General features: G+C 69.0%; 53 protein-coding genes, 4 pseudogenes and 1 riboswitch (1 of these 58 running past the window's edge). Of the genes and pseudogenes, 43 read left to right on the top strand and 14 right to left on the bottom strand.

Going from position 1 to position 57671, the window contains the following annotated elements; translation table 11 throughout:
* On the bottom strand, positions 1-736 hold the 5' portion of the coding sequence (locus tag ADL01_RS20170) for a hypothetical protein (RefSeq protein ID WP_107090946.1). It extends 353 nt beyond the left edge of the window; only the first 736 of its 1089 coding nucleotides appear in the window; it begins with the start codon at positions 734-736; its stop codon lies off the left edge, out of view.
* Complete coding sequence (locus tag ADL01_RS20165; protein WP_053743405.1) at positions 727-1398, bottom strand: hypothetical protein; 672 nt, start codon at positions 1396-1398, stop codon at positions 727-729. The genes ADL01_RS20170 and ADL01_RS20165 overlap by 10 nt, the downstream gene beginning before the upstream one ends.
* Positions 1399-2570: 1172 nt before the next feature.
* On the opposite strand from ADL01_RS20165, the gene ADL01_RS20155 reads away from it, so the two are divergent.
* The 9 genes from ADL01_RS20155 (at position 2571) to ADL01_RS20115 (ending at position 9341) form a co-directional block, all read left to right on the top strand.
* Positions 2571-3296: a hypothetical protein gene (locus ADL01_RS20155; protein WP_053743403.1), complete on the top strand. Its 726-nt coding sequence runs from the start codon at positions 2571-2573 to the stop codon at positions 3294-3296.
* Positions 3297-3313: 17 nt separating this feature from the next.
* Positions 3314-4237: a hypothetical protein gene (locus tag ADL01_RS20150; RefSeq protein WP_053743402.1), complete on the top strand. Its 924-nt coding sequence runs from the start codon at positions 3314-3316 to the stop codon at positions 4235-4237.
* The gene (locus ADL01_RS20145) at positions 4234-5544 is read left to right on the top strand and encodes a CpaF family protein (protein ID WP_053743401.1); all 1311 of its coding nucleotides are present in this window, start codon (positions 4234-4236) and stop codon (positions 5542-5544) included. The genes ADL01_RS20150 and ADL01_RS20145 overlap by 4 nt, the downstream gene beginning before the upstream one ends.
* A 98-nt stretch (positions 5545-5642) precedes the next feature.
* Positions 5643-6620: a type II secretion system F family protein gene (locus ADL01_RS20140; protein ID WP_078960640.1), complete on the top strand. Its 978-nt coding sequence runs from the start codon at positions 5643-5645 to the stop codon at positions 6618-6620.
* Entirely contained in the window at positions 6617-7540 is a 924-nt protein-coding gene (locus tag ADL01_RS20135; RefSeq protein WP_053743400.1) for a type II secretion system F family protein, read from the top strand. Before ADL01_RS20140 ends, ADL01_RS20135 begins: the two co-directional genes overlap by 4 nt.
* Before the next feature lie 56 nt (positions 7541-7596).
* Positions 7597-7848 carry a hypothetical protein gene (locus ADL01_RS20130; protein WP_053743399.1) on the top strand — a complete coding sequence of 84 codons (252 nt, stop codon included), beginning with the start codon at positions 7597-7599 and terminating at the stop codon, positions 7846-7848.
* An 85-nt stretch (positions 7849-7933) separates the two neighbouring features.
* Positions 7934-8434, top strand: a complete 501-nt coding sequence (locus ADL01_RS20125) for a TadE family protein (RefSeq protein ID WP_420719731.1) — start codon at positions 7934-7936, stop codon at positions 8432-8434.
* Positions 8434-8853: a TadE/TadG family type IV pilus assembly protein gene (locus ADL01_RS20120; protein WP_053743398.1), complete on the top strand. Its 420-nt coding sequence runs from the start codon at positions 8434-8436 to the stop codon at positions 8851-8853. The genes ADL01_RS20125 and ADL01_RS20120 overlap by 1 nt, the downstream gene beginning before the upstream one ends.
* A 59-nt stretch (positions 8854-8912) precedes the next feature.
* Positions 8913-9341 carry a pilus assembly protein TadG-related protein gene (locus ADL01_RS20115; protein ID WP_107090947.1) on the top strand — a complete coding sequence of 143 codons (429 nt, stop codon included), beginning with the start codon at positions 8913-8915 and terminating at the stop codon, positions 9339-9341.
* Between the two features lie 21 nt (positions 9342-9362).
* Here the strand turns inward: ADL01_RS20115 and ADL01_RS20110 are convergent, their stop codons facing one another.
* On the bottom strand, positions 9363-9716 hold the full coding sequence (locus tag ADL01_RS20110) for a hypothetical protein (RefSeq protein WP_053743396.1): 354 nt from the start codon (positions 9714-9716) through the stop codon (positions 9363-9365).
* Positions 9717-9822: 106 nt separating this feature from the next.
* Here ADL01_RS20110 and ADL01_RS20105 point away from each other — a divergent pair, with 106 nt between their 5' ends.
* From ADL01_RS20105 to ADL01_RS20070, 9 genes are all read left to right on the top strand, one after another.
* Complete coding sequence (locus ADL01_RS20105; protein ID WP_053743425.1) at positions 9823-10470, top strand: hypothetical protein; 648 nt, start codon at positions 9823-9825, stop codon at positions 10468-10470.
* An 88-nt stretch (positions 10471-10558) separates the two neighbouring features.
* Complete coding sequence (locus ADL01_RS20100) at positions 10559-15175, top strand: DUF6531 domain-containing protein (RefSeq protein WP_053743395.1); 4617 nt, start codon at positions 10559-10561, stop codon at positions 15173-15175.
* 24 nt (positions 15176-15199) lie between these two features.
* Positions 15200-15664 carry a hypothetical protein gene (locus ADL01_RS20095; protein ID WP_053743394.1) on the top strand — a complete coding sequence of 155 codons (465 nt, stop codon included), beginning with the start codon at positions 15200-15202 and terminating at the stop codon, positions 15662-15664.
* 16 nt (positions 15665-15680) lie between these two features.
* Positions 15681-16145 carry a hypothetical protein gene (locus ADL01_RS20090; protein ID WP_053743424.1) on the top strand — a complete coding sequence of 155 codons (465 nt, stop codon included), beginning with the start codon at positions 15681-15683 and terminating at the stop codon, positions 16143-16145.
* Between the two features lie 42 nt (positions 16146-16187).
* On the top strand, positions 16188-16367 hold the full coding sequence (locus tag ADL01_RS20085; RefSeq protein WP_053743393.1) for a hypothetical protein: 180 nt from the start codon (positions 16188-16190) through the stop codon (positions 16365-16367).
* Between the two features lie 60 nt (positions 16368-16427).
* Entirely contained in the window at positions 16428-16553 is a 126-nt protein-coding gene (locus ADL01_RS47270) for a hypothetical protein (RefSeq protein WP_267889930.1), read from the top strand.
* A gap of 15 nt (positions 16554-16568) precedes the next feature.
* The gene (locus ADL01_RS20080) at positions 16569-16793 is read left to right on the top strand and encodes a HEAT repeat domain-containing protein (RefSeq protein ID WP_053743392.1); all 225 of its coding nucleotides are present in this window, start codon (positions 16569-16571) and stop codon (positions 16791-16793) included.
* A 14-nt stretch (positions 16794-16807) separates the two neighbouring features.
* On the top strand, positions 16808-17020 hold the full coding sequence (locus ADL01_RS20075; protein ID WP_053743391.1) for a hypothetical protein: 213 nt from the start codon (positions 16808-16810) through the stop codon (positions 17018-17020).
* Between the two features lie 247 nt (positions 17021-17267).
* Complete coding sequence (locus tag ADL01_RS20070; RefSeq protein WP_053743390.1) at positions 17268-17816, top strand: hypothetical protein; 549 nt, start codon at positions 17268-17270, stop codon at positions 17814-17816.
* Between the two features lie 21 nt (positions 17817-17837).
* Here the strand turns inward: ADL01_RS20070 and ADL01_RS20065 are convergent, their stop codons facing one another.
* Positions 17838-18041, bottom strand: a complete 204-nt coding sequence (locus ADL01_RS20065) for a DUF397 domain-containing protein (protein WP_053743389.1) — start codon at positions 18039-18041, stop codon at positions 17838-17840.
* A gap of 10 nt (positions 18042-18051) precedes the next feature.
* Positions 18052-18537 (bottom strand): annotated as a pseudogene (locus ADL01_RS20060) (DUF5753 domain-containing protein); the annotation flags it as partial.
* Between the two features lies 1 nt (position 18538).
* On the opposite strand from ADL01_RS20060, the pseudogene ADL01_RS20055 reads away from it, so the two are divergent.
* Positions 18539-19138, top strand: a pseudogene (locus tag ADL01_RS20055) (hypothetical protein); the annotation flags it as partial.
* A gap of 34 nt (positions 19139-19172) precedes the next feature.
* On the opposite strand, the gene ADL01_RS20050 reads toward ADL01_RS20055, so the two are convergent.
* Entirely contained in the window at positions 19173-20222 is a 1050-nt protein-coding gene (locus ADL01_RS20050; protein ID WP_053743388.1) for a hypothetical protein, read from the bottom strand.
* The gene (locus ADL01_RS20045; RefSeq protein WP_053743387.1) at positions 20219-20890 is read right to left on the bottom strand and encodes a hypothetical protein; all 672 of its coding nucleotides are present in this window, start codon (positions 20888-20890) and stop codon (positions 20219-20221) included. The genes ADL01_RS20050 and ADL01_RS20045 overlap by 4 nt, the downstream gene beginning before the upstream one ends.
* 242 nt (positions 20891-21132) lie before the next feature.
* On the opposite strand from ADL01_RS20045, the gene ADL01_RS20040 reads away from it, so the two are divergent.
* The 5 genes from ADL01_RS20040 (at position 21133) to ADL01_RS20020 (ending at position 27568) form a co-directional block, all read left to right on the top strand.
* A complete protein-coding gene (locus ADL01_RS20040; RefSeq protein WP_234354726.1) occupies positions 21133-24240 on the top strand; it encodes a BTAD domain-containing putative transcriptional regulator in 3108 nt (1035 codons plus the stop codon).
* Positions 24237-25040, top strand: a complete 804-nt coding sequence (locus ADL01_RS20035) for a prepilin peptidase (RefSeq protein ID WP_053743386.1) — start codon at positions 24237-24239, stop codon at positions 25038-25040. The genes ADL01_RS20040 and ADL01_RS20035 overlap by 4 nt, the downstream gene beginning before the upstream one ends.
* 68 nt (positions 25041-25108) lie before the next feature.
* Positions 25109-26323 carry a cyclic dehypoxanthinyl futalosine synthase gene (gene mqnC, locus ADL01_RS20030; RefSeq protein ID WP_053743385.1) on the top strand — a complete coding sequence of 405 codons (1215 nt, stop codon included), beginning with the start codon at positions 25109-25111 and terminating at the stop codon, positions 26321-26323.
* A 23-nt stretch (positions 26324-26346) separates the two neighbouring features.
* On the top strand, positions 26347-26796 hold the full coding sequence (locus ADL01_RS20025) for an imidazolonepropionase-like domain-containing protein (RefSeq protein WP_053743384.1): 450 nt from the start codon (positions 26347-26349) through the stop codon (positions 26794-26796).
* A 76-nt stretch (positions 26797-26872) separates the two neighbouring features.
* A complete protein-coding gene (locus ADL01_RS20020) occupies positions 26873-27568 on the top strand; it encodes a demethylmenaquinone methyltransferase (RefSeq protein ID WP_053743383.1) in 696 nt (231 codons plus the stop codon).
* Positions 27569-27593: 25 nt separating this feature from the next.
* On the opposite strand, the gene ADL01_RS20015 is transcribed toward ADL01_RS20020, so the two are convergent.
* Together ADL01_RS20015 and ADL01_RS20010 are read right to left on the bottom strand one after the other, a co-directional pair.
* Entirely contained in the window at positions 27594-27941 is a 348-nt protein-coding gene (locus tag ADL01_RS20015) for a PASTA domain-containing protein (RefSeq protein WP_053743422.1), read from the bottom strand.
* Positions 27942-28041: 100 nt separating this feature from the next.
* Positions 28042-28548 (bottom strand): GNAT family N-acetyltransferase, encoded by a 507-nt coding sequence (locus ADL01_RS20010; RefSeq protein ID WP_053743382.1) that lies wholly within the window; start codon positions 28546-28548, stop codon positions 28042-28044.
* 99 nt (positions 28549-28647) lie between these two features.
* On the opposite strand from ADL01_RS20010, the gene ADL01_RS20005 reads away from it, so the two are divergent.
* A complete protein-coding gene (locus tag ADL01_RS20005; protein ID WP_053743381.1) occupies positions 28648-29931 on the top strand; it encodes a geranylgeranyl reductase family protein in 1284 nt (427 codons plus the stop codon).
* Between the two features lie 15 nt (positions 29932-29946).
* On the opposite strand, the pseudogene ADL01_RS42280 reads toward ADL01_RS20005, so the two are convergent.
* A pseudogene (locus tag ADL01_RS42280) lies at positions 29947-30176 on the bottom strand (peptide deformylase); the annotation flags it as partial.
* A gap of 175 nt (positions 30177-30351) precedes the next feature.
* Entirely contained in the window at positions 30352-31218 is an 867-nt protein-coding gene (locus ADL01_RS20000) for a C40 family peptidase (protein WP_053743380.1), read from the bottom strand.
* Positions 31219-31942: 724 nt separating this feature from the next.
* On the opposite strand from ADL01_RS20000, the gene ADL01_RS19995 reads away from it, so the two are divergent.
* The 14 genes from ADL01_RS19995 to nuoN are packed head-to-tail and all read left to right on the top strand — an operon-like array spanning position 31943 to position 47978.
* Entirely contained in the window at positions 31943-32302 is a 360-nt protein-coding gene (locus tag ADL01_RS19995) for an NADH-quinone oxidoreductase subunit A (protein ID WP_005476348.1), read from the top strand.
* Positions 32303-32316: 14 nt separating this feature from the next.
* Positions 32317-32871 (top strand): NuoB/complex I 20 kDa subunit family protein, encoded by a 555-nt coding sequence (locus ADL01_RS19990; protein WP_053743379.1) that lies wholly within the window; start codon positions 32317-32319, stop codon positions 32869-32871.
* Positions 32868-33629: an NADH-quinone oxidoreductase subunit C gene (locus ADL01_RS19985; RefSeq protein ID WP_053743378.1), complete on the top strand. Its 762-nt coding sequence runs from the start codon at positions 32868-32870 to the stop codon at positions 33627-33629. The genes ADL01_RS19990 and ADL01_RS19985 overlap by 4 nt, the downstream gene beginning before the upstream one ends.
* On the top strand, positions 33626-34948 hold the full coding sequence (locus ADL01_RS19980) for an NADH-quinone oxidoreductase subunit D (RefSeq protein ID WP_053743377.1): 1323 nt from the start codon (positions 33626-33628) through the stop codon (positions 34946-34948). Before ADL01_RS19985 ends, ADL01_RS19980 begins: the two co-directional genes overlap by 4 nt.
* Before the next feature lie 29 nt (positions 34949-34977).
* On the top strand, positions 34978-35796 hold the full coding sequence (nuoE, locus tag ADL01_RS19975) for an NADH-quinone oxidoreductase subunit NuoE (protein WP_053743421.1): 819 nt from the start codon (positions 34978-34980) through the stop codon (positions 35794-35796).
* Positions 35796-37178, top strand: coding sequence for an NADH-quinone oxidoreductase subunit NuoF (nuoF, locus tag ADL01_RS19970; protein WP_053743376.1), 1383 nt, complete (start codon positions 35796-35798; stop codon positions 37176-37178). The genes nuoE and nuoF overlap by 1 nt, the downstream gene beginning before the upstream one ends.
* Positions 37175-39679 (top strand): NADH-quinone oxidoreductase subunit G, encoded by a 2505-nt coding sequence (locus ADL01_RS19965; RefSeq protein WP_053743375.1) that lies wholly within the window; start codon positions 37175-37177, stop codon positions 39677-39679. The genes nuoF and ADL01_RS19965 overlap by 4 nt, the downstream gene beginning before the upstream one ends.
* Positions 39676-41040, top strand: coding sequence for an NADH-quinone oxidoreductase subunit NuoH (gene nuoH / locus ADL01_RS19960; RefSeq protein WP_053743374.1), 1365 nt, complete (start codon positions 39676-39678; stop codon positions 41038-41040). Before ADL01_RS19965 ends, nuoH begins: the two co-directional genes overlap by 4 nt.
* Positions 41033-41644 carry an NADH-quinone oxidoreductase subunit NuoI gene (gene nuoI, locus ADL01_RS19955; protein ID WP_053743373.1) on the top strand — a complete coding sequence of 204 codons (612 nt, stop codon included), beginning with the start codon at positions 41033-41035 and terminating at the stop codon, positions 41642-41644. Before nuoH ends, nuoI begins: the two co-directional genes overlap by 8 nt.
* Positions 41641-42492 carry an NADH-quinone oxidoreductase subunit J gene (locus tag ADL01_RS19950; RefSeq protein ID WP_053743372.1) on the top strand — a complete coding sequence of 284 codons (852 nt, stop codon included), beginning with the start codon at positions 41641-41643 and terminating at the stop codon, positions 42490-42492. Before nuoI ends, ADL01_RS19950 begins: the two co-directional genes overlap by 4 nt.
* On the top strand, positions 42489-42788 hold the full coding sequence (nuoK, locus tag ADL01_RS19945; RefSeq protein ID WP_006382214.1) for an NADH-quinone oxidoreductase subunit NuoK: 300 nt from the start codon (positions 42489-42491) through the stop codon (positions 42786-42788). The genes ADL01_RS19950 and nuoK overlap by 4 nt, the downstream gene beginning before the upstream one ends.
* A gap of 14 nt (positions 42789-42802) precedes the next feature.
* Positions 42803-44755, top strand: a complete 1953-nt coding sequence (gene nuoL, locus ADL01_RS19940) for an NADH-quinone oxidoreductase subunit L (protein ID WP_053743371.1) — start codon at positions 42803-42805, stop codon at positions 44753-44755.
* A gap of 5 nt (positions 44756-44760) precedes the next feature.
* On the top strand, positions 44761-46332 hold the full coding sequence (locus tag ADL01_RS19935; RefSeq protein ID WP_053743370.1) for an NADH-quinone oxidoreductase subunit M: 1572 nt from the start codon (positions 44761-44763) through the stop codon (positions 46330-46332).
* A complete protein-coding gene (nuoN, locus tag ADL01_RS19930; RefSeq protein ID WP_053743369.1) occupies positions 46329-47978 on the top strand; it encodes an NADH-quinone oxidoreductase subunit NuoN in 1650 nt (549 codons plus the stop codon). Before ADL01_RS19935 ends, nuoN begins: the two co-directional genes overlap by 4 nt.
* A gap of 63 nt (positions 47979-48041) precedes the next feature.
* On the opposite strand, the gene ADL01_RS45425 is transcribed toward nuoN, so the two are convergent.
* Entirely contained in the window at positions 48042-48689 is a 648-nt protein-coding gene (locus ADL01_RS45425; protein ID WP_053743368.1) for a hypothetical protein, read from the bottom strand.
* A 306-nt stretch (positions 48690-48995) separates the two neighbouring features.
* On the opposite strand from ADL01_RS45425, the gene recQ reads away from it, so the two are divergent.
* Positions 48996-51035: a DNA helicase RecQ gene (gene recQ, locus ADL01_RS19920; RefSeq protein ID WP_234354730.1), complete on the top strand. Its 2040-nt coding sequence runs from the start codon at positions 48996-48998 to the stop codon at positions 51033-51035.
* Positions 51036-51212: 177 nt separating this feature from the next.
* On the opposite strand, the gene fahA is transcribed toward recQ, so the two are convergent.
* Positions 51213-52427 (bottom strand): fumarylacetoacetase, encoded by a 1215-nt coding sequence (fahA, locus tag ADL01_RS19915; protein ID WP_053743367.1) that lies wholly within the window; start codon positions 52425-52427, stop codon positions 51213-51215.
* Positions 52428-52686: 259 nt separating this feature from the next.
* Between fahA and ADL01_RS19910 the strand changes: the two genes are divergently transcribed.
* The 3 genes and pseudogenes from ADL01_RS19910 to ADL01_RS19900 all read left to right on the top strand — a co-directional run.
* Complete coding sequence (locus tag ADL01_RS19910; protein WP_053743366.1) at positions 52687-53961, top strand: D-aspartate ligase; 1275 nt, start codon at positions 52687-52689, stop codon at positions 53959-53961.
* A 101-nt stretch (positions 53962-54062) separates the two neighbouring features.
* The gene (locus tag ADL01_RS19905) at positions 54063-55421 is read left to right on the top strand and encodes an NAD(P)-binding domain-containing protein (protein ID WP_053743419.1); all 1359 of its coding nucleotides are present in this window, start codon (positions 54063-54065) and stop codon (positions 55419-55421) included.
* A gap of 269 nt (positions 55422-55690) precedes the next feature.
* Positions 55691-56491: pseudogene (locus tag ADL01_RS19900) on the top strand (HAD family hydrolase); the annotation flags it as partial.
* 255 nt (positions 56492-56746) lie between these two features.
* Here ADL01_RS19900 and ADL01_RS19895 read toward each other — a convergent pair.
* Complete coding sequence (locus ADL01_RS19895) at positions 56747-57238, bottom strand: transglycosylase SLT domain-containing protein (protein ID WP_053743365.1); 492 nt, start codon at positions 57236-57238, stop codon at positions 56747-56749.
* A gap of 2 nt (positions 57239-57240) precedes the next feature.
* Positions 57241-57408, bottom strand: a riboswitch (cyclic di-AMP (ydaO/yuaA leader).
* Between the last annotated feature and the right edge of the window lie 263 nt (positions 57409-57671).

The following is a 57671-nucleotide window of genomic DNA, read 5'->3' as shown; positions in this document are numbered from 1 at the left end:
CCGCCGTCGCCTGGACCTCGTCGAAGCCGGCCTTGTTGAGCCACGCCCACGTCGGCAGGTTCACCTTGGTGTTGGCCGCCGGGGCGAGGGTGACCTTGGTGTCGGGGAGTTGCATGTGCTGGTAGGCGAGGGCGGCGAGGATCTCCGGGCTGATGGCCTGTTCGTACTGGGGCGGCGGAGCTTCGCCGTTGTCGACCCAGAAGGGGAGGTCGGTACACGACATCCGCTTGAGAGCGTCCGGCTCGTTAGGGTTCTCGACGCCGGCCCAGAACATCCCCTTGCCGTCCTTGTCGACGTTGTAGTCCTTGTAGCCGGGGGTGTCGGTCCAGCCGTAGTCGTCCTCGTAGTGGCGCTGCACGTCGCCGAGCGCCGAGCCCGCGGTGCCTCCCATGCCGGGCGTGTTCAAGGAGTCCTCGATGCTCTTGGACATCTTCGCCTTGAAGTCCTTGGCGCCGAGGTACGGGGCGTACCAGCAGGCTGGGGGCGTCCAGTTGACGTCGGCCGAGGTTACGTTGCCGGTGCCGCCGCCTTTGGCGACGGAGCCGGAGTACTGGATCTGGGCGGCGGCGTAGATGCCTGTGCTGTCGCGGCCGCCCTGCTGGTTGGTGTCATCGCCTTTGCCGAAGTTCACCGGTTTCGCTGCGGAGCTGGGTGCCGCGAGGATGAGAGCACTGACTGCGAGGAACAAGACAGTGCCGGTGCTGAAGGCCGTACGTCGTGACGTATTCACTGGCACTCCGACGCCTCTGTCTCGACGGAAACCTTGGACGCCTGCCAGAGACCATCACCCGTGGGGAACTTGACCATCACGATCTTGAAGTGGTCGTAGTCCGCGAGGCTGGGTGTGCTTGTAAGGATCTTCCCGGTCTTGACCTCTTTGCCGGGAAACTTGCTTGAATCCGTACAGAACGCGACCTCCACAGAGTTGCCGTTCGCGGCAGACCGTGTGGTGGCGTCGTAGTGGCGCAGTGTGCCGGAGGCGGTCCAGCCGCCCTTGAGCCATTCGTTGATCTGTACCTGGGCGTAGTGCAGCCCCCCGCCGGTGGAGTAGGCGGTCACGGCCGCGTCCTTGGTCGTGCGCTTGTCAACGCCGTGATAGATGGCGCGGATGTAGTTCGCGGCGTCGTCCATAGCTGCCGCTTCGTTCTTGTTCGTCGGCTTGGTCCAGTCGAAGACCAGGTTGATGTCCTTGGGTAGGGACACATCCACGCCGTCCGGGTTGTCCTCCGCCGCTGCCGCCGAAGGCTCTGCCGACTTCGTCGGTGTCGCCGTGCTCTGTTCGGCGCCGGCGATCTTGTCGTTGGCGCTGGACTTGTCGTCTCCGCTGCCGCAGGCCGTCAGCAGCAGGACTGCGGTCGCGGTGAGCGCGGCGGCAACGGGCAAAGAACGGCGCTTCAAGGTGGGCTCCCCGTGAGATGTCGATGCAGCTGAGACCTCTGACGGTATCTGGGGAGCTTGTGGCCTTGCCAGGCTGGACTGGCTTCACAGCGGGGGCGTTTGTGAATCTATGGGGGGTGAAATCGATGCGTCCTGTGTCCTGATCGTGTCCACCGGAGACCCGCTCGGCCCGGGATGGTGGGGCAGCGTCCGGACCGGCAGCTCGGGCGCGCACGCTGAGAACGCCGAACCGGATACAGATCTGACTGCCTGTCCACTCACGCTTCCCGTGTCGGGGCTGTGCTGGTGTCGACCTTCATGCGCTCTCCGGTGGCCGGCACGTTGTCCTTCTCGTCCTCAGGTTCGGACGGGACTCCCACGACGGCGGCTACGTCGAGGCAGGAGTACGTGAAAATACTCCATCCCGCCGAAACCGGGCGCGGGTCAATGTCGTTCGTGAAGATGAGCTTGGACAATCCCAGTACCGGTGGCGGAAGTAACAGCCCCGGGCGCAGCACCGGCCTACCCGCGGATCGTCCGCCAGAAGGTTCCCGAGCCGGCCGACTCCTCCGGCGGATTCGTGGAGTTCGACAACCGTTTGGGCAAGGTCTGGCGGGTGGAGGGGACGGCAGCTGGATCCTGTCGGCAGGGCAGTGGTGAGGGCAGGGGTGGCGCGAGATGAGCCTGGGTGAGGTCCTGGAGCTCTTCGAGGGGACGCTGTGGGAGGGCGCGCGCCCGTAGTGGCTGTCCCTCGTACGACGGAATCGGATCGCCCCCCCTCGCGTGAGCGAATCGTGCAGGCCTCATGGGAGAGTCGTGATGACGGTGGGGGTGGTGACCCAGGTTGTCTGGCCTGGGGATGTCGGGTCGGCAACAGATTCGCGCCTGCACAGCGGGGGCCGTAACCGCATCGCCGTGCCCAACGGGGAACCGTGCGGCCGTAGTTGCACGTGAAGAACGTTGTGCACGCCCGGTTCCCCGTGCTGTTCACCATCCAGAACGCGCCTTGAGGGGCTTATGTACGGCTGATACGGTGCCATCGCTTGACACTCACTCCAGGGCTGGCTGATCGGCCGGGCCGGGCGGTACGTCCGGCAAGGGTGGATCGCGTGCATCACGCGTATCGCGGGTGAAGTGTCCTATTTGGCGCTTGAATTGGCAGAATTTTTCTTGGGTGTACGGGGAGCTGTTGCGTGAAGATCCAAGAGCGTACGGGTGCGGGCGGCGGCCGTTCCTCGATGCCCGCTCCGTCGATGTCCGGTGAGCGGCTCCCGACGCCGCCTCGCGAACGCAAACCGGCTCTTGCCGCTCTCGCGGTGCTGCTGATTCTGGTCGGCGCGCTGGGCGCGACGATGCTCGTGCTGCGGGCGGGGGACCGGATCGAGGTCGTCAAGGTGACCAAGGCGATTCCGGCCGGAGGCTCCGTCAGCAAGGCCAACACGACGTCAGTCCTGGTCGCGGCCGACAAAGGCATCGACTACATCCGGTGGGAGCAGCTGGCCGGCCTGATGAAGCTGAAGGCCGTCAGCGCGATCCCCGCGGGAGTCGTCCCCGTCGGGCAGATGTTCACCGGCGAGACCGGCCTCGGCGCCGGGCAGGCCACCGTTGGGCTCTCCCTCAAGGAGGGGCAGTACCCGAACAACCTCAATCAGGGGGACCTGGTCGCCGCCTACCGTGTCGGCAACACCACGGGAACCGGCTCCAGTACTGGTTCCAGTGGCTCCAGCTCCTCCGGCGCCGGCACCAGCCTGATCGTGGACAAGGCGAAGGTCACCTTCGTTCAGAACACGAAGGACAGTGAGGTAATAAGCAGCACCAACCTCCCCGTCACCCTCACCGTCGACAGCTCCAAGGCCGCCGACCTCGCTCAGGCAGCCGCCGTCGGCCAAGTGGCCCTCGTGCGCATCCCCAGCAGCTGAAGGCGGCCCCAGAAACCATGGCGCTCATCGTTCTTGCCGCCGACAAGGGCTCACCCGGCGTGACCACCGCGGCCGTCGCGCTCGCGGCGGTCTGGCCCCGGCGGGCCCTGCTCGCCGAGACCGACCCGGCCGGTGGTGACCTCGTGTACCGCAGCGCTGCCGCGCACGGCGGGATGCTCAACCCCAACACCGGCATGCTGTCGATTGCCGCGACCGCCCGACGTGGGCTCGTTCCCGATCAACTCTGGGACCACGTACAGCCGTTGAGCGGCGGGCTCGAAGTGCTCGTCGGGCTCGGCATCGCCGAGCAGGCCGCCGGGCTCGCCGGGCTCTGGCCCACCCTCGGCAGCGCCTTCGCGCAGCTCGCCGACTCCCCGAACGCGCCCGCCGACGTCATCGCCGACTGCGGACGCATCAGCGGGGACACCCCTGTCGTCGAGCTGTTTCCGCACGCCGCGCTCGTGTTGCTCATCTCCCGGACCGAACCGGAAGCCATCGCGCGCGTGCGCGACCGCGCCGCCGCCCTCTCCACCAAGCTGCACGGCGGCCCGCGCGGCGCCGGCAGTCTCGGCACACCCCTCATCGGGGTCGTCCTGATCGCCGATCCGAACAACTCGGGCAAGCTGGTCAACCAGGTCAACGACATGCTCGTACACGCGCAGACGGGTGCCCGTGTCGTCGGCACGCTCGCCGAAGACCCGGCCGGGGCCGAGCAGTTGGCCGGACGTAAGCGTGGGCGGCTCGACAAGTCGATGCTCATCAGGTCGGCGCGCAAGGTGACTTCGGACCTGTATCAGCAGTACGGCGCCGCCTGGTCCGTACCCAGCCAGGTGCAGAGCCAGCAGAGCCACGTCCAGGGTCAGGGCGCCCATCAGCCGCCGATGCAGGGCCAGTCCGGTCACGCCGGTGGGCATCCCGGTCATGCCGGAGCCGGCCGATGACCGCTGTCGACCACTCGTTGGTCAAGCGGTTCCGGCAGGACGCCGGTGACCGGATCGCCGAGCAGCGTCGGCTCGACCAAGCCTCCAACGTCACGCCGATGTCCGGCGAGGACGAGCGGCAGTACGCGCGGGCCGTCATAGCCCAGATCCTCGAGGACTACGCCCGCACCGAGATCAACGCCGGGCGTACGCCGCTGGATGCCGAGACCGAGGAGCAGTACGCGGCTGCCGTGCACGCCGCGCTGTTCGGTGTCGGTCGGCTGCAGCCGCTGCTCGACAACGTCGACGTCGAGAACATCGACATCAACGGGTACGACCAGGTCTTCGTCGGGTATTCCGACGGTCGCGAGGTGGCGGGGGATCCCGTTGCCGAGTCCGACGAGGAGCTCATCGAGCTCATTCAGGTGCTCGGCGCCTACTCGGGGCTCTCCTCCCGTCCCTTCGACTCCGCCAACCCGCAGCTCGACCTGCGGCTGCCGGACGGGTCGCGACTGTCGGCCGTCATGGATGTGACGCGGCGCCCGGCGCTCTCCATCCGTCGTGCGCGCATGGGCAAGGTCTTCATCTCCGACCTCGTCGGGAACGGCACCGTCACTCCGGAAGTCGCCCACTTCATGGCCTGTGCCGTGCGCGCCCGGAAGAACATCATGATCGCGGGCGCCACCAATGCCGGTAAGACGACGCTGCTTCGGGCCCTCGCCAACGAGATCCCGCCGCACGAGCGGCTCATCACCGTCGAACGTGCGCTGGAGCTCGGCCTCGACCAGTTTCCCGAACTCCACCCCAACGTCGTGGCGTTCGAGGAGAGGCTGCCCAACTCCGAGGGCCAGGGCATGATTTCGATGGCCGAGCTGGTGCGACGGTCGCTGCGTATGAACCCCTCCCGAGTCATCGTCGGTGAGGTGCTCGGCGACGAGATCGTGACGATGCTCAACGCGATGTCGCAGGGCAACGACGGCTCGCTCTCCACGATCCACGCCAACAGCTCGCACGAGGTCTTCAACCGTATTTCCACGTACGCGCTCCAGGCGTCGGAGCGGCTGCCCATCGAGGCCAGCCAGATGCTCGTCGCGGGCGCCGTGAACTTCGTCGTCTTCATCACGCGGCGCAACAACTTCCATACGGGCGGCCGGCTCCAGCGCATGGTGACCTCGGTCCGCGAGGTCAACGGCGTGGACGGCCGCGTGCTGTCCAGCGAGGTCTTCGCGGAGACCCCGGACGGCCGCGTCGTGCCGCACGCGCCCATCTCCTGCCTCGACGATCTGGTCGCGCACGGGTACCGGTTGCCCGGCGGGAACTGGGGGTGACCATGATCATGACGACATACAGCATCAGCAGCAGTAGTAGTGGCGGCGCGTCGGCGTACGGGGACATGTACTCGGCGGCGGCGGGCTCGCTCGGCTCCATGGGCGGACTGTTCTCCATGGAGGTCCTGTACTCGCTTGTGGCCGGCGTCGCCGTCGGCGGCGGGCTCGCGCTCCTCGCCATCGCGATCCGCGGGCTGCCGGCCAAGCCGGAGCACGAGAAGCAGAAGGCCAGCGAGCGCGCAGGCGAACTCATCCGGTTCGCGGGGCAGCGCGGTTCGCTCGCCGCCCTCGTCGGACTCGCCGTACTGGTGCTGACCCGGTGGGCGGTGGCCGGTATCGCGGCCGGCGTCCTCGTCTTCTTCTGGGACCGTCTCTTCGGCGGCGCGGCGGAGGAACGGGCCGGCATGCGGCGCGTGGAGGCCCTCGCCTCCTGGACCGAGTCGCTGCGCGACACGATCGCCGGCGCTGTCGGTCTGGAGCAGGCGATCCCGGCGTCGGCGCGCGCGGCGGCCCCCGTCCTGCGTCCGCACCTGGACGCGATGGTCGACCGGCTCCGCTCCCGTACCCCTCTGCCCGACGCGCTCCAGCAGCTCGCGGACGAGATCAACGACGCGTCCGCCGACATCATCGTCGCGGCGCTCATCCTCAACGCGCGGCTGCGCGGCCCGGGTCTGCGGCAAGTCCTTGGCGCGCTCGCGAAGTCGGCACGCGAGGAGGTCGACATGCGGCAGCGCGTCATGGCGCAGCGGTCGTCAACTCGCCGGTCCGTACAGATCGTTGTGGTGGTGTCGGTGGGCTTCGTCCTCGGACTCGCCATCTTCAACCGCGAGTTCGTGGAGCCGTACGGCACGGCGATCGGACAGGTCGTACTCGCCGCTGTCTGCGGCCTGTTCGCGCTCGGCTTCTGGTGGCTGCGCAAGCTGTCGACCATCGAGACCCCCGAACGCTTCCTGGTACGGGACGACTCGTCGGTGCAGTTCGTACGACCGCCCCGAGCTCCCGTCCAAGGAGCCCAAGGAGCCCAAGGCACGCCGGGACAGCCGCCGTTCGGTGCTGAAGAGGGGGTCCGTCGATGAACGACCTGACCATGCCGGTAGTGGTCGGCGCCACTCTGGGCCTCGGTATCTACGTCCTCGTACGGGCGTTGATGCCGTCGAAGCGGAGTGCGGTCTCGCAGGTCGCGCGCATCGACGCGATGCGGGCGCGAGGAGCGGCCTACGAGTCGGCCCATCGCACCCAGGACGCGGGCCGTATCGGCTCGCTCCGGGCCCAAGTGGGCGTCCGTGTCTCGGACTTCTACTTCCAGCAGGGCTGGGAGCAGCGTTCGTTGCGGTCCGACCTGGCTGTCCTGGACCGGAGTTGGGAGAACTTCCTCGCGACGAAGGTGCTGCTGGGGACGGCCGGTCTGTTCTTCGGCCCGTTCCTCTTCGTCATCGTCCTGACGCTGGGCCTGGGCCGGAGCCCCGCCATCCCGGTCTGGATGGCGCTGCTCTTCGCACTCGTCTTCTTCTTCCTCCCCGACCTCGAGGTACGGCGGGACGCGGCCGACAAACGGCGCGACCTGCGGCGGGTGATCGGGGCGTATCTCGACCTGGTGTCGATGAGCCTGGCCGGCGGCCGGGGTCTGCCCGAGGCGCTGATGGCGGCGGCGGAGGTGTCGGACGGCTGGGCCACCCAGCGCATCCGCAACGCCCTCGCCGACGCCCGTATCACCGGTACCAGCCAGTGGCAGGCGCTCGGTGCGCTGGGCGAGGAACTGGGCGTCGAGGAACTCAAGGACCTCTCCGCCTCCCTCGCCCTGGTCGCGGACGACGGCGCGAAGGTGCGCGAGTCGCTCGCCTCCCGCGCGGAGACCATGCGGCACCGCGAGCTTGCCGAGATCGAGGGCAGCGCGGGCGAGAAGTCGCAGTCGATGCTCGTGGCGCAGCTGCTGCTGTGCGCCGGGTTCCTGGTGTTCCTGATCTATCCGGCGGCGATGCGCGTGTTCCAGGTCTGAGTCGTTTCCAGCAGCACCGCCCCTACCCAGAATTCGTTTCGAGAGGACAACTCACCATGAACGGACGGAACTTCAGCACCGGGAACCCGGCAATGGACTTCCTGGTCACCTTCCTGCGGGGCCGCGTGCAGCGCGCCCGCTCCGGCGAACTCGACCGCGGTGCGTCCGCGGTCGAGTGGGTCATCATCTCCGCGGTCGTCGTGGCGATCGTCGGCGTGGTCGCCGCGATCATCAACACCGCGCTGAGCGACGGCGCCAACAAGGTCGGCGACTGCATCAAGGGCGCCAAGGCAAGCGGCACCTGCTGATCGCACGTACGAAAACGGGGTGTACGGGGTCGAGTTGACGGGGTTGTTGCTCGTGGGTGGCGCAGGCAGATGGGTACGCCGCAGGGTGGAGGCCGCACGGACGTCGGCGTCCGCCCGCGGTGACGCCGGCACGCCGGGCTTCGGCGCGTCCGACTCCCGTACGCCAGGCCTCGGCACGTCCAACTCCCGTACGTCCGACTCCGGCATGACCGCGATCGAGTTCGTGCTGCTGACGCCCGTACTCTTCTTCATGATCTTCGCGACTGTGCAGTTCGCGCTGTACTTCTTCGCGGACCACGTCGCCCAGGCGGCGGCCCAGGCCGGCGCCCGCAAGGCCCGCGCCATGGCGCACGACCAGCCGGGCGCGTGGCGTGGCGAGGCACAGGACGTGGTGGACAGTTACGTCCAGCAGTTGGGCCCGTCCCTGGTCCTGGCGCCGAACGTGACGATGCTCCAGCCGGAGCAGAACACGGTGGGCGTGGAGATCACGGCACGGGTGCCCACGGTGTTCCCCGGGTTCGATCTGACGGTGCACGCGCAGTCGGTGGGGCCGGTGGAGCGGTTCGTTCGGGAGGGGGAGAACTGATGGGCTGCTTCTCTTCCCTGAGCGACCGGGGCGACCGGGGTCTGTCCACCATCGAGGTGGTGATCCTGGCCCCGGTGATGATCATGTTCATCCTGGTACTGGTGGCTTTCGGGCAACTGGTCGACGGGCGCGGGGCGCTCGACGGGGCGGCGCGGGACGCGGCCCGGTCCGGGTCGATCCAGAAGGATCACGCGACGGCGATGGCGGAGGCCAGGAAGGCGGCGGAGGCCGACCTCACGGACATCTGCTCCGGTCCGGTCACGGTCACCCAGACCAGCGCCGGTTTCGAGCCCGACACCATCTTCTCGGTCGAGGTGAGCTGCGAGGTGCGGGGCCTGGCGATGCTCGGCCTGGACATCCCGACGACTCTGACGTCAACTTTCAGCTCACCGCTGGACCCGTTCCGGAGGACAGTGTGACGCCGAGACCGAGGGTTCCCTCTGCCGTACGCGAGCGGTCGCAGCGTCGGTGGGCCTGTCTGGCGGCCCGCCTGGACGACCGAGGCTCGGGCGCCGGCGCCGTGATCATCTTCGCCCTCCTCTTCCTCTCCCTCTCCGCCTTCGTGATCGACGGCGGCCTGTCCATCTCGAAGCGGGAACGGGCGGCGGACATCGCGGAACAGGCGGCGCGTTACGCCGCCCAGGACATCGACCTCGACGCCCTCTACGGCAACGCTGCGGCCGGCGCCCCGATCAACTTCCAGAACTGCGACGCGCGCGTGCGGGCCTTCGCCCAGGAGATGGACATGTCCGCCGCGGACACGGGTGCGTCCCACTGCGTGGCGGCGAACGCCAACGAGGTACGCGTCGAGGTGCAGTTGACGTACTCGCCGGTGTTCACGGGGCTGTTCTACGGCGGGGACGTGACGGTACGGGGCGAGGCGGTGGCGGAGAACGAGGTGGGGTGAGGGGGAGGGACGTGGCTCAGCTCACTGGGCGCCGCCGCTGTTGCCCTTGCCGCCGCCGCCCCGGGTGTCCTTGGTCGTCATCTTCTCGTTGACCTGCTTGGCGAGCTCGTCGTCCAGCTTCTTGAACTCCCGTACGACGGCGTCCGACATGTCGGCGAGGGCGTCGAGCTGCTGGGTGATGTCCTCGCGGCCGTCCTCCCAGTTGGACTCGAAGTCCTCCAGCGCGTCGTTCACGCTGCCGTCGCCGATGTCGTCCTTGTAGGACTCGAAGAGCTTCTTGGTGTGGTTCAGCCGGGTCTTGATGGAGCGCAGCCGGCTGCCGTAGTCCTCCAGCTCGCTCAGCGGGAGCGTGAGGTCGGACTTGCCCTTGCCCATGTGTGAGTCCCCCCGGAGTGCCTCGTACGCTGATCGACGTCTGACCGGCACCGTACAACGGAACGATGCCGGTACAGGAGATCGAGTGAACGGAATGGGTAAGGACATGGCCCGCTACAGCGAAGCGCAGACGGTCGAACGAGGCGGGTTCCGGATCAAGGTGCCCGAGTCGTGGTGGGAGTTCGACGTGCGCCCCGAGTCACGCGACGACTCCATCCGGCGCATGGTCGACGAACGGGTGCGGCAGCGACCGGAGTTGGCCCAGTACCGCGACACGTACACGACGTTCCTCCAGAAGGCGGCGGCGGACGCGTGGAAGTCGGGCGCGCTGTACTGCGGTTGCATGGCGGAGAGCTTCGGCGGCGACACCCCGATCACCGGCTCGGTGACGGTGTCGCTGGTCGGCGGCCGTACAGCGGACGGCGAGCCCCTCTCGACCGACCCGGCGGCCATCGCGGCCCAGCTGGCGGTCAAGGAGGCGAAGCGGGAGGGGGACAGCTGGCGCAAGGTCACCACCGTCGACATCCCTGGCATCGGCCCGGCGGCGCGTACGTACGGCGTCGAGGACATCGCCGTACCGGGCGACGAACTCGGCCGGACCATCCGCGCTGTGCTGATGCAGACGTTCATCCCGGTGCCGGGCCAGGAGGGCAAGGTGGCGCTGGTGGCGGGCAGCAGCCAGGTGCTGGACCTCGCGGAGTCGTTCTTCGACATCTTCGACGCGATCACTTCGACGTTTCGGTTCGCCGAGTAGCCGCTTCGCATCGAACGACCGTTCCTTGTAGGTTCACGTGTGCACACGGTTGTTGATGACGCGTATGTGACGTGACGGGGGTTGCGGGATGGTGCGGTACCGGCCGGCGGACTGGCATGTGCTGGACCTGGACAAGGACCCGACGCCGGGCGATCCGGACCGGGTGCGTCAACTGGCCCGTACGTTGCATGACTTCGCGGATGATGTCGCGGATGCGTTGCGTCTGATCAAGGGGATGGCGCAGGAGAACGAGACGCTGGAGTGGGCGGGGAAGACCGCCGAGGTGTTCCAGGACGAGTTCTCGGACGTACCGAAGAATCTGAAGAAGCTGAAGAAGTCGTGGGACCTGTGCGGTGACGCGCTGGTGGACTACTGGCCCAAGCTGGAGCGGGCGCAGGCCCTCGCCGACAAGGCCCTCGCCAAGGGCCGGGAGGCACAGGCCGACCTGTCCTCGGCCAAGTCCCGGCTGTCCTCGGCCGATTCGTGGGTGACGCGGGCGGCCAAGGAGTCGGACAAGTACAAGGACGATCCGACCGGCAGCAAGGCCGCAGATCCGCCGGACGAGGCGAAGGTCCGGGCCGCCACCCGCGATGCCCAGCACGCCAAGACGGCCCAGAGCACAGCCCAGTCGGACGTCTCCAGTGCCCAGTCGGCGCTGGACGCGGCGAAGAAGATGGCCGAGGACGCGCGGAAGATGCGCGAGGACGCGGCGGGTGAAGCGAAGCGGAAGATCGACGAGGCGTCGGACGCCGGTATCCAGAACCGGAGTTGGTGGGAGGATGTCGGGGACTGGTTCGTCGACAACTGGGACAACATCGTCGCCGTCTGCAAGATCGTCGTCGCGGTGGTCGGGGTCGTGGCGATGATCATCGGGGGGCCGATTCTCGGTGCGATCGTGCTGATCGCGGCCCTGGTCGTCCTCGCGGACACGCTCTACAAGTATTCCAAGGGACAGGCGTCCCTGTGGGATGTGGGCTTCGCCGCGCTGGACTGCATACCGGGGATGAAGGGGCTGACCACCCTCGGCGGTCTCGCCAAGGGCATGAAGGTGTTCGGCAAGTTGGGCCTCAAGGGCATGGCCATGGGGGTCAAGGGGCTGGGCAAGACGGCCGCGCAGCACATGGACGACCTCTTCAAGGGACTGCGCTCGGGAGCCGGCGACGAACTCAAGGCCGGCAAGCCGATGAAGGGCCGCTGCAAGGGCGGCGACCCCGTCGACATGGTCACCGGCGAGATGCTGATGTCGCACACGGATGTCCGTCTGCCGGGCCTGCTGCCGTTGGTGATCGAGCGGCACCACGTTTCGAGCTTCCGTTCTGGGCGCTGGTTCGGTCCGGCATGGATGTCCACCTTCGACGAGCGCCTCGAACTCGACGGCGACGGCGCCGTCCGCGCGAGTGCGGACGGCATGCTCCAGGTCTATCCCGTCCCCGCCCCCGGCAGCCCGGTGATGCCGAGCCAGGGTCCGCGAAACCCGCTGACGTGGGACGGAACCCCTGGCAGCAGTGTCACGATCAGCGATCCCCTTACTGGGCTGACCCGGCACTACGGTCCCGCACTCCAGCCGGACTCTCCCGACGCCGACAGCGGAACGGCCGTCGTCCTCCCGCTGTCCGCGGTCACCGACCAGAGCGGCGACCGCATCGACTTCCAGCGGACTGCCGAGGGCACGCCCTTCGCGGTCCGCCACTCCGGCGGCTACCACCTCACCGTGGACACCGAGGACGGACGTATCACGGCCCTCCGCCTGTCGGAGTCAGCCGACCGGCCTGGCGCGCTCCTGCGTACGTACTCCTATGACGACCCCCGCAGGCATCTCACCGCCATAGCCAACTCCGCCGGACGCCCCTACCGGCTGGAGTACGACGAACTCGGCCGCATCACGTCCTGGACCGACCGGAACGACCGCTGGTACCGCTACGGGTACGACGGCGACACCGATCGCGTGGCGTACGGCATCGGCCAGGACGGGGCGATGTCCGCGCAGTTCGCGTACGACGACGTACTGCGGACGACGACGATGACCGACAGTCTTGGCCACCGCACCCAATACCACCACGACGAGCGACTCCATCTCACCCGAGTCGTCGACCCGTTGGGGTTCGTCGTACACACCGAGCACGACGCCCGCGGGCACCTGCTGTCCCGCACCGACGAGCTGGGCCGCACGACCCGCTTCACCCTCGACGTGCACGGCCAGCCGCTGCGCATGGACCGGCCGGACGGCACCAGCGTCCACGTGGAGTACGCGGACCAGGTCCTGCCGGTCGCCATCACGGAGGCCGACGGGGCACGCTGGGAGGGCGCGTACGACGGCCGGGGCAACCTGCTCACCAGCACCGACCCGCTGGGCGCGACGAGCTCGTACACCTACGACGAGCGCGGGCACCGTGTCGCCGAGACCGACGCGCTCGGCAACACCATCCGGTTCGACAACGACGGGGCCGGTCTCCCGGTCCGTGTCGTCGATCCGCGTGGCAGCGTCGTCACCGTGCGCAGGGACGCGTTCGGCCGCGTGGTGGAGATCCACGACGCGGTCGGCGGGACCGTCCGACAGGGCTGGACCCCCGAGGGCCTGCTGCTGTGGCGAGAGCGCGCCGACGGCGGGCGGGAGTCCTGGTCGTACGACGCGGAGGGCAACCTCACCGAGCACCGTGACGCGGGCGGGTTCACCACCACGTTCGAGTACGGGGCATTCGACCTGCCCAGCGCCAGGACCGATCCGGACGGTACCCGCTACCGCTTCCGGCACGACTCCGAGCTGCGGCTCACGGGGGTGCTCAACCCGCGTGGCGACGAGTGGAGTTACCGCTACGACGCGGCGGGCACCCTGATCGGCGAGACCGACTTCGAGGGCCGTACTCTCACCTATCTCTGCGACCCGACAGGACGCCAGGTCGAACGGACGAACGGCACCGGCCAGACGGTGCGGGTGACGCGTGACGCCGCAGGCCGGGTGGTGACCTCGCGAACCAACGACGGCACGGTCACCTCGCTGCGCTACGACCCGGCCGGACGCCTCATCGAGGCCGCGAGCCCCGTCGGCAGTGTCGCCTACACCTACGACGTCGTCGGCCGGATCGTCGCCGAGACCGTCGACGGCCGGACCGTCACCAGCGCATACGACCCGCTGGGCAGGCGGGTGCGGCGGACCACGCCCTCCGGCGCCACCTCGCACTGGTCGTACGACGCTGCGAGTCTGCCCGCCTCGCTGGTCACCGCGGGCGGCGAGCTGACCTTCGCGTATGACGCGGCCGGCCGGGAAACCGCTCGCGGGCTGGGCGCTGCGGCCACGCTGACGCAGTCCTGGGACGCGGGGCACCGCCTCGTCGGGCAGGTCGTCCGGGCGCGCACCGGCGGCGACAGCGCGGCCGTGCGACAGTCCCGCTCCTACGCGTACCGTGCGGACGGCTTCCTGACCGGGGTCACGGACCGGCTGGCCGGCACCCGCACGTTCGACCTCGACTCCACGGGACGCGTCACCCGGGTGTCGGCCCGGACCTGGACCGAGACCTACGCCTACGACGACCTCGGCAACCTCACGGCCGCCGACCACCCGGCCGCCGGCGGGCAGGACGCGCAGGGTTCGGCACGGCACTCCGGGACGAAGGTCACCGCGGCGGGCCGCAGCACGTACGAGCACGACGCCCAAGGGCGCGTGGTCCGCGTGATCCGGCGGACGCTGTCCGGTCTTCGCCGGATCTGGACGTACGCCTGGGACGCCGAGGACCGGCTCACCGAGGCCGAGACGCCGGACAGCGGCGCGTGGCGCTACCGCTATGACGTGCTCGGCCGCCGCACCGCCAAGTCGCGCCTGAACGCGGACAGTTCGGTCGCCGAGGAGATCCTCTTCACCTGGGACGGCGCCAACCTCGCGGAGCAGCAGTCATTCCGGGACGGCGAGACGGAGACCGACACCTGGGACTGGGAGCCTGGCACCCACCGCGCGGCGGCGCAGACGCGGAGCCGATGGCGCACCGCCGACCCGGAAGAGGTCAGCAGGCGGTTCTACGCGATCGTCACCGACCTGGTCGGCACCCCCAGCGAACTCGTCGGGGAGGACGGCGAGATCGCCTGGCGGTCCGCCACCAGCCTGTGGGGAAGGCCCCTGGCCGGCGACGGCGGCGGCCTGTGCCCGCTGGCCTTCCCGGGCCAGTACCGCGACCCGGAAACCGGCCTGCACTACAACCTGTCCCGCTACTACGACCCGGACACCGCGAGTTTCCTGTCCCCGGACCCGCTGGGTCTGGTCCCCGCGCCGAATCACCGCGCGTATGTCGACAACCCCTTGCGCTGGAGCGACCCGCTCGGCCTTGAAGGTGACGAGCCGACCCGGGTGTACGACGACTCGACCTACGACAAGCATGGTTCGGGCAGCGGTTCATCGGCCAAGGGCGAGGTCAGCCGTGCGCCCGCCAACGGCCAGGCCGCCTTGGACCGGTCAATCCCCTTGGGCGACCCGAATAATCCGAACAAATTCCGGCGCCTCGGTGTGGACCACGTCAACAACGAGATCGTGGTCCTGGACCGACACGAGTACGTCACCGACAAGAGCGGCAACATCGTCAAGGAGATCTACCACGGTCACGTCCGTTCCTCGTACCCGGGGGATGGCATCACGGAAGGCGACCTGAACAAGCTGAAGAAGCAGGGCATGATCAATAACATCAAGAAACAGAAGGTGCTCCCGCCACCATGCGACTGATGACAGATGGAAGGAAAGTCGGCTATGGCCTCCAAGTGGGACTGGGAAACCGGCGAGGGCGTGTCGCATATCGACGACCCGGCCGAGGTTGACGCCGCCTTCGAGCGGGGTGAGTGGCCTCTGGGTTCGGCGGTGATCGGGTTGGCCTTCAATTGTTCGCTGGAGGAGGCGTCGCCTCGAATTGTCCGGGCGATGCAGTTGCCGGACCTCGCTCAGCGCGGGTTCGCGTTCACTGCGGCCGGCGCGGCGGCGCGGCTCAACGGCAAGCTGACGCCGGAGCTGTACGAGGCACTGCGGGCGGAGGGGCACAAAGGCCTCGCCGAGTACGCCATCGACGACACGCTGGCCTTCGTACCGTTCCGCAGGCTGCCGCCGTGGCTCAAGTGGCGAAAGCTGTGGACTGGAGTACGCAACAAGCTGGAGAGCTGGTGGCTGCGGTCCGGAGAAACGGTCGAAGAGGCCTGGCAGGCCCTGCGCCGTCGGAGCTGACATGGGGAGAGGCGACATGGTGTCCGGGTGGAACTGGGACGGCGACGAGAGCCTGTTGCGTTTCGACGACCCCGCTGAGTGGGACGCGGCGTACGAACGGGGTGAGGGCCCACTGGGCTCCGCCGCGATCGGGCTGGCCTTCAACTGCTCCCTGGCCGAGGCTTCGCCGCGCATCATCAGGGCGATGCGGTTGCCGGACCGCGGTCAGCGGGGGTTCGCGTTTACCGCGGCGGGCACCGCGGCCCGGCTCAACGGCGAACTGACCCCGGAGCTGTACGCGGCGCTGCGCGCCGAGGGCTGCGGCGCCTTCGCCGAGCACGCCATCAGGGACACGCTCACGTTTGTGCCCTTCCGGCATTTGCCGCCGTGGTTCAAATGGCAGATGGTGCGGACAACCGTGGGGGACAAGCTGGAGTACTGGTGGCAGCGCGCCTCGGATGCTGCCGAGGAGGTCTGGAACTCCCTCCGTCGACGGCGCTGATGGAGGGAGAGTCGTCCATGACATCCGAATGGGACTGGGGGAGTGGGCGAAGGTCTGCTGAATCTCGACGACCTGGACGAGGCGGATGCCGAACGCATGTCAGGTGACGAGCTGATGGAGCGTGCGGACGGCATCGTCGCGGGCCGTGGATACGTGGGCCGGGAGAAGGCCACTGAAGTGGCGGTGGCTGTGCCCGAATCGCGTACCCGCATTCTCGACTGACTACGGAACCTGTCCGCTGAGGGAGACTGGCGGAGGTTCGAACGGCTCGCGGGAGTGGCGGTGCACCTGCATCCGGACGGGCTTGCCTCGATTCTGGCGTCGGCGCTGGCTTCAGGCGTGCCGGGCGTGAACGCGGAGGACCTGGTCGACATGCTCGGTGAACTGCGGGCCCCCGAAGCGGTGTAGGCGATCAGCTCTCTCGTGCAGGTGCGGAAAGACTCCGACGGGCCCCTGTACGCGCTGTGTGTCAAAGCAATCCAGTCGCTCGGAGAGATCGGCACCCCTGAGGCGAACCGGTTCCTGAAGGGCATCGCCACGAGTGAGCCGAGCGTATGGCCCGCCCCGCTGAGGTGGCATGCGGCAGAGGAACTGGGCATCGAGGACGAGCTCGGGTTCGACGAGGACGAGATGCTCGGCGGGCTGTAGGCCGCCCGTATCGCTTGTACGCCGCGTTGCGCGCGGAGAGTCCGGGCGGCTTCGCCGAGGACGCGATCCTGGGCACCCTGACGTTCGTGCCGTTCCGCGATCTGCCGCCGTGGTTCAAGTGGCGGAAGATCGCGTCAAGGGCGCGGGACAAACTGGAGACTTGGCGGCTGACTGCCACGCACGCGGCCGAAGACGCCTGGCGGGCGCTGCGCGGACGCCGCTCCTGAGAGTGGGTGAGGACGGGGGAGCCTTCCGGATGTATGACCATGCGCTGGAAGAACTGCTCGCTGTCGCTCCGTGCGAACCGGCCTGTTGATTGCCTCGGTAGGCAGCCGGACAGAACCTTCCGGTGGCCAGGTCTACGCTGTGACCTGCGGCTACCGCATGCCCTGCGGCCTTCGTGAACCGGTGATCAACGGTGGTGCGCCCTCTGATGCCGATAGAGGCGGGAGGCCCGTCGTCGAAGGAGATACGGTGCTGGGATTGCTGGGCTTCCATGACGAGTTCGACGACCGCCCCGGCCGGCCGAACGGATCCATCCACGACGCCGTCCAGCCCGTCGGGGAGCCGGACGAGGCGGAGTTGGTGGCCTATCTGGGTGCCGGCCACGTCCTCATCGACGTCATGGAATCGGGCCACGACGTCATCACCGGTGACGCACACCGCCACTCCCTGGGCTGCTCGTCGCTGGTCACCGACGGGACCTGGCTCTGGCGCCTGGACTTCCCGCGCTACGTGGAGACGCACCACGTCCTGTTGCCGCAGGCGTTCGTCGAGCACGTGCGAACCCTGCACCATCGGATGCCGCCCCTCGTCACCGCGCAGTTCGCCCCCCACTGCAACGAGACCCTGCCCCTCATCGGCTGGGCCTCGGCCGTACCGTGGCAATCGACCGAGACCGTGCACGAACCCGAACCGCGCGCGGTGATGGGCAAAGCGGACTTCGACGCGGCGATCCTGGCCCAGGAACGAAACCGACCGGACGGCAACTGGACCAAGCCCCGCAAGCCGAGGAGAGGTTGAGGCAACACCGCAGCCGTGGGCTCAGATGGCCGGGTGCGGGGTGTCGGCCTTGAGTACCTCGACGAACACGCTGAAGGCGCGGGCCGGAAAGGTGAGGGCGCCGCGGCCGGGTTCCTTGGAATCGCGTACGGCGACTCGGGTGCGCAGGTCGGCTATCTCCACGCAGGCGTTGCCCTCGGCGCCGCCGGAGAAGGTGGACTTCCGCCAGATCAGGGCCTGGGTCATCGGGTGCGCCTCACAGTTCCTTCGACAGGCGGTGGATGAAATCCCTGGACGCCGTGGGGTCCAGCGTCGCCTCCTCCACCTTACGGAAAAGTGTTCGAAGCGTCCTCGGTTGAGGTTCCGCGTCGATGAACACCGTGTCAGTGGCACCTTCGCTTAGCCCGGTGTCGAGTTGGGGTACCGGACCGTCCATGTACATCATCGAGGCTCCGGCGCCGCCGAAGCCGTCCTGGTCGGTGGGAATGACGCGCACGGTCACATGTTCCTGCTCGATCCGGTCCAGGATCTGCCGGAGTTGAGCCCGGGAGACCTGCCGGTCGGCCACACGGGTGCGCAGGGCGAACTCGTGGATGATCGCCTCGTACGGGGTGGGGCTGTCGCCCTCGATGGCAGCGCGGCGCCCCATGCGGAATTCCACTCGGGGCGTCAGCTCGCTCTCGGGCAGCTCCGGGCGCATGTATTCGAAGAGGGCTCGGGCGTAGTCCGGGGTCTGGAGGACGGTGCTGATCGTCCTGACCCAGAGCAGGTCCACGGCCCGCTGGGCGGCGGGGCCGATCCGTCTGGGCCTACCCGGCTGGCACTCGCTCACCGTGAGGCCGCTCGTGCTGAGCCCGGAGAACGTGCCGCTGATCGCCGACGAGACCGAGGCCAAACGGGATGTATTCCTCGCCGCGTTCTCCGCGATGACGCATGGTAAGGGCCCGGGTGCCGCTGCCATACTGAAACCGCTGGCGGCGGCCCTGGAGACCACCGACACCGAAGGCGCGGGAATGCTCGCGCAGTTCGTCGAGTCATGCCTGGGCGATGCCCAGGCCAAGCAGATCTGGAAGGAACTGATGATGCCGGTCAACTACTTCTTCCGGCACGAGGTCGCCGAGAAAGTCAGGGAAGAGGGCCGAGAGGAGGGTCGCGAAGAGGGTATCGAGAGGGGACGCGCATCGATGGTCCTCCGGATCCTCGACTGGCGCAGCATCACGGTTCCGGATTCCGTACGTGACCGAGTGGAGAGCTGCTCAGACCTGAGCCAGCTGGAAATCTGGGCCCAGCGAGCAGTCAGTGCGACGAGCGCGGAGGACCTGTTCGCCGGCGGCACGGACTGACTGATCCGATCCGGCCGCCGGGACGTGATCCGCGTCAGCGGTTGACCGACTGGATCTCCTGGACGTCGATGACCTGCGTCGACTCGAACGTGCCGTTCGGGAGGTTGCCCCCGGTGCCGTCGCTGCCCGGCCAGCTGATCTCCCAGGTTACGGAGGCCTTCAGCTGGTACGGGCTGCCACCGGTGGCGCGGAGGTACGTGATCCCGCACGGCGGCGCCTCGGATGCCCTGCCCGCCGCGTACGGCGTGCCGATCGAGCCGTCCTCGTTGATCGTGCAGTCGCCCGAGGCTGGGTAGGTGGTGGCGTCGGGTGTCCCCGGGTCCAGGTGGAGGGCGACCGGCTTGGCCGTCGTCTCCGCCCACAGGCCCGTGTTGGGGAGCGCGGCGCGGACCTTGACCTCCTGGAAGGTGCCCTTGTCCAGCCAGACCCAGGTGGGCAGGTTGACGGTGGACTTGGCCGTCGGCCTCAGCTCGACCTCGGTCTCGGGGACCTTGATCTTGTCGTAGGCGTACTCGGCAAGGGTCTTCGAGGTGGGGGCGTTCGGTACGTCGGGGATCTGGCCGGCGTTCTGCCAGAACATGAGTCGGCCGCACAGTGATGTGTCGTCGATGCCGAGGACGTTCGGAGCGACTCCGCGCCAGAAGTGTCCGTCCTCTCCCAGGTTGTAGTTCTTGTAGCCCGCAACAGTCGACGGGGCGGCGAAGTAGTTGGCGGCGTCCTTCTCGTCTCTGAAATGATCGGTCCACAGGCGTGTTCCCTGCCACCCCTGGCGAATGCTGACGTTGCCTTCGCCGTTGGTCTCCGCGAAGGTTTTCAGTTGCGCGGGGGTGAATGCGGGCTCGTACCAGCAGGGCGGCGGTTTCCAGTTCACGTCAACCGACGCCAGGGTCCCCCGCTTTCCGCCGGTCGGGCCGCCGATCTGCGTGACCTTGATTCCTGACTGGGAGACGGAGGCGGCGATCTGTTTGCCCTCCGCTTCGCCTCTCGTGTCGGATTCTCCGAACGCGCTGGCGGGGAGCGGAGCCCAGAACGCCGCGACAAGTGACGTTGCGATGACAAGGAGCCCCGTGCGCCACGGCTTCACTGTGCGCACTCGCCCCTCTTGGCGGTGACGGAGTCGTTCTGCCACACGCCCTGAGCGCTCTTTCTCAGGGTGACCAGGTAGCCGACTTCAGGAGCTGTGCCCTCGGGATTCCCCACGACCGCGCCCGTCTTACGGTTCTTTGTGTACGCCTTACTTTCGTCTGTGCAGTAGCGGAGCGAGGCAGTCCTGCCGTCTCCGCTGTCGACCAAGGTGACTTTGGGATCGAAGGCGGGCAACTTGCCGATGACGGTGACATTCTTGTCCGTATAGGACTTGATCCACCGACTGCTTTGCGAGCGACCGTTTTCGGTGTCATAGAAGGCGAGGGCTTCGCTGTCAGGATCGTTCGCGATGATTGCCGCGTACCCCGCACGGAGTTCCTCCTTGGCATCGTCGAGTACGGCCTGCTCCTTGGCGTCGCTGCTGGTCCAACTCTCAAAGGTAAGCTGGAAACTGCTGGGGAGCGTGATCACCGGACGGGTGACCTGGGATGCCGCTGATGCCGACGCCGATGCGGAAGGCGACGCACTGCCTGCCCCCGACCCCGCCCCCTTGATGTCGCCAGCCGACGAGTCCCCCCCACCCCAACCCCCGCCGCATCCGGCGAGCAGAAGGGCCGCTGTCGCGGTGAACGTGACGACGGTGACGGACAGGGCGCGGCGGGCCACGGTTGATCTCCCCCGGAGTCGGACTGATGCGTGTGTACGGCAGAGAACGAAGCTATCAGGGGTGCGTAGAGGGCATTTGCGTGTCGCCCGGGGGTTGTGGGGGGACCGTGAGGAGTGTGTCGTGGCGGTTGCGAACGGTCCGTATGTCGACCGACTCCCCTGCCGAAATAAGATCCCGATAGGCTCAGCACACCCCCACGTCTCGCTCCCACCCCACACGACACGAACCCAGGACACCCGCCATGCCGCGACGCAGCACATCAAGCCGGACGGGAAGCCCCACGGGCAGCAGGACGGGAGGCTCGCCGGGTCCGGGGAGCGCTCCGGGGCCAGGGAGTTCGTCGACGCCCAGGAACCGGACACCGCAGCCCCTGCCGAGGCGGCGCCGCAGCTTCGGGGACTTCGTCAAGGCGTTTCTCGCGTTCGTCGCCCTCGCCGGTCTGCTCGTCGCGGTGCCCTACGCCCTCGTCGTGGTTGTCGGCTGGCCGTTCCCGGACGGGTCGCCGTCCCTGGACTGGCTGCAGGAAGAAATCACGGTCAAGACCTTCACCGGCGTCCTCGGCGTCATCGTGTGGATCGCCTGGGCCCAGTTCACCGCGTGTGTGCTCGTCGAGGTGAAGGCCGCGCTGTCCGGGGTCGGGATGCCGGGGCGGGTGCCCGGGGCCGGGCCGAGTCAACTGCTCGCGCGGCAGCTCGTCGCCGCGCTGCTGCTGGTCGGAGCCACGGCCGCCTCCCTCACCCCCGGGCTCTCGCAGCTCGGGCACAGCTACGACGACAACCAGCGGGGCACCGTCGCCTCCGCGCAGGTCACGCCCGGCGGTTCGCTGAGCGGGATGTTCGCGCAGCAGCAGGAACAGGCGGCCAGTACCGCCGCCGCGCTCGGCCAGCAGGCCGCCGATGCCGCCAGTCACGCGGAGGTCGGGGGGCCGTCGGTCAAGGCCGGCGACACGAAGTACTACCGGATTCAGCCGCCCGAGGGGCGTCATCACGACTCCCTGTGGGAGATAGCGCAGCGGCACCTGGGTGACGGGCGCCGGTACGGCGAGATCTACCAGCTGAACAAGGACCGTGTGCAGCCGGACGGTTCGCGGCTCTCCGAGGCCAGTCTGATCCGCCCCGGCTGGATCATGCAGATGCCCGGCGACGCCCGTGGCGGCGACCTTGTCGAGATGCCCAGCACCAGTACGGGCAGTACCGCCTCCAACGCCGGTTCCACCGTCTCCCCGCAGGTCGCGCAGCAGATCAACACGTACGCCCAGACCGGCGACCACGCCCAGGGAGCCGGCGGCGGCCAGCAGGGCACCGCCTCCCTCGACACCCAGACCACCCGCATCAGCCTCCCCCAACAGCGCCCCGCGACCGGCGACTCGGAGGCCACCCCCGCCGTACTGCACGCGCAGCACACCGCGACCCCGGCCGAAGAAGCCACGCCCGCCGCCTCCGCCGAAGCCGACGCCGGTTTCTCCTTCGGCCTCTCCGAAGCCCTCGTCGGCGCCCCCCTCCTCGCCGCCGGTCTCCTCGGCGCCCTCGGCCGCCGGCGCCGTCAGGCCCTGTGGCAGTCGGCGCTCGGTGCGGTCGGCGGGCGGCGCGGTATGGAGCCGCCCACGCCGACCGGTGCCGCCGCCGACGCCCAGGACGCGCTGCTCGTCGGCGCCGACCCCGAAGGCGTACGCCTGCTCGATCGCTCGCTGCGCGGCCTCGCCGCCTCTCTCGCCGGCGAGTCCCGCCCGCTGCCCACCGTCTACGCCGCCTGGCTCAGTAACGGCGACCTGCACCTCCAGCTCGCCCAGCCCGCCGGGAAGCCCCCGGCCCCGTGGCAGCTCGGACAGGACCAGACGTTCTGGCTGCTGTCCCGGACCGACGCCGAGCGGTACGAGGATGTCGACACCGCCGCTCCCTACCCGGGCCTCGTCAGCCTCGGGACCATGGACGACTCGCGACTGCTGCTCAACCTGGAGTCGGTGCCCGGCATCGTCTCGCTGAGCGGCAGCGAGTCCGACCGGGCCGCCGTATTCGCCTCCGTCGCCGCCGAGTTGGCCACCAACGGATGGTCGGACCGCATGACCATCACCCTCGTCGGGTTCGGCCAGGACCTCACGCCCCTCGCCCCCAACCGGCTGCGCCACCTCGACGGCATCGAGGCCCTCGTCGAGACGATGGAGGCCGAGACCCGGCAGCGGCGCGGTGCGCTCGGTGCGGCTGGGCACGACTCCGTACTCACCGGACGTACCGGCCCTGCCCAGCACACCCGTTGGGCCCCGCACCTCGTACTCCTCGCCGCCGAACCGTCCGCCGACGACGCCGTCAAGCTCGCCGAACTCGCCGCCGACGCAAGCCGATTGGGCATCGGATACCTCGTCGGCACCGAGGGCGGTGAACTGCCCGGCGCCGCCTGGGAGATGGAGATCACCAGCGAGGGCAAGCTCCTCGCGCCCCTCCTCGGGCTCGAACTCGACGCTCAGGTACTGCCCGTTGCCCAACAGCGGGCGATCGTCGAGCTGTTCGTCGCCGCCGACCCCGAACGCGCCGCGGAGGGACCGGCGACGACGCCCCCCTTCCTCGTCGACATCAGCGAGCAGGGACGGCCGGCGGTGTACGCGCGGCTCGTGGGCCCGTACGAGATCATCGGCCTCGACACCCCGGACGGCGAGCGCAGCCCGCTCCAACACGAGGCGCTCGCACTGCTGTTGCTGCACCGCGAAGGTGTGCACCCGCGGGTACTCGCCTCGGCGCTCTGGCCGCGCGGCGTCACCGACGACGTACGCGAGGCACTCCTCGAGCGGCTGCGCGTCTGGCTCGGCACCGACCCCGACGGCACCCCCCGTCTCGCCACCGACGAGAACGGCCGGCTCACGCTCGCCAAGTCGGTCGTGTCGGACCTCGACGTGCTGCGCTCCCTCTACCACGAGGCCACGCAGGGCAAGGGCGTCGACAGTCGGGTCGTACGCGGACGGCTGCTCACCGACGCGCTCGCGCTGGTGCGCGGGCCGCTGCTCGCCGACCGACCCGAGGGCCGTTACGGCTGGCTCACGCACGAGATCATCGACGCCCAACTCCCGCTCCTGGTCGCGGACATCGGGCTTGCGCTCGCCGAGTTCCACCTCGTGAAGAACCGCGCCGAGCGGGCCATCGAGGCGCTCACCGCCGCGCTCAACTCCGCCCCCGGCGACGAGCGGCTGTGGCACGAACTCCTGCGCGCCACGCACTCCACCGGCGACACCGACAAGCTCCAGCAGGTCGCCGCCGACCTGATCCGGCGCAGCGGCGCGCGCGGTCTGCCGCCGCGTACCGAGGCCCTCCTCGACGAGCTGCTGCCGACCTGGCGCGACGGCACAGCGGCTGTGGGATGAGCATCGATCAGCTGATCGTGGCCGCCGCCGTCCTCTGGGGCGCGGCGGCCGGGACGCTCGTGCCGCGCGCCGCCTACCGGTTCTCCGTCCAGCCCGAGGAGACCTGGCGGGACCGCTGCCCGCGAGGGCACGCGCTCGGCGGCTGGCTGGGCCGCGCGCGGTGCGCGACCTGCGCCGGTACGGGCACCAAGGACCAGGCGGATGCCGGGCACCTCGCGACGGGCGCGGGCGGCCCCCCGTACGAACAGAGCGCGTCGTACGGGCCGAGCACCCCCCTCCTCGCCCTCGCCACCGCGCTCGTCTGCGCGGCCCTCGCCGCCGCGACCGGTACCCGGCCCGAGCTCGGGGTCTGGCTGCTGCTCGCGCCCGTCGGGGTGCTGCTCGCGGTCGTCGACTTCCGGGTGCAGCGGCTGCCCGACCTGCTCACCCTCCCGCTGGCCACCGCCGCCCTCGTCCTGCTGGGCGTGGCCGCGCTGCTGCCCGAGCATGCCGGCGACTGGCCGACCTCCCTGCTGGGCGCCCTGCTGCTCGGCGGCGCGTACTTCGTGCTCTTCCTCATCAGTCCGAACGGCATGGGCTTCGGCGATGTGAAACTCGCCCTCGGACTCGGCGCCGTCCTGGGCTGGTACGGCTGGGGGAGTGTCGTGCTCGGCACCTTCGCCGGATTCCTGTTCGGCGGGCTGTACGGGCTCGCCCTGGTCGTCGCGCGGCGCGCCGGACGCAAGACGTCCATCCCGTTCGGGCCGTTCCTGATCGCGGGCGCGTTCGTCGGGCTCCTGATCGGCGCGTACGCGGCCTGACGTGAGGCGGGACAGGGCACTGACGTAGGCTGGAACGGTCCGCCACACGCCATCCGAAGGGACGCTCGGTGACCGAGAACGCCGACCTCATGTCGTTTGATGTCACAGCCGTCCTCGACCGGGCCGCCGCGGGTGGGCGGATCACCCCCGAAGAGGCGCTCGTCCTCTACCGCGACGCCCCGCTGCACGCCCTCGGCTCGGCCGCCGACGCCGTACGCCGCCGCCGTTACGCGGGTACGGAGCACATCGCCACGTACATCATCGAGCGCAACATCAACTACACGAACGTGTGTGTCACGGCGTGCAAGTTCTGCGCCTTCTACGCCGCCCCCAAGGACACCGCCAAGGGCTGGACCCGCGATCTCGAGGACATCCTGCGCCGCTGCGCGGAGACCGTCGAACTCGGCGGTACTCAGATCATGTTCCAGGGCGGCCACCACCCGGACTTCGGCGTCGAGTACTACGAGCAGCACTTCGCCGCGATCAAGGCCGAGTTCCCGCAGCTCGTCATCCACAGCCTGGGGGCGAGCGAGGTCGAGCACATGGCCCGGATCTCGAAGGTGTCGGTCGAGGAGGCCATCACCCGTATCCACGCGGCCGGTCTCGACTCCTTCGCCGGCGCCGGCGCGGAGCTGCTCCCCGAGCGCCCCCGCAAGGCCATCGCGCCCCTCAAGGAGTCCGGCGAACGCTGGCTGGAGATCATGGAGACCGCGCACGGGCTGGGCGTCGAATCGACGTCCACCATGCTCATGGGCACCGGCGAGACCAACGCCGAACGCATCGAGCACCTGCGGATGATCCGTGACGTACAGGACCGGACGGGCGGCTTCCGCGCCTTCATCCCGTACACCTACCAGCCCGAGAACAACCACCTCAAGGGCCGTACGCAGGCCACGATCTTCGAATACCTGCGCATGATCGCCATCGCCCGCCTCTTCATGGACAACATCGCCCACATCCAGGGCTCGTGGCTCACCACGGGCAAGGAAGCCGGCCAACTGTCCCTGCACTACGGCGCGGACGACCTCGGCTCGATCATGCTGGAGGAGAACGTCGTCTCCTCGGCGGGCGCGAAGCACCGCTCCAACCGTATGGAGATCATCGACCTGATCCGCAAGGCGGGCCGCGTCCCCGCCCAGCGGACCACGACGTACGAGCACATCGTCGTCCACGACGACCCGGCGAACGACCCGGTCGACGAGCGCGTCATGTCCCACATCTCGTCCACCGCGATCGAGGGCGGCACGGCCCACCCCGAGCTCAAGCTGCTCGCCAGCAACTGACCAACTGGCCAAGTGACCTTCCCGTGCTGACGATTCACGCCGCCGACGAGGTCCGGGTCGGCTGGGACGAGGAGCCCCTCAAGGACGGCGCCGTCGCCGTCGACGGCCACCGGGTTGCCGCCGTGGGCCCGTTCACCGAGGTGACGGAGCGATTCCCGGGAGCGCGGGTGCGGCAGTGGCCGGGCGGTGTCCTCGGCCCGGCTCTGGTCCACGAGGGCCCCCTCCCGGACGCCCCGACGCCACGCGAACGCGTGCACGCCGTACTGAAGGGCGGCGCGGTGGCGGTACTGGAGGCGTACGTCCCCTCATCCGACCTCCGCTCGGCCGCCGAACGCAACGAGGTCGTCGTACTCCGGCACACGCGAACCCCGGCAATCGCGGAGGGCGCGCGAGCCGACCTGGCCGTTTTCGACGGGGAGGGCCTGTGCGTGGCCACGGTCTGCGCCGGCCGTCTGGTTCACAGGCGCCGCTGAGGCCGCATCCGCGCCCGTGCCGCCGGGAGGTCGTGCCGCCGGGAGGCCGTGAGGTACGTCCTGCCACAATGGGCAGGTGACCCGCGCATCCCTGAACAAGCAGCCGCACGAAGTCGCCTCGATGTTCGACGACGTGGCGGAACGGTACGACCTCACGAACGACGTGCTGTCGCTCGGGCAGGACCGCGTGTGGCGCAAGGAGGTCGCGAAGGCGGTCGACGCCCGCCCGGCGCAGAAGATCCTCGACCTGGCCGCCGGTACGGCCACGTCCTCCCTGCCCTTCGCCCGCACGGGCGCGTACGTCGTCCCCTGCGACTTCTCCCTCGGGATGCTCAGGGTCGGCAAGCGGAACCACCCCTGGCTGCCCTTCACGGCGGGCGACGCCACCAAACTGCCCTTCAAGGACGACTCCTTCGACGCCGTGACGATCTCCTTCGGGCTGCGCAACGTCCAGAACACGGGTGCGGCGCTGCGCGAGCTGTACCGGGTCACGCGTCCCGGCGGACGGGTCGTGATCTGCGAGTTCTCGCACCCGACATGGGCGCCCTTCCGCACCGTGTACACGGAGTACCTGATGCGGGCGCTGCCCCCGGTCGCCCGTACGGTCTCGTCGAACCCGGACGCGTACGTCTACCTCGCCGAGTCCATCCGCGCCTGGCCCGACCAGCCGGCCCTTGCCGAACTGCTGGGCGACGCGGGCTGGTCGAAGGTGGCCTGGCGCAACCTCACGGGCGGCGTCGTAGCCCTGCACCGAGGCTTCAAGCAGCCGTAGTTGCAGCCGTAGCCGTAGCTCCCGGTCACCTGATCGCCTCGAACATGTCCCCAGGCCGGCCGAGTTCGCGCTCCAGCCCGCCGCTGGGCGGGCTCGGCACCCGCGGCTCACGCACCCCCGCGCCTCCGCCGCCCTCGCCCTCCCCGAAGTCGAACCACACGGTGACGACGGCACCGCGCGGTATCGCCACGCCCGGCGGCGGATACTGCCGTACGACGTAGTCGACGACGGTGAGATGGAACTCGGGCCGGTCGGGCGCGGCCAGCAGGACCCCGTGTGACCTGGCCCTCTCGCGCGCGTCCACGGCCATCAGGCCGACGAGCTTCGGTACGCGCACTTCGGGTGTGTCGGGTGTTGTGCGCACGGACGTCATCACCCCCAGCGGTACGGGCAGGGTAACCCCGGCCGCGTACCGTCCGGAAGCGCTGAGTGGTTATTCGCGCCGTACGGTCACCGTCTGTGACGGTTTCCGGTCACAAGTCGAGCCGGTAACAGTGCCCCTCCTGTTCCAGCGTCGGCGTCGTGAACACCTCGGCGAGTCGCATGCCCAGCCGCCGGGTGACCGCGATGGACCGCTCGTTGCGGGACAGGACCATCGCGACCACGCTCGACACGCCCGCCGAACGAACCCTCTCCAGCGTCAGCTCGGCCGCGGCGGTGGCGTACCCCTGGCCCCAGTGGGCCCGTCCGAGCCGCCAGCCGATCTCGATCTCTCCCTTGGGGCCCCAGTCCTGCGGCCACGGCTGGGCGCCCGTGAAGCCGATGACCTGGTCCGACTCGTCGAGCATGGTCCACAGGCAGAACCCGTACTCGGCGTCGTGCCGCCGCTGGCGGGCGGTGAGCTCCTCGTAGAGGGACAGTTCCGCCGACTTGCCCCCGTGGAACTCCATGACATCGGGGTCGTCGAAGACGCGATGCCAGGCGAAGGCGTCCTCGTCGGTGGGAACACGGAGGCGTACTGCGGGGAGCGTTCGGTCCACGGGGCAGCCCTTCAGCCGGGTGATCAGTACTGCTGAATAGACTGCCCATGTCCAGTGCCGGTCGGCACGTAGATTTCCGAGTCTTGGGGAGAACCCGTCGTGACCGAGCCCCTCTCCGAAAACACCGCCGATGTCATCGTGGTCGGGGCGGGGCCAGCCGGCTCCACGACCGCGTACTACCTGGCGAAGGCCGGACTCGACGTACTGCTGCTGGAAAAGACCAGCTTCCCCCGCGAGAAGGTGTGCGGCGACGGCCTCACACCCCGGGCGACCAAGCAGCTCGTCGCGATGGGCATCGACATCTCCGAGGAGGCCGGCTGGCTGCGGAACAAGGGCCTCCGCATCATCGGTGGCGGTGTCCGCCTCCAGCTCGACTGGCCGGAACTCGCCTCCTTCCCCGACTACGGACTCGTCCGCAAGCGCGACGACTTCGACGAACAGCTCGCCCGCCAGGCCCAGAAGGCGGGCGCGCGCCTGTACGAGCGCTGCAACGTCGGCGCCCCGATCACCGACGACCGCGCCGGCCGCATCACCGGCGTGCACGCGAAACTCGGTGAGGACAAGCGCGAGGTCACCTTCCACGCCCCGCTGGTGGTCGCGGCCGACGGCAACTCCACCCGCCTGTCCCTGGCGATGGGCCTGCACCGCCGTGAGGACCGCCCGATGGGCGTCGCGGTCCGGACGTACTTCACCTCGCCCCGGCACGAGGACGACTATCTGGAGTCCTGGCTGGAACTCTGGGACCGGCGGGGAGCCGAGGACCGTCTGCTCCCCGGCTACGGCTGGATCTTCGGCATGGGCGACGGCACGTCCAACGTCGGCCTGGGCGTCCTCAACACCTCGGACTCCTTCAAGGAGCTGGACTGGCGCGAGGTGCTCAAGGCATGGTGCGCTTCGATGCCGGAGGACTGGGGCTACACCCCCGACAACATGACCGGCCCGATCCGCGGCGCCGCCCTTCCCATGGCCTTCAACCGGCAACCCCACTACACGAAGGGCCTGCTGCTCGTCGGCGACGCCGGCGGCCTGGTGAACCCCTTCAACGGCGAGGGCATCGCCTACGCCATGGAATCCGGCCAACTCGCCGCCGACGTCATCGTCCAGGCCCACGCGCGGGCCACACCGGCCCAGCGGGAGATCGCGCTCCAGCGCTACCCGCGCGTGCTCAAGGACACCTACGGCGGCTACTACACGCTGGGCCGCGCCTTCGTGAAGCTCATCGGCAACCCGAAGATCATGAAGATCGCGGCCGAACGCGGCCTGACCCACCCCTTGCTGATGAAGTTCACCCTGAAGATGCTGGCCAACCTGACCGACCCGACGGGCGGCGACGCGATGGACCGAATCATCAACGGCCTGAGCAAGGTGGCCCCGAAGGCGTGATCGACGGGGGCCCTCTCAGGAGGTGAGGGCCTCCCGCTGGGCGGCCCGTCGCGCGAACACTCCCTCGCGACGGTCCGCCACCTGCCGCAGCGCGTCCCTGCGCTCCCGCTTGGAGAGCCGGTCCGGATACACGCGCCCGTTCACATGGTCGCTCTCGTACTCCAGACACCGCGCACGACGGCCCGGTCCGGGCGGGGTACGTCCATCACGGCCCCCGGCGCAGACAGGCAGCTCTCGCCCCGGTTGGCCGCGAGCCCGGCTCGGCGGCCGTGTACTCATCAGGGACGTGCCGGCGACGAGCGCGGCGAGTCCGGGCCCGCGGCCAGCGCTTCGACGGGCCTGCGCCCCCCTCAGGGGCCGGAGAAGGGCCGCTGCCCACCAACGGCAGCGACCCTCACCCGTGAATCCTCGACAGCCCGCTCAGAGAACGCGCACCGCGCCCGACGCCGGGTAGCCGGACAGGTCCTGGATGACAACGCCCTTGGACGGGTTGGCCGCGTCCAGGTACTGGCCGTTCCCCACGTACACCGCCACGTGGTAGGCCGAGCCCTTCGCACCCCAGTACAGGATGTCCCCGACCTGCACGTTGGAGAGCGAGACCTCTGTGCCGACCGTCGACTGGTCCTGCGAGACCCGGGGAAGGTCCACGCCGACCTGCCTGAACGCGGCCTGGACCAGGGAAGAGCAGTCCCACGCGTCGGGGCCCGTGGCGCCCATGATGTAGGTGTCGCCCAGCTGCGCCTTGAGGAACGAGATGACGGTCGCGACGCTGCCGCTCGCGGGGGCGGTCACCTGTGACGTCCCCGAGCCGGCGGTGGTGCCGGAGTCGGAGGTGGAGGCGCTCAGCGTCGCGCGCTCGGCGGAGCGGGAAACAGCGGCCTCCGCAGCGGCCTTGCGGGCGGCCTCGGCCTTCTCCTTGGCCTCCGCCTTCTGCTTCGCCTCCGCGAGGTCCTTACGGGCCTCCTGGGCCGCCTGGGCGGCCGCGGCGTCACGCTCGGCCTGGAGCTCGTAGTTCGCGGCGGCCTGCTGCGTGGCGTCCGCGGACTCGGCGATCTGAGTGGCCAGGTCGGCCGTGAGGGTGGGCAGTTCGAGTGTCTGCGTCACAGGCTCCGCGGCGTTCGCCGCAGTGGACGCACCCGCCACTGCCAGGGTGCTGAGAACACCACCGGCGACTCCTGCGCGCATGGCCAGCGACGAGCTGCCGGTACGCCGGGGCTTCCGGTGGGTTCGTATGTGAGCGGTAGCGGTGTGGGACATGGGTACTAGCGGTACCAGGGGCTCCTCCATACCTACAAGGAACGTGTGGTGCGCCACAGTTGTTCAATGAGGCCCCCAAATTTCCTGTCCGTCACTCTTTATTGACGCCGTAACGGGCATTGCGGACACCGGTGATCATGCCTGTGATCATGCACTTTCATCGATACGCCCTAATTGCCCGCTGCTTACCATTGGTTGCGGTCCGTGGCCAAGCCCCGATCTTCACAGCCCTTCACGGGTGTGGCACAGGTCACGGAACGGTCACTGGTCGGTGTGCGTCTCGTGCGGGAATCCGAGATCGCCGTCGCTCGTGAACGCGTGCACGCACGCGTGGGGCGTCCGCATTCGCCACCCGCCTCCCTCTGAGGTGTGAACGCGGTCCACTATCAGGGGAGCTCTGTCCATCTCCAATTTGCATGCACGCGAAGTCTCTTGATATTGAGACGCCGCCTGTGACCAGCGATAACGGGAGAAAATGTCACCTCTGGTGATCGGATGGACGCTTCGAGTGTGAAGATCACCGCCCGTCCGGCTTCATGATCCTTCGTCAGGTGGTGGAGATCACAAAGGTTCGGCAATACCCCGTGTCGCAGATCACAGACCCTCGGGCATAGGATGCGGGGCAGTTGGGCTTGTGACCTGCTTCACATGTTCTCGATCTTCGCCGGGACGGGCGCGGTTCGCGGGGCGGACGAGGTGGGCGGGCCCGATGCAATCGCCAGCAGTCAGTGCCGACTGAGAGGAGCGAGGAGCGGTGAACGCGTATGCGCCCATCCTCGTACTGGGAGCCCTCGGGGCAGGCTTTGCGATCTTCTCCGTGATCATGGCTTCGCTTATTGGCCCGAAGCGGTACAACCGGGCCAAACTCGAAGCGTATGAATGCGGGATCGAGCCGACACCCACGCCGGCCGGCGGTGGGCGATTCCCCATCAAGTACTACCTGACGGCGATGCTCTTCATCGTCTTCGACATCGAGATCGTCTTCCTCTACCCCTGGGCCGTCACCTTCGACGCCCTGGGTGTTTTCGGGCTCGTGGAGATGCTGCTCTTCGTGCTCACCGTCTTCGTGGCGTACGCGTACGTATGGCGGCGCGGCGGCCTGGAATGGGACTGAGGGGCCTCTAAGACATGGGACTCGAAGAAAAACTGCCGAGCGGATTCCTGCTGACCACCGTCGAGCAGGCCGCGGGCTGGGTGCGCAAGGCGTCCGTCTTCCCCGCCACGTTCGGACTCGCCTGCTGTGCCATCGAGATGATGACCACCGGCGCGGGCCGCTACGACCTCGCGCGCTTCGGCATGGAGGTCTTCCGCGGTTCGCCCCGCCAGGCGGACCTGATGATCGTGGCCGGCCGGGTCAGCCAGAAGATGGCGCCGGTGCTGCGGCAGGTCTACGACCAGATGCCCAACCCCAAGTGGGTGATCTCCATGGGGGTCTGCGCCTCCTCGGGCGGCATGTTCAACAACTACGCCATCGTGCAGGGCGTCGACCACATCGTCCCGGTCGACATCTATCTGCCCGGCTGCCCGCCACGGCCCGAGATGCTGATCGACGCGATTCTCAAGCTCCACCAGAAGATCCAGACCTCCAAGCTCGGCGTGAACGCCGAGGAAGCGGCCCGCGAGGCCGAGGAGGCCGCGCTCAAGGCACTCCCCACGATCGAGATGAAGGGGCTGCTGCGATGAGCGACGCGAACGGCACCGGCGCGGACCGGCCCGCCGAGGGGGTCAACCCCGAGAAGGACCTCGCCGCTTCCAACCTCCCCGGCCAGCGCGGCGACGGCGGCGAGGAGATCCGCGTCCAGCGCGGCATGTTCGGCGCCGACAACGGCGGCGACACCTCCGGATACGGCGGCCTGGTCCGCTCCGTCCGGCTCCCGGGCGCCTCGGCGAGGCCGTACGGGGGTTGGTTCGACGAGGTCGCCGACGAACTCGAGGGCGCCCTGGAGGAACAGGGGCTGATCCCCGGGAACGTGATCGAGAGGACGGTCGTCGACCGTGACGAGCTGACGTTCCACGTAGAACGCGCGTACCTGCTCGCCGTCGCCCAGACCCTGCGCGACGACCCCGCCCTGCGCTTCGAACTCTGCACGGGCGTGAGCGGAGTCCACTACCCGCAGGACAAGGGCCGCGAACTGCACGCCGTCTACCACCTGCGGTCGATCACCCACAACAGGCTGATCCGCCTCGAGGTCAGCGCCCCGGACAGCGACCCGCACGTCCCGTCCCTGGTCTCCGTCTATCCGACGAACGACTGGCACGAGCGTGAGACGTACGACTTCTTCGGGATCGTCTTCGACGGCCACCCGGCTCTGACGCGGATCATGATGCCGGACGACTGGCAGGGCCACCCGCAGCGCAAGGACTACCCCCTCGGCGGCATCCCCGTCGAGTACAAGGGCGCCCAGATCCCGGCTCCGGACCAGCGGAGGTCGTACTCATGAGCACGCAGCACGCAACTCCGCGCGACACCACCGAGGGCGCCGTCTACACGGTCACCGGTGGCGACTGGGACGAGGTCGTCCAGTCCGCGGCCCGTGCCGACGACGAGCGCATCGTCGTCAACATGGGCCCGCAGCACCCCTCCACGCACGGCGTTCTCCGCCTCATCCTGGAGATCGACGGAGAGACGGTCACCGAGGCCCGCTGCGGCATCGGCTACCTGCACACCGGCATCGAGAAGAACCTCGAGTTCCGCACGTGGACGCAGGGCACCACCTTCGTCACGCGCATGGACTACCTGACGTCCTTCTTCAACGAGACCGCCTACTGTCTCGCCGTCGAGAAGCTCCTCGGTATCGAGGACCAGATCCCCGACCGCGCCACCCTCATCCGCGTGCTCCTCATGGAGCTCAACCGGCTGTCCTCGCACCTCGTGTGCATCGCCACCGGCGGTATGGAACTCGGCGCCACCACGATCATGATCTACGGATTCCGTGATCGTGAAATGATTCTCGACATCTACGAGCTCATCACGGGCCTGCGGATGAACCACGCGTACATCCGCCCCGGCGGACTCGCCCAGGACCTGCCACCCGGCGCGGTGGACCACATCCGCGAGTTCGTGAAGAAGATGAAGAAGAACCTCCCCGAGTACGACAAGCTCGCCACCGGGAACCCCATCTTCAAGGCCCGTATGCAGGACGTCGGTTATCTCGACCTGGCCGGCTGCATGGCCCTCGGCGCCACCGGCCCGATCCTGCGCTCGACCGGCCTCCCGCACGACCTGCGCAAGTCCCAGCCGTACTGCGGCTACGAGACGTTCGAATTCGACGTCCCCACCGCGGACTCCTGCGACTCCTACGGCCGCTTCCTGATCCGCCTGGAGGAGATGCGTCAGTCGCTCAGGATCGTCGAGCAGTGCCTGGACCGGCTGCAGCCCGGCCCGGTCATGGTCACCGACAAGAAGATCGCCTGGCCCGCGCAGCTCGCCCTGGGCCCGGACGGTCTGGGCAACTCCCTGGACCACATCAAGAAGATCATGGGCACCTCCATGGAGGCCCTGATCCACCACTTCAAGCTGGTGACCGAGGGTTTCCGCGTCCCGCCGGGACAGGCGTACGCGGCCGTCGAATCACCCAAGGGCGAACTCGGGGTGCACGCCGTTTCCGACGGAGGCACCCGGCCCTTCCGGGTCCACTACAGGGACCCGTCCTTCACCAACCTGCAGGCCATGGCGGCGATGTGCGAAGGCGGCCAGGTCGCCGACGTCATCGTCGCCGTCGCGTCCATCGACCCCGTGATGGGAGGCGTCGACCGGTGACCACCACTCCCGAGGGCGTCAGCCTGGGCATGCCCCAACTGCCCGCGCCCGATTACCCGGACGACGTTCGAGCCCGGCTCGAAGCGGACTCCCGCGAGGTCATCGCCCGCTACCCGGACTCCCGGTCCGCCCTCCTGCCGTTGCTGCATCTCGTGCAGTCGGAGGAGGGGCATGTCACGCGCACCGGGATGCGGTTCTGCGCGGACATGCTGGGCCTGACCACGGCCGAGGTCACCGCGGTCGCCACCTTCTACTCCATGTACCGCCGGGGCCCCTCCGGCGACTACCAGGTGGGCGTCTGCACCAACACCCTGTGCGCGGTGCTGGGCGGCGACGCCATCTTCGAGACCCTCCAGGAGCACCTCGGTGTCGCCAACGGCGGGACGACCGAGGACGGCAAGGTCACCCTGGAGCACATCGAGTGCAACGCGGCCTGCGACTTCGCACCCGTCGTGATGGTCAACTGGGAGTTCTTCGACAACCAGACGCCGGCCAGCGCCAAGCGCCTCGTCGACGACCTGCGCGCGGGCGTGGAGGTCGAACCCACGCGCGGTGCCCCGCTGTGCACGTTCAAGGACACCGCCCGCATCCTGGCGGGCTTCCCCGACACCCGGGACGGGGCTGTCGAGGCGAGCGGCAGCGCGGGTCCCGCCTCGCTGATCGGGCTCCGGCTGGCCAAGGGCGAGAGCCCCGCGCGCGTGGTGCACCCCAGGGGCGGCTCCTCCAAGAGCGCGCAGCCGCACGAGCCGTCGCCCGCCGAGCACCTCAGTTCGCACGACGCGCCGCAGGACACGGCGGCGTCCGACCCCTCCCACCCGGCGGGGCCCGTCACCGAGGAGGGAGAGTGATGACATTGGCACCCGAGAACGGGGGCACCGCCCGGGCGAGCGAATTCGAGCGTGGGGGGGAGACCGGTCCCGCGAAGCTGCTCTCACCCGTGCTGTCGGCCTTCTGGGACGAGGACAGGTCCTGGAGCCTGGACGCCTACCGGAGGCACGAAGGATACGAGGGACTTCGCAAGGCCCTCGCGATGACCCCGGACGACCTCATCGCGTACGTCAAGGAGTCCGGTCTGCGTGGCCGCGGCGGTGCGGGATTCCCTACGGGAATGAAATGGCAGTTCATTCCTCAGGGTGATGGAAAACCACATTATCTAGTTGTCAACGCCGACGAATCGGAGCCGGGAACCTGTAAGGACATCCCGCTCCTCTTCGCGAACCCGCATAGCCTCATCGAGGGCATTGTGATCGCGTGTTATGCCATCAGGTCTTCGCATGCCTTCATCTATCTGCGCGGTGAAGTCGTGCCAGTGCTGCGGCGGTTGCACGAGGCCGTACGTGAGGCCTACGCGGCGGGCTACCTCGGCAAGGACGCACTCGGCAGCGGACTCGACCTCGAACTCACCGTGCACGCGGGCGCGGGCGCGTACATCTGTGGGGAAGAGACCGCACTGCTCGACTCGCTCGAAGGCCGCCGGGGTCAACCGCGGCTCCGTCCCCCCTTTCCTGCCGTCGCAGGGCTCTATGCCTGCCCAACTGTTGTAAATAACGTCGAGTCGATCGCGTCGGTTCCCGCGATTCTGCAAAAGGGCAAAGAATGGTTCCGGTCGATGGGCAGCGAGAAGTCCCCGGGCTTCACGCTCTACTCGCTCAGCGGCCATGTCACCAGTCCGGGCCAGTACGAGGCCCCGCTCGGCATCACGCTCCGCCAACTCCTCGACATGAGCGGCGGGATGCGGTCCGGCCACCGGCTGAAGTTCTGGACACCGGGCGGCTCCTCGACACCGATGTTCACCGACGAGCACCTCGACGTCCCTCTTGACTACGAAGGAGTGGGCGCCGCGGGTTCCATGCTCGGCACGAAAGCACTCCAGTGCTTCGACGAGACCACCTGCGTCGTCCGGGCGGTCACCCGCTGGACCGAGTTCTACGCCCACGAGTCCTGCGGCAAGTGCACGCCCTGCCGTGAAGGGACGTACTGGCTCGTGCAGTTGCTGCGCGACATCGAGGCCGGCAAGGGAGTCATGTCCGACCTCGACAAGCTGAACGACATCGCCGACAACATCAACGGCAAGTCCTTCTGCGCCCTCGGTGACGGCGCCGCCTCGCCGATCTTCTCCTCCCTCAAGTACTTCCGCGAGGAGTACGAGGACCACATCACGGGCCGGGGCTGCCCCTTCGACCCGGCCAAGTCCACGGCCTGGGCCGACCGTACGGAGGTGAACGCATGACGGTGACCACGAGCGCTCCCTCCGGAGGAGGCGACGCGGCGGTCCCGCCGGAAGATCTCGTCTCGCTGAAGATCGACGGCATCGACATCAGCGTGCCCAAGGGCACCCTGGTGATCCGCGCCGCCGAACAGCTCGGCATCGAGATCCCGCGCTTCTGCGACCATCCCCTCCTCGACCCGGCCGGCGCCTGCCGCCAGTGCATCGTCGAGGTCGAGGGCCAGCGCAAGCCCATGGCGTCCTGCACGATCACCTGTACGGACGGGATGGTCGTCAAGACTCACCTCACCTCGCCGGTGGCCGAAAAGGCCCAGCACGGTGTGATGGAGCTGCTGCTCATCAACCACCCGCTGGACTGCCCGGTCTGCGACAAGGGCGGCGAGTGCCCCCTGCAGAACCAGGCCATGTCGCACGGCCAGGCGGAATCCCGCTTCGAGGGCAAGAAGCGGACCTACGAGAAGCCCGTGCCGATCTCCACGCAGGTGCTGCTCGACCGTGAACGGTGCGTGCTGTGCGCCCGCTGCACCCGCTTCTCCAATCAGATCGCGGGCGACCCGATGATCGAGCTGATCGAGCGCGGCGCGCTCCAGCAGGTCGGCACCGGCGAGGGTGACCCCTTCGAGTCGTACTTCTCCGGGAACACGATCCAGATCTGCCCGGTCGGCGCGCTGACCTCGGCGGCGTATCGCTTCCGCTCCCGCCCCTTCGACCTCGTCTCCTCAGCCTCGGTGTGCGAGCACTGCTCCGGCGGCTGCGCCACCCGCACCGACCACCGGCGCGGCAAGGTCATGCGGCGCCTGGCCGCACCCGACGCCGAGGTCAACGAGGAGTGGATCTGCGACAAGGGACGCTTCGGCTTCCGGTACGCGCAGAAGCCCGACCGCCTCCAGACGCCCCTGGTGCGCAACGCCGACGGTGTCCTGGAGTCCGCGTCCTGGCCCGAGGCGCTGGAAACGGCGGCGCGGGGACTCCTCGCGGCCCGCAGTCGCACGGGTGTTCTCACCGGTGGCCGGCTCACCGTCGAGGACGCCTACGCGTACAGCAAGTTCGCGCGCGTGGCCCTCGACACCAACGACATCGACTTCCGCGCGCGCGTGCACAGCGCCGAGGAGGCCGACTTCCTGGCCGCCCGGGTCGGCGGACGCGGTCGCGACCTCGACGGTACGGGTGTCACGTACACCTCGCTGGAGAAGGCGCCCGCGGTCCTGCTCGTCGGGTTCGAGTCCGAGGAGGAGGCGCCCGGCGTCTTCCTGCGGCTGCGCAAGGCCTGGCGGGGACACGGACAGCAGGTCTTCTCGCTGGCCACGCACACGACGCGCGGCCTGGAGAAGGCCGGCGGCACGCTGCTGCCCGCCGCCCCCGGCACCGAGACCGAGTGGCTGGACGCGCTCGGGAGCGGATTCGGGCTGGAGGAGAGCGGGGTGAAGGCCGCCGAGGCGCTGCGCACCGAGGGCGCGGTGATCGTCGTCGGTGAGCGGCTGGCGGCTGTGGCGGGCGGACTCACCGCCGCCGTACGGGCCGCTTCCACGACCGGCGCCCAGCTGGTGTGGATCCCGCGCCGGGCGGGGGAGCGCGGTGCCGTCGAGGCCGGCGCGCTGCCGTCGCTGCTGCCGGGCGGACGTCCGGCGACCGACCCGCGCGCGCGGGACGAGGTCGCCGCCGCCTGGGGTGTGGCCGGGCTTCCGCACCGCTTCGGCCGCGACACCGGCCAGATCGTCGAAGCCGCCGCCGGGGGAGAGTTGCGGGCCCTGCTGGTCGCCGGCGTCGAGGTCGCCGACCTGCCCGACCCGGCACGCGCGCGTGAGGCTCTTCACGAAGTGAGCTTCCTGGTGTCGCTGGAACTGCGGCCCAGCGAGGTCACGGAGCACGCCGACGTCGTCCTGCCGGTCGCCGCGGTCGCCGAGAAGGCGGGCACCTTCCTCAACTGGGAGGGCCGGGGCCGCCCCTTCGAGGCCGCGCTCAAGCCCGACCAGATGACCCGGCGCCTGGCGCCGTCCGACGCCCGGGTGCTGCAGATGCTGGCCGACGCCATGGACGTACACCTGGGGCTGCCGGACCTGCGGACCACGCGGGCGGAACTGGACCGGCTCGGGTCCTGGGACGGGGCGCGCGCCGCAAACCCGCTGGAGATCAGCGCCCAGTTGCCGCGTCCGGCCGCCGGAGAGGCCGTGCTCGCCGGGCACCGGCTGCTCCTCGACCAGGGTCGCCTGCAGGAGGGCGACGACGCGCTCGCCGGGACGCGGCACGCCGCACGCGCGCGCGTGTCGGCCGCCACGGCCGCCGAAGCCGGTGTCAAGGACGGCGATCTGCTCGCCGTGACCGGTGCCACCGGGACGGTCGAACTCCCCCTCGAGGTCACCGAGATGCCCGACCGTGTGGTCTGGCTGCCGCTGAACTCCACCGGAGGCGGCGTCGCCTCCGACACCGGGGCGCTGCCCGGCGCACTCGTCCGCATCGGCCCGGCGACGCTCGCCACCGCGGCCCCCAAGGAGGTGGAGGCATGAGCCCGTACCTCGCCGCTGAAGACCTCTCCCTGTTCGGCACCGACCCGTGGTGGCTGGTCGTCGTCAAGGCGGTCTTCTGTTTCGCCTTCCTGATGATCACCGTGCTGTTCTCCATCGTGTGGGAACGCAAGGTGGTCGCCTGGATGCAGCTGCGCATCGGCCCCAACCGGCACGGCCCCTGGGGCATGCTCCAGTCTCTCGCCGACGGCATCAAGCTGATGCTCAAGGAAGACCTGATCGTCAAGCGCGCGGACAAGGTCGTCTACATCCTCGCGCCGATCGTCGCGGCCGTCCCGGCCTTCATGGCGATCGCGGTCATCCCCTTCGGCCCGGCCGGCAACGAGGTCTCGATCTTCGGCCACCGTACGACGATGCAGCTCACCGACCTGCCGATCGCGATGCTCTACGTCCTCGCGGTCGCCTCGGTCGGGATCTACGGGATCGTGCTCGCGGGCTGGAGTTCCGGATCCACCTACCCCCTGCTGGGCGGTCTGCGGTCCTGCGCGCAGATGATCTCGTACGAGATCGCCATGGGCGCCGCGTTCGCCTCGGTGTTCCTCTACTCCGGGTCGATGTCGACCTCCACCATCGTCGAACAACAGCACGACCGCTGGTACGTCGTCCTGCTGCCGGTCTCCTTCGTGATCTACATCGTGACGATGGTCGGCGAGACCAACCGGGCCCCCTTCGACATGCCGGAGTCCGAGGGCGACCTGGTCGGCGGCTTCAACACCGAGTACTCGTCGATCAAGTTCGCGATGTTCATGCTCGCCGAGTACGTCAACATGGTGACCGTCTCGGCCGTGTCGGTGACGCTCTTCCTGGGCGGCTGGCGGGCCCCCTGGCCCATCAGCACCTTCTGGGAGGGCGCCAACCACGGCTGGTGGCCGATGGCCTGGTTCGTCATCAAGGTGCAGCTGCTGCTGTTCTTCTTCATCTGGCTGCGCGGCACCCTCCCGCGTGTCCGCTACGACCAGCTGATGAAGCTCGGCTGGAAGGTCCTCATCCCGATCTCGCTGGTCTGGCTGATGCTCGTCGCGACCGTACGGACCCTGCGCAACGAGAACTACGACTTCGCCGACATCGCCCTCTACGTCGCCGGCGGTGTCATCACCCTGCTCCTGCTCTCCTTCGTGGTCGACATGTTCCGCGACCAGGGCAAGGCGCCGCAGACGGAGGCCGCCGAGCCCGTCGCCTTCGACCCGATGGCGGGCGGATTCCCCGTACCGCCACTGCCGGGACAGGAGGCGCCGGCGGTGCCGCGCAGGCGCCCGCGCCGTGAGCGCGAGTTGATTGTCAGTGGTGGGTCGGATACTGGCAGTGACGGATCTCTGGATGGAAAGGAGGCGTCCGATGGCTGAGGAGCCGAAGGAGACCGGGCAGTCGAAGCCCGGCTTCCAGAACCCCGTGGCCGGCTTCGGCGTGACCTTCAAGGCCATGTTCAAGAAGCGGCTGACCGAGCAGTACCCCGAGCAGCAGAAGACCACCGCTCCCCGTTTCCACGGACGGCACCAGCTCAACCGCCATCCGGACGGCCTGGAGAAGTGCGTCGGCTGCGAACTGTGCGCCTGGGCCTGCCCCGCGGACGCCATCTACGTGGAGGGCGCCGACAACACCGACGAGGAGCGCTACTCGCCGGGCGAGCGGTACGGCGCGGTTTATCAGATCAACTACGCCCGCTGCATCCTGTGCGGTCTGTGCATCGAGGCGTGCCCCACGCGCGCGTTGACGATGACGAACGAGTTCGAGCTGGCCGACAGCAGCCGCGCCAACCTCATCTACACCAAGGAACAACTGCTCGCCGGACTCGAGGAGGGCATGGTCGACTCGCCCCACTCGATCTTCCCGGGCACCGACGAACAGGACTACTACCGGGGGTTGGTCACCGAGGCCGCACCCGGCACCGTGCGCCAGGTCGCCGTCTCCAAGGGCGAGAAGCCGGAAGAAGAGGGGGCGGGAGCATGAGCGCGCTCGCCGCCTACTCCACCTCCACGGGTGAGGCGTTCCAGTTCTGGGTGCTCGGCACCGTCGCCGTGGCCGGAGCCCTGTGCACCGTCTTCATGAGGAGGGCCGTACACAGTGCGCTCTGCCTCGCCGGCACCATGATCGTCCTGGCGGTGTTCTACCTGGCCAACGGCGCCTACTTCCTGGGCGTCGTCCAGATCATCGTCTACACCGGCGCGATCATGATGCTGTTCCTCTTCGTGGTCATGCTCGTCGGTGTCACCGCCGCGGACTCCCTCAAGGAGACCATCAAGGGCCAGCGCTGGCTGGCCCTGGTGTGCGGGCTCGGCTTTGGCGTCCTCCTGGTCGCGGGCGTCGCAAACGCCTCCCTGAAGGAGTTCGCCGGCCTCGGCCAGGCCAACGCCAACGGCAACGTGGAGGGCCTGGCCGCCCTCATCTTCACGAAGTACGTGTTCGCCTTCGAGATCACCGGCGCCCTGCTGATCACCGCCGCCGTCGGCGCCATGGTGCTCACGCACCGCGAGCGCACCGAGCGCGCCAAGACCCAGCGCGAGATGGCCGAGGAGCGCGTGCGGGAAGGCAAGCACCTGCCGCCGCTGCCCGCCCCAGGTGTGTACGCCCGGCACAACGCGGTGGACGTCGCGGGCCTGCTGCCCGACGGCACCCCGGCCGAACTCTCGGTCATGCAGACGCTGCGTCAGCGCGGCCAGATCCGTGATGTGTCCGCCGGGGCCATCAGCGACCTCAAGGCACTGGAACAGCGCGCCGAGGACCGTCTGGAACGCACCAACAGCGGCCCGGCCAACGGTTCAGCCGGTGGCTCGAACAGTGGGGAGGCGTCGAAGTGAATCCCGTCAACTACCTCTATCTCGCCGCCTTGTTGTTCACGATCGGCGCCACCGGCGTCCTGATCAGGCGCAACGCGATCGTCGTCTTCATGTGCGTCGAGCTGATGCTGAACGCCTGCAACCTCGCGTTCGTCACCTTCTCCCGAATGCACGGCAATCTCGACGGCCAGGTCATCGCCTTCTTCACGATGGTCGTCGCCGCCGCGGAGGTCGTCGTCGGGCTCGCGATCATCGTGTCCCTGTTCCGTTCCCGCCACTCGGCCTCGGTCGACGACGCCAGCCTGATGAAGCTGTAAGGGGTCGCTGAACCGTGAATGCTGAGAACCTGATTGCGCTGCTGGTGGCGGCGCCACTGCTCGGAGCGGTCGTACTGCTGTGCGGCGGCCGGCGGCTGGACGCCGTCGGCCACTGGATCGGCACAGCCCTCGCCGCCTGCTCCTTCGTGATCGGCGTGGTCCTCTTCGTCGACATGCTGGGCAAGAACGCCGAGCACCGCACCCTGACGCAGTACCTGTTCAGCTGGATCCCCGTCGAGGGCTTCCAGGCCGACGTGGCCTTCCAGCTCGACCAGCTGTCGATGACGTTCGTTCTGCTGATCACCGGCGTCGGCTCGCTGATCCACGTGTACTCGATCGGGTACATGGAGCACGACGAGCGCCGCCGCCGCTTCTTCGGCTATCTGAACCTGTTCCTCGCGGCGATGCTGCTGCTCGTCCTCGCCGACAACTACCTCCTGCTGTACGTCGGCTGGGAGGGCGTCGGCCTCGCCTCGTACCTCCTCATCGGCTTCTGGCAGCACAAGCCCAGCGCCGCGACCGCCGCGAAGAAGGCCTTCCTGGTCAACCGCGTCGGCGACATGGGCCTGTCGATCGCCATCATGCTGATGTTCACCACCTTCGGGACCTTCGCCTTCGGGCCGGTCTTCGACGCCACTGGTGAGACGAGCGAGGGCAAGCTCACCGCCATCGCCCTGATGCTGCTGCTCGCGGCCTGCGGCAAGTCCGCCCAGGTGCCGCTGCAGTCCTGGCTCGGGGACGCCATGGAGGGCCCGACCCCGGTCTCGGCCCTCATCCACGCGGCGACGATGGTGACCGCCGGTGTGTACCTGATCGTCCGCTCCGGGGCGATCTTCAACGCGGCGCCCGACGCCCAGTTGGTGGTCACCGTGGTCGGCGCCGTCACGCTCCTCTTCGGTGCGATCGTCGGTTGCGCGAAAGACGACATCAAGAAGGCGCTGGCCGGCTCGACCATGTCGCAGATCGGCTACATGATCCTCGCGGCGGGCCTCGGCCCCATCGGCTATGTCTTCGCGATCATGCACCTGGTGACCCACGGCTTCTTCAAGGCCGGGCTGTTCCTCGGCGCCGGCTCGGTCATGCACGGCATGAACGACGAGGTCGACATGCGCAAGTACGGCGGCCTCCGCACGTACATGCCCATCACCTTCGTGACCTTCGGGCTCGGTTACCTCGCGATCATCGGCTTCCCCGGCCTGTCCGGCTTCTTCTCCAAGGACAAGATCATCGAGGCGGCGTTCGCCAAGGGCGGCACCGAGGGCTGGATCCTCGGCGGTGTGGCTCTCCTAGGCGCGGCCATCACCGCGTACTACATGACGCGCGTGATGCTGATGACGTTCTTCGGCGAGGAGCGCTGGCGGAACCAGCCGACCGCGTCTCCGGCCGAACCGAGTGTGGAGCCGGCGGCCGAGCACCACGGCGCGCACGCCGAGCCGCACCCGCACGAGTCGCCCAAGTCGATGACGATCCCCATGATCGTGCTCGCCTTCGGGTCGGTCTTCGCGGGCGGGTTCTTCAGCATCGGTGACCGCTTCCTGCACTGGCTGGAGCCCGTCACCCAGCACGCGGAGGGAAACCCGCCGGTCAGCGCCCTCACGGTCACCCTGGCGACCATGGTCGTGCTCGTCATCGGCGTGGGCGTCGCGTACGCCCAGTACGGGCGCCGGCCGGTCCCGGTCCTCGCCCCGCGCGGGTCGCTGCTCACCCGGGCCGCCCGGCGCGACCTCCTCCAGGACGACTTCAACCACGTTGTCCTGGTGCGCGGCGGAGAGCACCTCACCCGCTCCCTGGTCTACGTCGACCACACCCTGGTCGACGGGGTCGTCAACGGTACGGCGGCCTCCATGGGCGGCCTCTCCGGACGGCTCCGCAAGCTGCAGAACGGCTACGCGCGCTCGTACGCGGTCTCGATGTTCGGCGGTGCGGCGCTCCTCATCGCCGCGACCCTGCTGATGAGGGCGGTCTGATACCGATGTCCTTTCCCCTCCTGACAGCGACGGCGGTGCTTCCGGCCCTCGGGGCGATCGCCACGGCGGCCGTACCGGCCGCGCGGCGCACCGCCGCCAAGTGGCTGGCGCTGCTTGTCTCGCTCGCCACCCTGGCGCTCGCCGCGATCGTTCTGGTGCGCTTCGACCCGGGCGGTGACCGCTACCAGCTCACCGAATCACACGCCTGGATCAAGGACTTCGGGGTGCGGTACGAGCTGGGCGTGGACGGTATCGCCGTGGCGCTCATCGCGCTGACCGCGCTGCTGATCCCGTTCGTGATCCTGGCCGGCTGGCACGACGCCGACCCCCTGGAGACAGGAAACACGCGCTGGCGGCCCACTCAGGGCTTCTTCGCGATGATCCTGCTCGTCGAGGCGATGGTGATCATCTCCTTCGAGGCCACCGACGTCTTCCTGTTCTACATCTTCTTCGAAGCCATGCTCATCCCGATGTACTTCCTCATCGGCGGCTTCGGGGACCGTGCCCACGAGCACGGCGAGGAGACGGCGTCCACGCAACGCTCGTACGCGGCAGTGAAGTTCCTCCTCTACAACCTCGTCGGCGGTCTGATCATGCTGGCGGCCGTGATCGGCCTCTACGTGGTGGCCGGGAGCTTCTCGCTCACGGAGATCGCCGCGGCGCGGGCCAACGGTTCGCTGGACATGGCGACGAACACCGAACGGTGGCTGTTCCTGGGCTTCTTCTTCGCCTTCGCGGTGAAGGCGCCCCTGTGGCCGCTGCACACCTGGCTGCCCAACGCCATGGGGGAGGCCACCACGCCGGTCGCCGTGCTGATCACGGCGGTCGTCGACAAGGTGGGCACCTTCGCGATGCTCCGCTTCTGCCTCCAGCTGTTCCCGGAGGCGTCCAAGTGGGCGACGCCCGTCATCCTCGTACTGGCGCTGATCAGCATCATCTACGGGGCGCTGCTCGCGGTCGGGCAGCGGGACATCAAGCGGCTGGTCGCGTACGCGTCGATCTCGCACTTCGGGTTCATCATCCTGGGCATCTTCGCGATGACCAGCCAGGGTCAGTCGGGCGCGACGCTGTACATGGTCAACCACGGGATCTCGACGGCCGCGCTGATGCTGGTGGCCGGCTTCCTGATCTCGCGGCGCGGCTCGCGGCTCATCGCCGACTACGGAGGCGTCCAGAAGGTCGCTCCGGTGCTCGCCGGCACGTTCCTGATCGGTGGGCTCGCGACTCTGTCGCTCCCGGGTCTCGCGCCCTTCGTGAGTGAGTTCCTGGTGCTGGTGGGCACGTTCACGCGCTACCCGGTGGTCGGCATCATCGCCACCTTCGGCATCGTCCTCGCCGCGCTGTACACCCTCGTCCTCTATCAGAGGACGATGACGGGCCCGGTGAAGGCGGAGGTCGCCAAGATGCCGGACCTCAGGGTGCGTGAACTCGTGGTGGTGACGCCGCTGATCGTGTTGTTGATCTTCCTGGGCGTCTACCCGAAGCCCTTGACGGACATCGTCAACCCGGCGGTCAAGCAGACCCTGTCCGACGTCCATAAGAAGGACCCCAAGCCCGAGGTGGAGGCGGCCAAGTGAGCGCATCAGCCGTCCACAGCCTGTGGACAACGGCGGCCGATCCGATCTCCAAGATCGACGCGCCGAAGATCGAATACGGGCAATTGTCGCCCACCCTGATTGTCATCGGCGCGGCGATCGTAGGGATCCTGGTCGAGGCGTTCGTGCCCCGCAAATCCCGCTACTACGTGCAGCTGTTCGTGTCAGTCGTCGCCCTCACCGCCGCGTTCGCCGCGGTCGTGGCGCTCGCGGCGGGCGGGTACGGCACCACCAAGGCCAAAATCGCGGCGATGGGCGCGATCGCCGTCGACGGACCCGCGCTGTTCCTGCAGGGCACGATCCTGCTGGCGGGCCTGGTCGGACTGTTCACCTTCGCCGAGCGGCGCCTCGACCCCGAGGCACACGGCAACCGCGTCGACTCGTTCGCCGCGCAGGCCGCTTCCGTGCCGGGCAGCGACAGCGAGAAAGCCGCGGTGAAGGCCGGGTTCACCACCACCGAGGTGTTCCCGCTGCTGCTGTTCGCGATCGGCGGCATGCTGGTCTTCCCCTCGGCCAACGACCTGCTGACCCTGTTCGTGGCCCTGGAAGTCTTCTCGCTGCCGCTGTACCTGCTGTGCGCCCTGGCCCGCCGCAAGCGGCTCATGTCGCAGGAGGCCGCGGTCAAGTACTTCCTGCTCGGCGCCTTCGCCTCCGCGTTCACCCTGTTCGGCATCGCACTGCTGTACGGATACGCGGGCTCGGTGTCGTACGGGACGATCGCCCAGGTCGTCGACGGCACCGTCAAGAACGTCGACCCGGCACTCGCCGACACCATGGGCAACGACGTGCTGCTGCTCATCGGCGCCGCGATGATCGTCATGGGCCTGCTCTTCAAGGTGGGCGCCGTGCCGTTCCACATGTGGACGCCGGACGTGTACCAGGGAGCACCAACGCCGGTGACGGGCTTCATGGCCGCGGCGACGAAGGTGGCGGCGTTCGGCGCGCTGCTGCGGCTGCTGTACGTCGTGCTGCCGGGCCTGCGCTGGGACTGGCGGCCGGTGATGTGGGGTGTCGCGGTCGTGACCATGCTGGGCGGCGCGATCGTCGCGATCACCCAGACCGACATCAAGCGGCTGCTGGCGTACTCGTCGATCGCGCACGCCGGGTTCATTCTCGCGGGTGTCATCGCGATGACACCGGACGGGATCTCGTCGGTCCTGTTCTATCTGGGCGCGTACTCGTTCGTGACGATCGGGGCGTTCGCCGTGGTCACCCTGGTGCGCGATGCCGGGGGTGAGGCGACCCACCTGTCCAAGTGGGCGGGACTGGGACGCCGTTCACCGCTGGTGGCCGCCGTGTTCGCGGTGTTCCTGCTGGCCTTCGCCGGCATTCCGCTGACCTCCGGGTTCGCCGGGAAGTTCGCCGTGTTCAAGGCGGCGGCCGAGGGCGGTGCCGGGGCGCTGGTCGTGGTCGGTGTGATCTCGTCGGCGATCGCGGCGTTCTTCTACATCCGGGTGATCGTCCTGATGTTCTTCAGCGAACCCCGGCCTGACGGCCCCACCGTCGCCGTGCCGTCGCCGTTGACCACGACGGCGATCGGGGTGGGGGTGGCGGTCACCGTGGTGCTGGGTGTGGCGCCGCAGTACTTCCTCGATCTGGCGAACCAGGCGGGCGTCTTCGTGCGCTGAGCAGCGGGATTCGCAGCACGCACCGGGCCTCGGTCCCCTTTTGGGACCGGGGCCTAGGTGCGTTCACCGGGTCGGGCACGTCACCGTCGGGTTCCAGCGGGCGAACATGCCCTTGGGGTTCTTCTTCCAGAGCCAGGCGTGCAGGTCGTAGTGGATCGGCATGCCGGGCTCGTGGCCGAGCATCGGACCGTCGAAGGGCACACCGAACAGACTGGGCCGGTCGTCGTCGGTCGCCAGATTCTGGTCCTTGTCCACCACGATCCACTCCGCGGCGACGAGCCTGCGCGACTCGGAGGTGGCGTTCGGGGCAGTGACAGCGGGCGCTTCCCCGTCCAGCGCGTCGAGGTCGTCGACCCAGCTCGCGTCGGACACCTGGTCGATCCAGTCCTCGTTGACCCTGTCCTCGTACAGCAGAGCGGTCGGCTTCGCTGGATCGAGTGAACCGTAGAGCGTCTTGTTGATGTAGTGGAAGCCCATCCCGCCGTCCGTCGGGTGGACTGAGCAGAAGGCGGGCTGGTAGCCGGCTGTGACGGCAAACGGGGCGTACTGGTACTTCGCGGTGGCTTCGAGTGTCTTGGCCAGCTCGGTCCAGACCGTCGTGGGGTCGACGGGATCGCTCGGCGCGGAGTGCGCGGGGGCAACGGCCAGGGAGAGGGACGCGACGGCGGCCGCGGTGAGGGCGGCGCTGACCTTGAGCTGGCGGCGGGGCATGTGGGGACTCCTTGAGCGGGAGAGACGCGTGGAAGAGCGCCGGTCCTGTGGCGGGCGGGCCCCCTGGTCCCGTCCGAGCAGCATGTCCCGGGGCGTTCGGGGGCTGCCACGCGAAGGGGCCCATTGGGCTGAACACCCCGGTCCGGTGGAGGTGGCCGGTGATGCGAGCGGGAGGTGGGGCGGGGCGGCCTGTGGATAACTCCGGGGCTGTCGGTGCGGGCCCCTATGGTGGACGCAGTGGTCGAGGCGCGACGTACGGGGGACACGACGATGAGCGCGATGAGCGTGATGGGCGGGTCGGATGTGATGGCGGGAGCGAGTGAGGTGCCGGGCGTGAGCGCGGTGGCCGGGGCGGCGGACAGCGAGGCGCTGGCCACGTTGCACCGGGTCTTCGGGTACGACTCCTTCCGCGGCGCGCAGGCGGACGTCATCGAGCATGTGGTGGCGGGCGGCGACGCCGTCGTCCTCATGCCGACCGGTGGCGGGAAGTCCCTCTGCTACCAGATTCCTTCCCTGGTCAGACCGGGTACGGGGATTGTCGTCTCACCCCTCATCGCGCTGATGCAGGACCAGGTTGACGCGCTGCGGGCGCTCGGTGTGCGGGCCGGGTTCATGAACTCCACGCAGGATTTCGACGAGCGGCGGGTGGTGGAGGCCGAGTTCCTCGCCGGTGAGCTGGACCTGCTGTATCTGGCTCCGGAGCGGCTGCGTCTGGAGTCGACCCTGGATCTGCTCTCGCGCGGGAAGATCGCTGTCTTCGCCATCGACGAGGCGCACTGCGTCTCGCAGTGGGGGCACGACTTCCGGCCCGACTACCTGGCGCTGTCGCTGCTGGGCCAGCGCTGGCCCGAGGTCCCGCGGATCGCGCTCACGGCGACTGCCACGCACGCGACGCACCAGGAGATCACCCAGCGGCTGGGCATGCCGGACGCCCGTCACTTCGTGGCGAGTTTCGACCGGCCCAACATCCAGTACCGGATCGTGCCCAAGCAGGACCCGAAGAAGCAGTTGCTGTCCTTCCTGAAGGAGGAGCACGCGGGCGACGCGGGCATCGTCTACTGCCTCTCGCGCAACTCCGTGGAGCGCACGGCGGAGTTCCTGTCCGCCAACGGTGTGGAGGCGGTGCCGTACCACGCGGGGCTGGACGCGGGCACGCGTGCGGCGCACCAGTCGCGCTTCCTGCGGGAGGACGGCCTCGTTGTCGTGGCGACCATCGCCTTCGGGATGGGTATCGACAAGCCCGACGTCCGGTTCGTCGCCCACTACGACCTGCCCAAGTCGGTCGAGGGCTACTACCAGGAGACGGGCCGCGCGGGGCGCGACGGCCTGCCGTCCACAGCCTGGATGGCATACGGGCTGAACGACGTCATACAGCAACGGAAACTGATCCAGGGCTCGGAGGGCGACGAGGCGCACCGGCGTCGGTCCGCAGCCCACCTGGACGCGATGCTGGCACTGTGCGAGACGGTGCAGTGCCGGCGCAGCCAACTGCTCGCCTACTTCGGACAGGACCCCGAGCCGGGCGGCTGCGGCAACTGCGACACATGCCTGGTACCGCCCGACACCTGGGACGGCACGGTCGCCGCGCAGAAGGTCCTGTCGACGGTGTGGCGGCTGGAGCGCGAACGGCGGCAGAAGTTCGGCGCGGTGCAGATCGTGGACATCCTGCTGGGCCGGCGGACCGCGAAGGTGATCCAGTTCGACCACGACCAGCTCTCCGTGTTCGGCATCGGAGAGGAGCTCGCCGAGGGCGAATGGCGCGGTGTCGTACGGCAGATGCTGGCGCAGGGTCTCCTCGCGGTCGAGGGGGAGTACGGGACGCTGGTGCTGACCGAGGAGAGCGGGTCGGTGCTGCGGCGCGAGCGGGACGTGCCGATGCGGAAGGAACCGAAGAAGGCGGCGACCGCACGGTCGGCCGGTGGCGGCGGCCGGGGCGAGCGGAAGGCGAAGGCGGCGGCGGTCGAGTTGCCCCAGGAACTGATGCCGGCGTTCGAGGCACTGCGTGCCTGGCGTGGTGAACAGGCCCGTGAGCAGGGAGTTCCGGCGTACGTCATCTTCCATGACGCCACGCTCAGGGAGATCGTCAGCGTGTGGCCCGGGTCGGTGGCGGAGCTGGGCGGAATCAGCGGAGTGGGCGAGAAGAAGCTCGCCACATACGGGGAGGGCGTGCTGAAGGCGCTCGCGGCGCTGGGCGGGGCGCCGGTGTCCGGAGCGGAGGAAGGGCCCGGTCTCACGGCCAGCGGCAGCGGCGGCGGGCGTCCGGGGCCCGGGCCGGAGTTCGACCAGAGCGGGCCCGACGACTGGCCGGAGATGGAGATGGAGCCCGAGCCGGAGGACTGGATGTAACGGGAGCAGGGAGAGCGGAGAGAGCAGGGGACAGAGAGGTTGCCGTAGGGAGGAGAGGGCTGGAGATGAGCGCGAGCGCGGATGGCGGGACGGGGCTGGGGCGCGCCGGGTAGGGCCGGACGCGCCGGATCGCGCGCCGCCCCCGCCGGTCCCAGGGCGCTTCGCTCAGCTCGATACTCAGCTCGACGAAGTGATGGTGCCCGTCACCTCGCCCAGGCCCACGCGGGTACCGCCCGGCCCAGGGGCCCAGGCGGTGAGGGTGACCTCGTCGCCGTCCTCCAGGAAGGTTCGCTTGCCGGTGGGGAGGTCGAGGGCGTCGGTGCCGTTCCAGGTGAGTTCGAGGAGGGAGCCGCGTTCCCGTTCGGTGGGGCCGCTGACTGTGCCGGAGCCGTAGAGGTCGCCGGTGCGCAGGGAGGCGCCGTTGACGGTCATGTGGGCGAGTTGCTGTGCGGCCGTCCAGTACATGGTGGAGAAGGGAGGCTCGGAGATGGTGTGGCCGTTCAAGGCGACGGAGATACGCAGGTCGTAGCCGCCGGGCTCCTCCTCGGCGTCGTCGAGGTAGGGAAGCAGGGTGTGGGTGCGGGCAGGCGGCGGAATCCGGGCGTCGTCCAGGGCGTCCAGCGGCGTGATCCACGCCGAGACGGACGTGGCGAAGGACTTGCCGAGGAACGGGCCCAGCGGGACGTACTCCCAGGCCTGGAGGTCGCGGGCGGACCAGTCGTTCAGGAGGCAGAGGCCGAAGACGTGGTCCCGGAAGGCGGACAGGGCCACGGGGCTGCCCATGGGCGACGGCGCTCCCACCACGAAGCCGACCTCCGCCTCGATGTCCAGGCGGACCGACGGGCCGAAGAGCGGGACCGGGTCGGTGGGGGCCTTGCGCTGGCCTGAGGGACGTACGACCTCCGTGCCGGAGACCACGACGGTGCCCGAGCGGCCGTGGTAACCGATCGGCAGATGCTTCCAGTTGGGGGTCAGGGAGTCCGCGGCGTCGGGGCGGAAGATCTGGCCGACGTTCCGGGCGTGGTTCTCCGACGCGTAGAAGTCGACGTAGTCCGCGACCTCGAAGGGGAGGTGCAGCGTCACCGAGGACAGGGGGTGCAGGAGTGGGGCGACGGTCTCCTGGTGGGACGGGACGGTGACCCAGGCGGTGAGGGCGCGCCGGATGTCGGACCAGGTCGTGCGGCCGGCGGCGAGGAGCGGGTTGAGGGTGGGACGGGCCAGCACGGAGACGTAGGGCGAGCCGAGCGCGGCGGCCGCGGCGCCCGCGTCCAGGACGTGGTCGCCGAGACGCACGCCGACCCGGCGGTCGGTGGAGCCGGCCGGGGAGAACACGCCGTAGGGGAGGTTGTGCGGGCCGAAAGGGTCACCCTCGGGGACATCGAAGGGGGGCATGGGGTGCTGCCTCGCTCTCGTGTGTCGTCAAAGCCTGTGGCGTGTCGGGGTCGTGCCGTGCGGTCATGTGGTCGCGCCACAGGTTACGGGTGAGTCGCGGGCTCAGGGCAGTGCCCCCAGTGTCTAAAGAGTTCATAATGTCCGAATTAGCGTTGTCCGGAGTCGGCGATTCCGGCTTAGCGTCCATTGGGGGACACGGACGGGGTGGGTCCGGTCCGTAGGGGGACACGTGGGGGGACCCGTGGCCAGGAGCAGCAGTGTGCCGTTTTCGGCCGACGACGGCGTTCCGGCGCTGATCGTGAAGTTCGGCGACTACCCACTGCACCACGGAGGCGTCGGGGCCATCCGCAGCCTGGGGCGGCTGGGCGTTCCGATGTACGCGATCACCGAGGACCCGTACACGCCGGCGGCTTCGTCGCGTTATCTGCGGCGCGCGTTCGTCTGGCCGACCACCGGGACCGAGGACCCGGACCGGCTCGTCGAGGGATTGCTGCGCGTCGGGAAGCGGATCGGGCGCCCCGCCGTCCTTGTGCCCACCGATGAGGAGGCGGCCGTCCTGATCGCCGAGCGGCAGCAGGAGCTGGGCGACGCGTTCCTCTTCCCGCGCGTGGAAGCGGGGCTGCCGCGTCGGCTCGCCAGCAAGCAGGGGCTGCACGAGTTGTGCGTGGAGCACGGCATACCGACTCCCGTGGCCTCCTTTCCGCAGTCGTACGACGACATCGAGCGGTTCGCCCGGACGGCCAGGTTCCCGGTGGTCGCCAAGAACCGGGAGGCGTTCGTGCGGCGGTCGCGGCCCGCCGTCAACGGCACTACCCGCATCGCGAGTCGGGAGGCGCTGCTGTCCCTGGCGCGCGACTGGGGTGAGCGTCCCGGTGTGATCCTTCAGGAGTACCTGCCCAGGGAAGAGGCCGAGGACTGGATCGTGCACGCCTACTTCGACGCGGACTCGAACCCACGTGCGTTGTTCACGGGCGTGAAGGTCCGTTCCTGGCCGCCGCACGCCGGAATGACAGCAAATGCATACGTCGTCGACAATCCGGAACTCTCGGACCTCGCCGCACGTTTCATCAAACAGATCGGCTTCACCGGAATCATCGACCTCGACCTGCGCTTCGACCGGCGCGACGGACAGTACAAACTCCTCGACTTCAACCCACGGATGGGCGCCCAGTTCCGGCTCTTCGAGAGCGAGTCGGGGGTGGACGTCGTCCGGGCCATGCATCTCGATCTGACCGGGCGGGACGTTCCGGAGGGGGAACAGCGCGCCGGGCACCGGTACATCGTGGAGAACATCGACCTGCCCGCTCTTCTCGCCTACCGACGCGGCGGCTATACGACGCCGCACGCGCCGACTCGGGCGAGCGGGACGGAGCTGGCCTGGCTCGCGGGTGACGACCCGCTGCCGTTCCTCACGATGCTCGCCCGCTTCGTGAGGCCGGGCGCGAGGCACCTGTACCAGCTGTGGCGGACCAACCGTCGCGGCGGTGTGGGCGGTGGCACGGGCGCCGCCCCGCCGGCTGAGAGTCGGGGCTGACGGTCGTGTGGGTGCGACTGACGGTGGTGTGGGTGCGGGGCGGGTGGCAGTGAACAGCAGTGCGGCACGAAGTGGCGAGCAGTGTCCTGGGGAGGGACTTCGTGAATCATCCAGTAGCGGTTATCGGCGCGGGACCATTCGGTCTGTCCACCGCCGCGCATCTGCGGGCGCGGGGCATTCCGGTGCGAGTGTTCGGCGAGCCCATGGTGAGCTGGCGGGACCACATGCCCGCCGGGATGCTCCTTAAGTCGACGCCGGCGGCCTCCAGCATCGATGCCCCGCAGCCCGGCCACACCCTCGTCGACTACTGCGACGCGGCGGGGGTCCCCCGGCTGGCCAGGGACGAGGACATCATCCCGGTGGAGACCTTCATCGCGTACGGGGAGTGGTTCCAGCAGCAACTCGTGTCCGAGTTGGAGCGGGTGCGGGTGGTGTCCGTGGACCGGCGGCACAAGGACACCGGCGGCGGGGGCGGGGGCGCGAACAGTCGCGGCGGCGGGGGTGGCGGCTTCGAACTCAAGCTGGACTCGGGCGAGTTGTTCACCGCCCGGGCGGTCGTCGTGGCGACGGGACTGTCGGGGCTCGCGCATCTGCCCCCGGAGCTGGTCCGCGCCGCGCCCGACGGGCCCTCGCCCACGGGGCCGGTGTCCCACAGTTCGCAGCACCACGACCTGAGCCGGTTCGCGGGAAGGGACCTGATTGTCGTCGGTGCGGGCCAGTCCGCGCTGGAGACGGCGGCACTGGCGGCCGAGGCGGGGGCGCGGGTACGGGTGGTGTCACGGGGGACCGGCCGCGTCGCGTTCGGTGCGCCCCCGTGGCAGCAGCCCAGGCTGCGGCCCCAGTCGCCGTTCGGCAACGCGTGGTCGCTGTGGGCCCTCAGCTACTACCCGCATCCCTACCGCTACCTCCCTGCCCAGGCTCGCCACTACCTCGTCCGCCGGGTCCTCGGGCCCCTCGGGGCGTGGTGGCTGCGCGAGCGGTTCGAGGGCAAGGTGCAGGTGAGGGAGGTCGCGGGCATTGTCGGGGCGGGAGTCGCGGACGGTGCGGAGGTCGCGGGAGCGGCTGAGGTTGGGGGTGCGGAGGGCGCGCGGGGCGCCAAGGGTGCGCTGAGGGGGGACGGTTCGGGGAGCGGGGTGGCTTTCGGGGGTGTGCGGCCGGTGTTGACCGTGCGGGAACTCGACGGCCGTACGCGGGAGTTGTTTGCCGACCATGTCATAGCCGCGACGGGCTACCGCGTCGACATCGCCGCCATGGACTTCCTCGGGCACGAGCTGCGGACGGAGCTGGCGGTGAGCCGGGGAACGCCGAGGCTCGGCGCCGGGTACGTGTCGTCCGTACCCGGGCTGTACTTCACCGGGTTGCCCTCGGCTGCCTCGTACGGGCCGGTGATGCGGTTCGTGTGCGGTACGGAGTTCGCGTCACCGCGGCTGGCGGGGCATCTGGCGGCGGCGCACGGGTAGGCACGGGCGGAGCTGAGCAGGGGAGGGGAGGAGAGGGGAGGGGGCAGGGGGAGAGCGTTCGGGTTCTGGGTCGCCTGGTCAACGTGGGCCTTACTCGATCTTGTGAACCAGAGGCCCGTTGTGCCGAGTTGTCGTGCTGGTCGCGGCCTCCGGGGCAGGTGCCTGCGGCAGGAACTGGCCCAGGTAATGGGGCTGTTGCTGCCGGGGCACCGAACGTCGTCCGGTTCGGGCGGAGACCGATGGGCCGAACGATCCGTATTCTCTGGATCATGGCCGCTCCCACCGCATACGCGCTTATCGCCACGGATCTTGACGGAACGCTCCTGCGCGCCGACGACACGCTCTCCGACCGGTCGCGGGCCGCGCTGACGCGCGCCACGGCCGCCGGCGCCCGGCATCTGGTCGTGACGGGGCGCCCGGCGCCGAGAGTCCGGCCGCTGCTCGACGACCTCGGTGCAGGGGGGCTCGCGGTGTGCGGACAGGGAGCGCAGTTGTACGACGCCGGCGCGGACCGACTGCTGTGGTCGGTGACTCTGGAGCGGGACCTGGCGGAGACAGCGCTCGGCAAGATCGAGGCCGAAGTCGGACAGGTGTACGCCGCCGTCGATCAGGACGGCGTCGACGGGCTCACGCTCATCGAACCCGGGTACCTGATGCCGCACCCGACGCTGCCCGCCGTACGGGTGCCGCACCGGGACGATCTGTGGGCCGCGCCCATCAGCAAGGTGCTGCTGCGCCACCCGTCGCTGTCCGACGACGAGTTGGCCTCGGCGGCGCGCGGAGCGGTCGGTTCCCTCGCGACGGTCACCATGTCGGGGCCGGGCACCGTCGAACTCCAGCCGTGCGGCATCACCAAGGCGACGGGGCTCGCGCTGGCCGCCGACTATCTCGGGCTGACCTCGTCCGAGACCATCGCCTTCGGCGACATGCCCAATGACATCCCGATGTTCGACTGGGCGGCCCACGGTGTCGCCATGGCCAACGCCCATCCCGAGCTCAAGGCGGTGGCGGACGAGGTCACCCTCTCGAACGAGGACGACGGGATCGCGGTGGTACTGGAGCGGTTGTTCGGGCGGGGGGCGGACTGGTCGGCGTCGGCGTCTGTGCCTGTGCCTGTGCCTGTGCCTGTGCCTGTGCCTGTGTCTGCGTCGACGTCGACGTCGACGTCGACGTCGACGTCGACGTCGACGTCGACGCAGACGCCGACGTCGACGCAGACTCGGGTCGGCCGACAGTAGGCCCGGGGCGGCCGGCTGGGCCAGACCTGGGCCGGCCGGCCGGAGTCCGTCAGGCCCAGGGTGGCCGGTCGGCCCGTGGCGGTCGGCCTAGTAGGCGCCGTTCACGTTGTCTATCGAGCCGTATCGCGCCGCCGCGTAGTTGCAGGCCGCGGTGATGTTGGCGATCGGGTCGTAGGGGTCGAAGGAGGTACCGGCGACGTGGTATGCGGCGAAGGTCGGGTCGATGACCTGGAGGAGGCCTTTGGAGGGGGTGCCGGCGGCCGCGTTCGAGTCCCAGTTGTTGATGGCGTTCGGGTTGCCCGACGACTCGCGCATGACGTTGCGGTAGATGCCGTCGTACGTTCCGGGGATTCCCTTCTGCGCCATGATGTCGAGCGACTCGCGGATCCAGCCGTCCAGGTTGTTCGCGTAGTACGTCGTCGTCGACGAGGTGGCCGCCGGCGCGGCTGAGGCCGTCGTCGCGGTCAGGAAAGGGATGGCCAGGGCCGCGGCGGCCGCTGTGGTGATGGCGAGTGTGCGCGTGAGTGTGAGCGGGCGGCGAGGGGTCCTCGCGCTGTGGTGCTGACCTCGTGCGGGCATGGTTGAGTCCTCTCCGGCGCCTGCGAGGTGAGCTGTCGGGTTCGGGCGGGAGATGCCCGGCCGGGCGCGTTGCGGCGCGCGGCTTCACCCCTAGCCGCTCCGGCGTCGATGTCCGGACCGGCGGCTTACCTGGGTCCCCCGCTCCTGCCTGCGTGAGTCACGTGTGGGTGGGTGTTGGGTGCTCTACGGGCGGTGGCAGGATTCGGCGATCCGCCCGGTGTGGCGCGAAACGTATGCGAGAGCACACGTCTGGAACAAGGGGCAGAAATGCAGGACTTGCCCATTTGGTGCACCCATTGGGGATAAAACGGGCAAATCGCGATGCGTGGGTGGAGGGTAACTTGCCTTTGTGAATGGGGAGTTTGGGGGGAGGGGGTGGTATGGGTCGCCTGGTGGCGTGACTCGAATCACGGGGCGGGGGTGGGGGCGGGGG

The sequence above is a fragment of the Streptomyces sp. NRRL WC-3618 genome (genome assembly GCF_001280005.1).
Classification (GTDB): Bacteria; Actinomycetota; Actinomycetes; order Streptomycetales; family Streptomycetaceae; genus Streptomyces.
The sequence above is the reverse complement of the archived record's forward strand: the minus strand, read 5'-3'. Positions and strand labels throughout refer to the sequence as shown.

Coding starts and splice junctions, on each gene's coding strand:
- ADL01_RS20150 (WP_053743402.1), top strand. CDS start 3,314: ATGGCGCTCATCGTTCTTGCCGCCGACAAGGGCTCACCCGGCGTGACC.
- ADL01_RS20145 (WP_053743401.1), top strand. CDS start 4,234: ATGACCGCTGTCGACCACTCGTTGGTCAAGCGGTTCCGGCAGGACGCC.
- ADL01_RS20140 (WP_078960640.1), top strand. CDS start 5,643: ATGGGCGGACTGTTCTCCATGGAGGTCCTGTACTCGCTTGTGGCCGGC.
- ADL01_RS20135 (WP_053743400.1), top strand. CDS start 6,617: ATGAACGACCTGACCATGCCGGTAGTGGTCGGCGCCACTCTGGGCCTC.
- ADL01_RS20130 (WP_053743399.1), top strand. CDS start 7,597: ATGAACGGACGGAACTTCAGCACCGGGAACCCGGCAATGGACTTCCTG.
- ADL01_RS20120 (WP_053743398.1), top strand. CDS start 8,434: ATGGGCTGCTTCTCTTCCCTGAGCGACCGGGGCGACCGGGGTCTGTCC.
- ADL01_RS20110 (WP_053743396.1), bottom strand. CDS start 9,716: ATGGGCAAGGGCAAGTCCGACCTCACGCTCCCGCTGAGCGAGCTGGAG.
- ADL01_RS20105 (WP_053743425.1), top strand. CDS start 9,823: ATGGCCCGCTACAGCGAAGCGCAGACGGTCGAACGAGGCGGGTTCCGG.
- ADL01_RS20100 (WP_053743395.1), top strand. CDS start 10,559: ATGGTGCGGTACCGGCCGGCGGACTGGCATGTGCTGGACCTGGACAAG.
- ADL01_RS20095 (WP_053743394.1), top strand. CDS start 15,200: ATGGCCTCCAAGTGGGACTGGGAAACCGGCGAGGGCGTGTCGCATATC.
- ADL01_RS20090 (WP_053743424.1), top strand. CDS start 15,681: ATGGTGTCCGGGTGGAACTGGGACGGCGACGAGAGCCTGTTGCGTTTC.
- ADL01_RS20065 (WP_053743389.1), bottom strand. CDS start 18,041: ATGACCCAGGCCCTGATCTGGCGGAAGTCCACCTTCTCCGGCGGCGCC.
- ADL01_RS20040 (WP_234354726.1), top strand. CDS start 21,133: ATGCCGCGACGCAGCACATCAAGCCGGACGGGAAGCCCCACGGGCAGC.
- ADL01_RS20035 (WP_053743386.1), top strand. CDS start 24,237: ATGAGCATCGATCAGCTGATCGTGGCCGCCGCCGTCCTCTGGGGCGCG.
- ADL01_RS20015 (WP_053743422.1), bottom strand. CDS start 27,941: ATGACGTCCGTGCGCACAACACCCGACACACCCGAAGTGCGCGTACCG.
- ADL01_RS20000 (WP_053743380.1), bottom strand. CDS start 31,218: ATGGAGGAGCCCCTGGTACCGCTAGTACCCATGTCCCACACCGCTACC.
- ADL01_RS19990 (WP_053743379.1), top strand. CDS start 32,317: ATGGGACTCGAAGAAAAACTGCCGAGCGGATTCCTGCTGACCACCGTC.
- ADL01_RS19985 (WP_053743378.1), top strand. CDS start 32,868: ATGAGCGACGCGAACGGCACCGGCGCGGACCGGCCCGCCGAGGGGGTC.
- ADL01_RS19980 (WP_053743377.1), top strand. CDS start 33,626: ATGAGCACGCAGCACGCAACTCCGCGCGACACCACCGAGGGCGCCGTC.
- nuoE (WP_053743421.1), top strand. CDS start 34,978: ATGCCCCAACTGCCCGCGCCCGATTACCCGGACGACGTTCGAGCCCGG.
- nuoF (WP_053743376.1), top strand. CDS start 35,796: ATGACATTGGCACCCGAGAACGGGGGCACCGCCCGGGCGAGCGAATTC.
- ADL01_RS19965 (WP_053743375.1), top strand. CDS start 37,175: ATGACGGTGACCACGAGCGCTCCCTCCGGAGGAGGCGACGCGGCGGTC.
- nuoH (WP_053743374.1), top strand. CDS start 39,676: ATGAGCCCGTACCTCGCCGCTGAAGACCTCTCCCTGTTCGGCACCGAC.
- nuoI (WP_053743373.1), top strand. CDS start 41,033: ATGGCTGAGGAGCCGAAGGAGACCGGGCAGTCGAAGCCCGGCTTCCAG.
- ADL01_RS19950 (WP_053743372.1), top strand. CDS start 41,641: ATGAGCGCGCTCGCCGCCTACTCCACCTCCACGGGTGAGGCGTTCCAG.
- ADL01_RS19935 (WP_053743370.1), top strand. CDS start 44,761: ATGTCCTTTCCCCTCCTGACAGCGACGGCGGTGCTTCCGGCCCTCGGG.
- ADL01_RS45425 (WP_053743368.1), bottom strand. CDS start 48,689: ATGCCCCGCCGCCAGCTCAAGGTCAGCGCCGCCCTCACCGCGGCCGCC.
- recQ (WP_234354730.1), top strand. CDS start 48,996: ATGGCGGGAGCGAGTGAGGTGCCGGGCGTGAGCGCGGTGGCCGGGGCG.
- fahA (WP_053743367.1), bottom strand. CDS start 52,427: ATGCCCCCCTTCGATGTCCCCGAGGGTGACCCTTTCGGCCCGCACAAC.
- ADL01_RS19895 (WP_053743365.1), bottom strand. CDS start 57,238: ATGCCCGCACGAGGTCAGCACCACAGCGCGAGGACCCCTCGCCGCCCG.